The 55771-nt window shown below is 66.4% G+C and carries 55 protein-coding genes and 1 pseudogene (2 of these 56 running past the window's edge); 33 read left to right on the top strand and 23 right to left on the bottom strand.

Annotated elements, in window-relative coordinates:
- Both ACPTTF_RS21420 and ACPTTF_RS21415 read left to right on the top strand, forming a co-directional pair.
- Positions 1-357, top strand: the 3' portion of a protein-coding gene (locus ACPTTF_RS21420) for a (2Fe-2S)-binding protein (RefSeq protein WP_011354470.1). It extends 105 nt beyond the left edge of the window; only the last 357 of its 462 coding nucleotides appear in the window; the start codon falls outside the window, past its left edge; it ends in the stop codon at positions 355-357.
- Positions 358-359: 2 nt separating this feature from the next.
- Positions 360-2570 (top strand): molybdopterin cofactor-binding domain-containing protein, encoded by a 2211-nt coding sequence (locus tag ACPTTF_RS21415; RefSeq protein ID WP_423368090.1) that lies wholly within the window; start codon positions 360-362, stop codon positions 2568-2570.
- Between the two features lie 123 nt (positions 2571-2693).
- Here the strand turns inward: ACPTTF_RS21415 and ACPTTF_RS21410 are convergent, their stop codons facing one another.
- Positions 2694-3896: a Fic family protein gene (locus tag ACPTTF_RS21410; RefSeq protein WP_423368089.1), complete on the bottom strand. Its 1203-nt coding sequence runs from the start codon at positions 3894-3896 to the stop codon at positions 2694-2696.
- 417 nt (positions 3897-4313) lie between these two features.
- Between ACPTTF_RS21410 and ACPTTF_RS21405 the strand changes: the two genes are divergently transcribed.
- Both ACPTTF_RS21405 and ACPTTF_RS21400 read left to right on the top strand, forming a co-directional pair.
- Positions 4314-4712 (top strand): winged helix-turn-helix domain-containing protein, encoded by a 399-nt coding sequence (locus tag ACPTTF_RS21405; RefSeq protein ID WP_166962108.1) that lies wholly within the window; start codon positions 4314-4316, stop codon positions 4710-4712.
- A gap of 503 nt (positions 4713-5215) precedes the next feature.
- Positions 5216-5407: pseudogene (locus ACPTTF_RS21400) on the top strand (lytic transglycosylase); the annotation flags it as partial.
- Positions 5408-5426: 19 nt separating this feature from the next.
- Here the strand turns inward: ACPTTF_RS21400 and asnB are convergent.
- Complete coding sequence (gene asnB / locus ACPTTF_RS21395) at positions 5427-7394, bottom strand: asparagine synthase (glutamine-hydrolyzing) (protein ID WP_423368088.1); 1968 nt, start codon at positions 7392-7394, stop codon at positions 5427-5429.
- Positions 7395-7672: 278 nt separating this feature from the next.
- Positions 7673-8506, bottom strand: a complete 834-nt coding sequence (locus ACPTTF_RS21390; RefSeq protein ID WP_423368087.1) for a helix-turn-helix transcriptional regulator — start codon at positions 8504-8506, stop codon at positions 7673-7675.
- Positions 8507-8790: 284 nt separating this feature from the next.
- Here ACPTTF_RS21390 and ACPTTF_RS21385 point away from each other — a divergent pair, with 284 nt between their 5' ends.
- Positions 8791-9696, top strand: a complete 906-nt coding sequence (locus tag ACPTTF_RS21385) for a helix-turn-helix transcriptional regulator (protein WP_423368086.1) — start codon at positions 8791-8793, stop codon at positions 9694-9696.
- A gap of 127 nt (positions 9697-9823) precedes the next feature.
- Here the strand turns inward: ACPTTF_RS21385 and ACPTTF_RS21380 are convergent, their stop codons facing one another.
- Positions 9824-11470 carry an NRAMP family divalent metal transporter gene (locus tag ACPTTF_RS21380; RefSeq protein WP_423368085.1) on the bottom strand — a complete coding sequence of 549 codons (1647 nt, stop codon included), beginning with the start codon at positions 11468-11470 and terminating at the stop codon, positions 9824-9826.
- Between the two features lie 116 nt (positions 11471-11586).
- Positions 11587-11724 (bottom strand): hypothetical protein, encoded by a 138-nt coding sequence (locus ACPTTF_RS21375; RefSeq protein WP_166962093.1) that lies wholly within the window; start codon positions 11722-11724, stop codon positions 11587-11589.
- Between the two features lie 1081 nt (positions 11725-12805).
- Here ACPTTF_RS21375 and ACPTTF_RS21370 point away from each other — a divergent pair.
- On the top strand, positions 12806-13075 hold the full coding sequence (locus ACPTTF_RS21370) for a hypothetical protein (protein WP_166962090.1): 270 nt from the start codon (positions 12806-12808) through the stop codon (positions 13073-13075).
- Positions 13076-13194: 119 nt separating this feature from the next.
- Entirely contained in the window at positions 13195-14682 is a 1488-nt protein-coding gene (locus ACPTTF_RS21365; protein WP_423368084.1) for a carbohydrate porin, read from the top strand.
- Between the two features lie 96 nt (positions 14683-14778).
- Here ACPTTF_RS21365 and treA read toward each other — a convergent pair whose 3' ends face one another.
- Complete coding sequence (gene treA, locus ACPTTF_RS21360; RefSeq protein ID WP_423368083.1) at positions 14779-16575, bottom strand: alpha,alpha-trehalase TreA; 1797 nt, start codon at positions 16573-16575, stop codon at positions 14779-14781.
- A gap of 136 nt (positions 16576-16711) precedes the next feature.
- Positions 16712-17341 (bottom strand): TetR/AcrR family transcriptional regulator, encoded by a 630-nt coding sequence (locus ACPTTF_RS21355; protein WP_423368082.1) that lies wholly within the window; start codon positions 17339-17341, stop codon positions 16712-16714.
- Positions 17342-17379: 38 nt separating this feature from the next.
- Between ACPTTF_RS21355 and ACPTTF_RS21350 the strand changes: the two genes are divergently transcribed.
- From ACPTTF_RS21350 to ACPTTF_RS21340, 3 genes are all read left to right on the top strand, one after another.
- Positions 17380-17823, top strand: coding sequence for a darcynin family protein (locus tag ACPTTF_RS21350; protein ID WP_423369853.1), 444 nt, complete (start codon positions 17380-17382; stop codon positions 17821-17823).
- 26 nt (positions 17824-17849) lie between these two features.
- Positions 17850-19238, top strand: a complete 1389-nt coding sequence (locus ACPTTF_RS21345) for an MFS transporter (protein ID WP_166962075.1) — start codon at positions 17850-17852, stop codon at positions 19236-19238.
- A gap of 383 nt (positions 19239-19621) precedes the next feature.
- Positions 19622-20833, top strand: coding sequence for a winged helix-turn-helix domain-containing protein (locus ACPTTF_RS21340; protein ID WP_423368081.1), 1212 nt, complete (start codon positions 19622-19624; stop codon positions 20831-20833).
- A gap of 61 nt (positions 20834-20894) precedes the next feature.
- Here the strand turns inward: ACPTTF_RS21340 and ACPTTF_RS21335 are convergent, their stop codons facing one another.
- A complete protein-coding gene (locus ACPTTF_RS21335) occupies positions 20895-21113 on the bottom strand; it encodes a DUF1653 domain-containing protein (protein WP_166962069.1) in 219 nt (72 codons plus the stop codon).
- A gap of 56 nt (positions 21114-21169) precedes the next feature.
- A complete protein-coding gene (locus ACPTTF_RS21330) occupies positions 21170-21613 on the bottom strand; it encodes a GNAT family N-acetyltransferase (protein ID WP_423368080.1) in 444 nt (147 codons plus the stop codon).
- Between the two features lie 363 nt (positions 21614-21976).
- Here ACPTTF_RS21330 and ACPTTF_RS21325 point away from each other — a divergent pair, with 363 nt between their 5' ends.
- From ACPTTF_RS21325 to ACPTTF_RS21315, 3 genes are all read left to right on the top strand, one after another.
- Complete coding sequence (locus ACPTTF_RS21325; RefSeq protein WP_423368079.1) at positions 21977-22807, top strand: substrate-binding domain-containing protein; 831 nt, start codon at positions 21977-21979, stop codon at positions 22805-22807.
- Between the two features lie 17 nt (positions 22808-22824).
- Positions 22825-23448 carry an HAD hydrolase-like protein gene (locus ACPTTF_RS21320; RefSeq protein ID WP_166962057.1) on the top strand — a complete coding sequence of 208 codons (624 nt, stop codon included), beginning with the start codon at positions 22825-22827 and terminating at the stop codon, positions 23446-23448.
- A gap of 487 nt (positions 23449-23935) precedes the next feature.
- Positions 23936-24505, top strand: coding sequence for a DUF4142 domain-containing protein (locus ACPTTF_RS21315; protein WP_166962055.1), 570 nt, complete (start codon positions 23936-23938; stop codon positions 24503-24505).
- Positions 24506-24639: 134 nt separating this feature from the next.
- Here ACPTTF_RS21315 and ACPTTF_RS21310 read toward each other — a convergent pair whose 3' ends face one another.
- Positions 24640-25239 (bottom strand): GNAT family N-acetyltransferase, encoded by a 600-nt coding sequence (locus ACPTTF_RS21310; protein WP_423368078.1) that lies wholly within the window; start codon positions 25237-25239, stop codon positions 24640-24642.
- A gap of 55 nt (positions 25240-25294) precedes the next feature.
- Entirely contained in the window at positions 25295-26209 is a 915-nt protein-coding gene (locus ACPTTF_RS21305; RefSeq protein WP_423368077.1) for a LysR family transcriptional regulator, read from the bottom strand.
- A gap of 109 nt (positions 26210-26318) precedes the next feature.
- Between ACPTTF_RS21305 and lysA the strand changes: the two genes are divergently transcribed.
- The 6 genes from lysA to ACPTTF_RS21275 all read left to right on the top strand — a co-directional run bounded on the left by lysA (position 26319) and on the right by ACPTTF_RS21275 (position 32140).
- Positions 26319-27557: a diaminopimelate decarboxylase gene (gene lysA / locus ACPTTF_RS21300; RefSeq protein WP_423368076.1), complete on the top strand. Its 1239-nt coding sequence runs from the start codon at positions 26319-26321 to the stop codon at positions 27555-27557.
- Positions 27558-28185: 628 nt separating this feature from the next.
- Positions 28186-28986 (top strand): transporter substrate-binding domain-containing protein, encoded by an 801-nt coding sequence (locus ACPTTF_RS21295; RefSeq protein WP_423368075.1) that lies wholly within the window; start codon positions 28186-28188, stop codon positions 28984-28986.
- Positions 28987-29053: 67 nt separating this feature from the next.
- Positions 29054-29713 (top strand): amino acid ABC transporter permease, encoded by a 660-nt coding sequence (locus ACPTTF_RS21290; RefSeq protein WP_423368074.1) that lies wholly within the window; start codon positions 29054-29056, stop codon positions 29711-29713.
- 43 nt (positions 29714-29756) lie between these two features.
- The gene (locus ACPTTF_RS21285; protein WP_423368073.1) at positions 29757-30482 is read left to right on the top strand and encodes an amino acid ABC transporter ATP-binding protein; all 726 of its coding nucleotides are present in this window, start codon (positions 29757-29759) and stop codon (positions 30480-30482) included.
- Between the two features lie 55 nt (positions 30483-30537).
- Positions 30538-31719 carry a cystathionine beta-lyase gene (metC, locus tag ACPTTF_RS21280; protein ID WP_423368072.1) on the top strand — a complete coding sequence of 394 codons (1182 nt, stop codon included), beginning with the start codon at positions 30538-30540 and terminating at the stop codon, positions 31717-31719.
- A gap of 76 nt (positions 31720-31795) precedes the next feature.
- On the top strand, positions 31796-32140 hold the full coding sequence (locus ACPTTF_RS21275) for a DUF3088 domain-containing protein (RefSeq protein WP_322086810.1): 345 nt from the start codon (positions 31796-31798) through the stop codon (positions 32138-32140).
- Positions 32141-32187: 47 nt separating this feature from the next.
- On the opposite strand, the gene ACPTTF_RS21270 is transcribed toward ACPTTF_RS21275, so the two are convergent.
- The gene (locus tag ACPTTF_RS21270) at positions 32188-33075 is read right to left on the bottom strand and encodes an EamA family transporter (RefSeq protein WP_166962031.1); all 888 of its coding nucleotides are present in this window, start codon (positions 33073-33075) and stop codon (positions 32188-32190) included.
- A 126-nt stretch (positions 33076-33201) separates the two neighbouring features.
- Here ACPTTF_RS21270 and ACPTTF_RS21265 point away from each other — a divergent pair, with 126 nt between their 5' ends.
- The 3 genes from ACPTTF_RS21265 (at position 33202) to ACPTTF_RS21255 (ending at position 36038) form a co-directional block, all read left to right on the top strand.
- A complete protein-coding gene (locus tag ACPTTF_RS21265) occupies positions 33202-34680 on the top strand; it encodes a PLP-dependent aminotransferase family protein (RefSeq protein WP_166962028.1) in 1479 nt (492 codons plus the stop codon).
- Between the two features lie 177 nt (positions 34681-34857).
- Entirely contained in the window at positions 34858-35559 is a 702-nt protein-coding gene (locus ACPTTF_RS21260) for a M35 family metallo-endopeptidase (protein ID WP_423368071.1), read from the top strand.
- Between the two features lie 17 nt (positions 35560-35576).
- The gene (locus ACPTTF_RS21255) at positions 35577-36038 is read left to right on the top strand and encodes a hypothetical protein (RefSeq protein WP_423368070.1); all 462 of its coding nucleotides are present in this window, start codon (positions 35577-35579) and stop codon (positions 36036-36038) included.
- Positions 36039-36116: 78 nt separating this feature from the next.
- Here the strand turns inward: ACPTTF_RS21255 and ACPTTF_RS21250 are convergent, their stop codons facing one another.
- On the bottom strand, positions 36117-37550 hold the full coding sequence (locus ACPTTF_RS21250; RefSeq protein ID WP_166962018.1) for a nicotinate phosphoribosyltransferase: 1434 nt from the start codon (positions 37548-37550) through the stop codon (positions 36117-36119).
- A gap of 74 nt (positions 37551-37624) precedes the next feature.
- Positions 37625-38665, bottom strand: coding sequence for a bifunctional nicotinamide-nucleotide adenylyltransferase/Nudix hydroxylase (locus ACPTTF_RS21245; protein ID WP_060229300.1), 1041 nt, complete (start codon positions 38663-38665; stop codon positions 37625-37627).
- 181 nt (positions 38666-38846) lie between these two features.
- Here ACPTTF_RS21245 and ACPTTF_RS21240 point away from each other — a divergent pair, with 181 nt between their 5' ends.
- The 3 genes from ACPTTF_RS21240 to ACPTTF_RS21230 all read left to right on the top strand — a co-directional run bounded on the left by ACPTTF_RS21240 (position 38847) and on the right by ACPTTF_RS21230 (position 41311).
- A complete protein-coding gene (locus tag ACPTTF_RS21240) occupies positions 38847-39299 on the top strand; it encodes a type II toxin-antitoxin system RatA family toxin (RefSeq protein WP_166962015.1) in 453 nt (150 codons plus the stop codon).
- 214 nt (positions 39300-39513) lie between these two features.
- A complete protein-coding gene (locus tag ACPTTF_RS21235; RefSeq protein WP_166962012.1) occupies positions 39514-40401 on the top strand; it encodes a DUF4261 domain-containing protein in 888 nt (295 codons plus the stop codon).
- 121 nt (positions 40402-40522) lie between these two features.
- Positions 40523-41311: a lysozyme inhibitor LprI family protein gene (locus ACPTTF_RS21230; protein ID WP_423368069.1), complete on the top strand. Its 789-nt coding sequence runs from the start codon at positions 40523-40525 to the stop codon at positions 41309-41311.
- Positions 41312-41342: 31 nt separating this feature from the next.
- On the opposite strand, the gene ACPTTF_RS21225 is transcribed toward ACPTTF_RS21230, so the two are convergent.
- From ACPTTF_RS21225 to ACPTTF_RS21195, 7 genes are all read right to left on the bottom strand, one after another.
- Positions 41343-41750, bottom strand: a complete 408-nt coding sequence (locus tag ACPTTF_RS21225) for a RidA family protein (protein WP_423368068.1) — start codon at positions 41748-41750, stop codon at positions 41343-41345.
- A gap of 131 nt (positions 41751-41881) precedes the next feature.
- Positions 41882-42268, bottom strand: a complete 387-nt coding sequence (locus ACPTTF_RS21220; protein ID WP_423368067.1) for a hypothetical protein — start codon at positions 42266-42268, stop codon at positions 41882-41884.
- A 27-nt stretch (positions 42269-42295) separates the two neighbouring features.
- Complete coding sequence (speD, locus tag ACPTTF_RS21215; RefSeq protein ID WP_423368066.1) at positions 42296-42679, bottom strand: adenosylmethionine decarboxylase; 384 nt, start codon at positions 42677-42679, stop codon at positions 42296-42298.
- Positions 42676-42825 (bottom strand): hypothetical protein, encoded by a 150-nt coding sequence (locus ACPTTF_RS21210; protein ID WP_155630549.1) that lies wholly within the window; start codon positions 42823-42825, stop codon positions 42676-42678. The genes speD and ACPTTF_RS21210 overlap by 4 nt, the downstream gene beginning before the upstream one ends.
- A complete protein-coding gene (locus ACPTTF_RS21205; RefSeq protein ID WP_423368065.1) occupies positions 42822-44339 on the bottom strand; it encodes a DUF4178 domain-containing protein in 1518 nt (505 codons plus the stop codon). Before ACPTTF_RS21205 ends, ACPTTF_RS21210 begins: the two co-directional genes overlap by 4 nt.
- Positions 44340-44348: 9 nt before the next feature.
- Positions 44349-45449: an SPFH domain-containing protein gene (locus ACPTTF_RS21200; protein ID WP_423368064.1), complete on the bottom strand. Its 1101-nt coding sequence runs from the start codon at positions 45447-45449 to the stop codon at positions 44349-44351.
- Positions 45450-45476: 27 nt separating this feature from the next.
- Entirely contained in the window at positions 45477-45863 is a 387-nt protein-coding gene (locus tag ACPTTF_RS21195; protein ID WP_423368063.1) for a DUF350 domain-containing protein, read from the bottom strand.
- Between the two features lie 136 nt (positions 45864-45999).
- Here ACPTTF_RS21195 and ACPTTF_RS21190 point away from each other — a divergent pair, with 136 nt between their 5' ends.
- The 7 genes from ACPTTF_RS21190 to ACPTTF_RS21160 all read left to right on the top strand — a co-directional run bounded on the left by ACPTTF_RS21190 (position 46000) and on the right by ACPTTF_RS21160 (position 52686).
- A complete protein-coding gene (locus ACPTTF_RS21190) occupies positions 46000-47514 on the top strand; it encodes a polyamine aminopropyltransferase (protein WP_166961987.1) in 1515 nt (504 codons plus the stop codon).
- Positions 47514-49133 carry an FAD-dependent oxidoreductase gene (locus tag ACPTTF_RS21185; RefSeq protein WP_423368062.1) on the top strand — a complete coding sequence of 540 codons (1620 nt, stop codon included), beginning with the start codon at positions 47514-47516 and terminating at the stop codon, positions 49131-49133. Before ACPTTF_RS21190 ends, ACPTTF_RS21185 begins: the two co-directional genes overlap by 1 nt.
- Positions 49134-49257: 124 nt before the next feature.
- Positions 49258-50022 (top strand): N-acetylmuramoyl-L-alanine amidase family protein, encoded by a 765-nt coding sequence (locus ACPTTF_RS21180; RefSeq protein WP_423368061.1) that lies wholly within the window; start codon positions 49258-49260, stop codon positions 50020-50022.
- 54 nt (positions 50023-50076) lie between these two features.
- A complete protein-coding gene (locus ACPTTF_RS21175; protein ID WP_423368060.1) occupies positions 50077-50466 on the top strand; it encodes a lysozyme inhibitor LprI family protein in 390 nt (129 codons plus the stop codon).
- A 62-nt stretch (positions 50467-50528) separates the two neighbouring features.
- Positions 50529-51107, top strand: coding sequence for a hypothetical protein (locus ACPTTF_RS21170; RefSeq protein WP_423368059.1), 579 nt, complete (start codon positions 50529-50531; stop codon positions 51105-51107).
- Between the two features lie 50 nt (positions 51108-51157).
- A complete protein-coding gene (locus ACPTTF_RS21165; RefSeq protein ID WP_423368058.1) occupies positions 51158-51721 on the top strand; it encodes a GNAT family N-acetyltransferase in 564 nt (187 codons plus the stop codon).
- A 101-nt stretch (positions 51722-51822) separates the two neighbouring features.
- Positions 51823-52686, top strand: a complete 864-nt coding sequence (locus ACPTTF_RS21160; protein ID WP_423368057.1) for a hypothetical protein — start codon at positions 51823-51825, stop codon at positions 52684-52686.
- Positions 52687-52762: 76 nt separating this feature from the next.
- On the opposite strand, the gene ACPTTF_RS21155 is transcribed toward ACPTTF_RS21160, so the two are convergent.
- A complete protein-coding gene (locus ACPTTF_RS21155; protein ID WP_423368056.1) occupies positions 52763-53683 on the bottom strand; it encodes a LysR family transcriptional regulator in 921 nt (306 codons plus the stop codon).
- A gap of 149 nt (positions 53684-53832) precedes the next feature.
- On the opposite strand from ACPTTF_RS21155, the gene ACPTTF_RS21150 reads away from it, so the two are divergent.
- Positions 53833-55011 (top strand): FAD-dependent oxidoreductase, encoded by a 1179-nt coding sequence (locus ACPTTF_RS21150; RefSeq protein ID WP_423368055.1) that lies wholly within the window; start codon positions 53833-53835, stop codon positions 55009-55011.
- Between the two features lie 23 nt (positions 55012-55034).
- On the opposite strand, the gene ACPTTF_RS21145 is transcribed toward ACPTTF_RS21150, so the two are convergent.
- Positions 55035-55771, bottom strand: the 3' portion of a protein-coding gene (locus tag ACPTTF_RS21145; RefSeq protein ID WP_423368054.1) for a glutamine synthetase family protein. It continues 610 nt past the right edge of the window; only the last 737 of its 1347 coding nucleotides appear in the window; its start codon lies off the right edge, out of view — the gene reads right to left on this strand; it ends in the stop codon at positions 55035-55037.

Here is a 55771-nt window from a genome sequence, read left to right as displayed (position 1 = left end):
AAATTCGGCTGCGGCATGGCGCAGTGCGGCGCGTGCACGGTGCATCTCGAAGGCCAGGCCGTCCGCTCGTGCGTGCTGCCGCTCGCCGGCATCGCGGGCAAGCACATCACGACGATCGAAGGCCTGCAGAGCAAGCCCGCGCATGCCGTGCAGGCCGCCTGGGTCAAGCTGCAGGTGCCGCAGTGCGGCTACTGCCAGTCCGGCCAGATCATGTCGGCCACCGCGCTGCTCGAACAGAACCCGAAGCCGACCGACGCGGACATCGACGCCGCGATGAACGGCAACCTGTGCCGCTGTGCGACCTACGCCCGCATCCGGGCCGCGATCCACGACGCGGCCGCGACGCTGGGAGCCTGACCATGACGATCGAACTCGACAACACCGGGTCGGTGCGTCCGTCGCGCCGCACGTTCCTGAAGGCCGCGGGAGCAGCTGCCGCCGTCAGCCTCACCATCGGCTTCGAATGGGCCGGCCTCGGCCGCCGCGCGCTGGCCGCGACCGCGCCGGCCGCCGATTTCGCGCCGAACGCGTTCCTGCGCATCACGCCCGACGGCACCGTCACGGTCATCGCGAAGCACGTCGAACTCGGCCAGGGTGCGTATACGGGCATCGCGACGATCGTCGCCGAAGAGCTCGACGCCGACTGGTCGAGCGTGCGCGTCGAAAGCGCCCCGGCCGATGCGAAGCGTTATGCGAACCTCGCGTTCGGCACGATGCAGGGCACGGGCGGCAGCTCGGCCATGGCGAACTCGTGGCAGCAGTTGCGCGAAGCGGGCGGCAAGGCCCGCGCGATGCTGGTATCGGCCGCGGCGGCCCGCTGGAAGGTGCCCGCCGGCGAGCTGACGACCGCCAATGGCGTCGTCACGCACGCGAAGAGCGGCAAGTCGGCGCCGTACGGCACGCTCGTTGCCGATGCGTCGAAGCTGCCGGTGCCTGACAAGGTCACGCTGAAGCAGCCAGCCGATTTCAAGCTGATCGGGCACCGGATCCCGCGCGTCGACGCATCGGCGAAATCGAACGGCACCGCGCATTTCACGCTCGACACGACCTTCCCCGGCATGCGCGTCGCGCTGCTGCAGCGCCCGCCGCGCTTCGGCGCGACAGTGAAGTCGTTCGACGCGACGGCCGCCAAGGCCGTGCCGGGCGTCGTGTCGGTCGTGCAGGTGCCGGGTGGCGTCGCGGTCGTCGGAGCCGGCTTCTGGGCCGCGAAACAGGGGCGCGACGCGCTGAAGGTCGAGTGGGACGAGGCGAACGCCGAAAAGCGCAGCTCGGACGAGATCATGCGCGAATACCGGCAGCTCGCCGACAAGCCGGGCACGTCGGCGCGCAAGGACGGCGATGCCGACGCGGCGATCGCGGGCGCCGCGCGCAAGATCGCCGCGACGTACGAATTCCCGTATCTCGCGCACGCGCCGATGGAGCCGCTCGACGCGGTCGTCAAGCTGTCGGCGGACAGTTGCGAAATCTGGGCCGGCGACCAGTTCCAGACGGTCGACCAGGCCAACGCGGCCAGGACGGCAGGGCTGAAGCCCGAGCAGGTGCAGATCCACACGCTGTATGCGGGCGGCAGCTTCGGCCGGCGTGCGAACGCATGGTCGGACTACGTGGTCGAGGCCGTGTCGATCGCGAAGGCGCTCGGCGCGGACGGCAAGCCCGTCAAGCTGCAGTGGACGCGCGAGGACGACATCCAGGGCGGCTTCTACCGGCCGATGTACTTCCACAAGCTCGATGCGGGGCTGACCGCGGACGGCAAGCTGGTCGGCTGGCGCCACCGGATCGTCGGCCAGTCGATCCTCGCCGGCACGCCGTTCGAGGCGTTCATGGTCAAGAACGGCATCGACGCGACGTCGGTCGAGGGTGCGGCGAACCTGCCGTACGCGGTACCGAACGTGTCGGTCGAGCTCACCACCGCGAAGACGGGTGTGCCCGTGCTGTGGTGGCGTGTGGTCGGCAGCTCGCACACGGCGTACGCCGTCGAGGCGTTCATCGACGAAGCCGCGCACACGGCAGGCAAGGATCCGTACGCGTTCCGCCGCGACCTGCTCGCGAAGGAGCCGCGCATGCGCGCGGTGCTGGACCTGGCCGCGCAGAAGGCCGGCTGGGACCCGGCCAAGCCGCTGCCGAAGGGCCGCGGGCGCGGGATCGCGGTGGCCGAGGCGTTCAAGAGCTATGTCGCGCAGGTGGCCGAGGTGTCGGTCGACGCGGACGGCAAGGTGAAGGTCGAGCGCGTGGTGTGCGCGGTCGATTGCGGGATCGCGATCAATCCCGACATCGTCGCCGCGCAGATGGAGGGCGGCATCGGCTTCGGGCTCGGCGCGGTGATGCACAGCGCGATCACGCTGAAGGACGGCCAGGTCGAGCAGCGCAACTTCGACGGCTACCACGTGCTGCGGATGGCCGAGATGCCGAAGGTCGAGGTGCATATCGTGCCATCGGCCGAAGCACCGACCGGGGTGGGTGAGCCGGGCGTCGCGCCGGTGGGGCCGGCCGTTGCGAACGCGATCTTCGCGGCGACGGGGAAGCGGCATTACGTGCTGCCGTTCGATTCGGCGGATAGCGCGAAGGCTTGATGGGGGGACGAAACGCCGGCCGCGGGGCGAGGGGCCCTGTGGCCGACACTTTCAATGCATTGCGGGAATATCGTGCTTATTCGAGCCGATGCCGCCTGACCTCGCGCGGCCCGTCGGCCACGCTCACTCCTGCTCGACTTCCGGCCAAAGCCTCGGAAACAGAAACCGGAGGCTGCTCAGCGGCAATCCAAACGAAAGCTCGCTGCGATGCGAAGGCGAAGTCAGCAGCCCGCAATCCAGCAGCGATCGAACGATCCTGCGCGCCAATACGTCGCTGACACCCAGCATCTGCGCAAATTCCGCGCGCGTGACGGTTCGGCGCAGCGCGACGAACTCCATCGCGAGCGCCGCGGCTTCCGCTTTGATAACGGATTTTTCCGAGCGGATCGTCCACGGATTGGCCTCCAGAAATCTCAGCAAATCCAGCAGCCTTCCCGTCACCCCGTCGAACTGGGTCATATGCACCATAAACCCGACCTGGTCCTGACAGCAGTCGAGAAAAAAACGCGCAAACCTGACCAGCCCTTCCTGGGATAGATTGCCCCGGCCGTCCAGATCGTTGCGCCGTGTCTGATCGGCTTCGCTCAGCCTGGCGTAGTACTGCTCATGCTCTCGCGCCAGCCCTCGAAGTGGCGACCAGAGACCGTGGGTCAGATCGGCCGCGCGCAATCCGAGATGCGAATGCAAGCGGGCGACGCGACCGTTGCCGTCCATGAACGGGTGCACCCACGCGAGACGATGATGCGAACAGGCGATGCCGATCAGTTGGTATTCCTTGGCGCGAATGCGGGCATAACGGGTCGCCCAGGCCTGAAGCAACGGTTCGATCATTTCGGGTTCCGGCGCCAGATGACGCCCCACCGTCACATCCGATCGACGAAATTCGCCCGGGACGACGATATCCCCGTCGCCGGTCAATCGTTCATCGTCACGCAGGCAGGAAAAGAAGCGATCGTGAATGGCCGCGATTCGCGCCGGTTCGAACAGCGCGGCGACCGGAAGCGCTCGCCACTCCTCCTCGAGCGCTGTTTCCGTCGCGATATGCGCCACCGCGAAGCGCTGCTTCCGGCGTTCGACGATATCGGTCGAATAATCCCGATGCAGCGCCGCCTCGATCTTGGCCGGCGTGGTGTGCTGGCTTTCGATCTTGTTCGTATAGTACGAATTCATCGCGCGGAGTTGCGGCACGAGCGCAGCGGCCAGCGGAGTATCGCGTACGGCAAGCAACCGCTGCGACGAATCGACGAGTTCGGCGGCCTGCTCAAGCAGCGGATCGAGAACGCGATCTTCGGGAAACAACGGCTCAAAGGTGGCAACGGTCGTCATGCTTCCGTGTAGGGTTTCATGTAGGGTTCAATGTCGGCAATTATAGCCACTTATGTTACTGATTTATATTGATTTTCCATCGATCCATGTAGGGTTCAATGTAGGGTTAGAAGTCGTGTTCCCATCCCCCTGCCGACGATCCGGATCGCGCGCATGTTGCCCCCCGCGGTTCCTCACGTTACGTCAAACGTAACGCCCGTAACGTCACCCGCCGATGCTACGTAACAATCCTTCACCTTTGCTCAGACCCTTTCTCTACCTACGCCACGCCACCCGTTAAAAATTCTTTTAAATTCAAGGCTGCAGCGCCGCCTGCCCGGGTGCAGCGCCGTGTCGTTACGTGACGATCTTCCCCCTGGCCCGGAAGTTGCAGCACAGGACCCGCAAACACTCCTTTATGGACATGCGAGGGCCACCATGGATTGCAAATACCTGTACATCGACAACATAAAAATCAACTTCGTGCGCCGCACGATCGAAATCGACAACAAGATCGTCGACGTCACGCCGCGTGAATTCGATGTCGTCGAGTTCCTGCTCGACAACATGAACAAGATCGTGCCGCGGCAGGCAATCCAGGAAGCCGTGTGGGGCCGTGAACTCGGCGTGTCGTCGCGCACGCTCGACACCCATATCTCGCGTATCCGCTCGAAGCTGCAACTCGATCACGACAAGAACCTGCGGATCATTCCGATCTACGCGGTCGGCTATCGCCTGGTGCTGTTCGGTGCGGCAATGACGCACGTCGAGCGCCACGACGCCGCGCCGATCCTGCGCGCGGCACCGCAGGCCGTGATGGCCGCCGACTACGCCTGACGATTTACCCCGCGCGCTGCCTACCCGCGGCGCGCCTGCAACGCTCCCCCCACCGCGCTGCGTCGTTGCGCAGCGCCTCGCGGCGCGCCCGTCGGGCGCGGCCTGCACGCCGCCCGGCCCGCCAGCCAGTCGCGACCCGACCGCCGCCTCCGGGCGGCGGTCGCTTTTGTGCGCTGGCGGCCGCACAACGTCGCGCCTCGTCACGCTTCGTCACTTCCACTCCGGCCGCCGCCCGCGCCTACGGATTCCGGCGTGACACACGGCCGTTGCCGTCCCTACAATCGACCCAGCAACCGCGCGCCTTCCGCGCGACCGGCCCCGGGACGAATGAAATGACCATGAAGATGCGCAATTCGCGAACCGTCGTCGCCTGCCTGTACGCGCTGGTCGCACTCGCGTGCACCGCGCCGCCCGTTGCGCACGCGGCGAACACGGTAACCGACAGCACGCTTCACGTCGCGTCGACGACATCGGGCGATCCGGATGACGCCAGCGCCTGGCGCGACACGCCGCCCGCACGCCAGCGACGGATGGATGCCGTTGCAACCACACCGCCCGATCGCGCGCGCCGGCAAGCTTCGCCGGCGGCCTCCGCCGATCCGCCTTCGTGCCACGCACGGCCCGTGATGACGATGTGTCGCGGCCTGCAATCGAGCGACGCGAAGCAACGCTGCATGCGCTGCCTCGATCAGTAACGACGCGCAGCGCGCCGCCTCATGCGGCGCGCTGCGCCTCCAGCCATGCCTGGAACATCAGCACCGTCCACAACTGGTGCTGCCAGTTCATCCGGCCGGTCACGTGCTGCCGCCACAGGCGCTCGACCGCGGCCGCATCGAAGAAGCCCTCCTCGCGCAACCGCGACGGCTGCAGCAACGCCTCGGCCCAGTCGCGCAACGCGCCGCGCAACCAGTGATCGACGGGCGCGCAGAAGCCCTGCTTCGGCCGATCGATCAGTGCGGACGGCACGTACCGGTCGAGCAGCCGGCGCAGCAGCGCCTTCGACTGCCCTTCCGGCAAACGCACCTCCGCCGGCACGCGCCAGGCGAATTCGACGACATGATGGTCGAGGAACGGCATGCGCGTTTCGAGGCTCACCGCCATCGCCGCGCGATCGACTTTCGCGAGGATGTCGGTCGGCAGGTACGTGAGCGTATCGATCGCCATCGCCTGCTCGGCGAAGCTCAGGTGCGCGGGCCACGCGGATACGGTGTCGAGCGGCGTCGCCGGCTCCTGCCCCGACAGCGCGAGGCGCTCGGGATGATGCACCGACGACATCAGCAACCGGTACAGCCCGATGCGGCTCTCGGCGGTCATCACGTGGCCGAGCTTGTGCAGCCGATCGCCGATGCGCGTCGCCGATTCGCGTGCCTCCACGCCGCCCCACGCACCCTGCGCGACAGCCGCGAGCTGGTCCGCGTGATCGGGCCGCAACGCATGCAGCGCGGCCGCGATCCGCGCGCGCACGGCGCCCGGCACGCGATGCAGCTTGCGCCACAGGCGCGGTGTCAGGAAGTAGCGCGTGTAGCCGCCGAACAGCTCGTCGCCGCCGTCGCCAGACAGGCTCACCTTCACATGCCGGCGCGTCAGCTCCGACACGAGAAAGGTCGGGATCTGCGATGCATCGGAAAACGGCTCGTCGTAGATCGACGGCAGCTTCGGCACGACGCCGAGCGCATGGTCGGCCGTCACGTAGAGCTCGGTATGGCGCGTGCCGAGATGGCGCGCGACGGCCTTCGCATAACCGGCTTCGTCGTAGCCGGCCTCGTGGAAGCCGATCGTGAACGTATCGACCGGTGTCGACGATTGCGCCTGCATCAGCGCGACGATCGTCGACGAGTCGACGCCGCCGGACAGGAACGCGCCGAGCGGCACGTCGGCTTCCATCTGCCGCGCGACGGCCTGGCGCAGGACCGTGTCGAGCTGGCTCACCGCCTCGTCGGCGCTGCCCTTGAACGGCTGCGCGCGACCGTCCTCGATCGCCTGTTCGAGCGTCCAGTACGCACGCAGGCGCGGCGTGTCGCGCGCATGCTCGAACTGGATATACGTGCCGGGCGGCAGCTTGTGGATGCCGCGATAGATCGTGTGCGGCGCGGGCACGCTCGACTGGCGCAGGTACAGGCACAGCGCGTCGCGGTCGATCTCGCCGTCGAAGCCCGGATAGCCGCGCAGCGCCTTCAGCTCGGACGCGAACACGAGCGCGTCGCCGATCCGGCCGTAGTAGAGCGGCTTTTCGCCGATCCGGTCGCGCGCGAGCGTCAGCACCCGCGATGCACGATTCCACAGCGCGAACGCGAACATGCCGGTCGCGCGCCGCAGCGTCGCGTCGACACCCCACGCGACGATCGCCGCGATCAGCACCTCGCTGTCAGAGTGGCCACGCCACGCCGGTGCGCGCCCCGCACGCTCGAGCTCCGCGCGCAGTTCGCGATGGTTGTAGATTTCGCCGTTGAAGACCATGACGTAGCGGCCGCACGCCGATGCCATCGGCTGTCGGCCGTGTACCGACAGGTCGACGATCGCGAGCCGCCGGTGGCCGAGCGCGATGCCGGCTTCCGGGTCGACCCAGATCCCCTGCCCGTCCGGCCCGCGATGCGCGAGGCTTGCCGTCATGCGCGCGAGCGTGCCGCGCGCTGTCTCCTCATCGAAGGCGATGCTGTTCAGAAAGCCGTCGATTCCGCACATTGATTTATTCGCCCCTGTTGACCAATTCCGTCATGCATGGCGCAACCTCGTGGCGCGCCGTCCGGCGTGACGATCGGGCCATATTACGAAGAAATAAATCAGCAATAATTCATAGGTGAATGTCGCAATCACTCGAAAAAAACGCTGTCAAGCAGCGTGTGCGCATCGGGACGGCACGGGCGGCCGAAACGGCGCGTCGGGCCGGCCACGGACGGGCTGGCCCGACGGTCATCGGGACGCGCGAAGAATACGGGAACGAACGCGGGAGACGGGCCGCGTCAGGACGGCAACCGGCGCGCCGCCAGATACGCGAGCTGCGCGCGGTTCTGTACGTTAAAAAGTTTTTCGAGCGAGCGGATATGGTGGCCGACCTTGTGCAGCGACGTGCGCAGCGCGCTCGCGATCTCCTGGTCGGACAGTCCGTGCACGAGGCGGTCGAGCACCTGCTGCTGCTCGTCGCCGAGCGCGAAGCCGCGCATGCGCGCGATGCGTGCCTCGAGGAACGGCAGCGCGACGCGATGCACCGCGAGGCTGACCGACAGCGCGCCGCCGATCACGCGATCGTCGATCCACTCGGTGCCGTGCGTCTCCGAGGTCACGTTCACCGCGACGCGCAGGTCGAGGCGCGGCGCCGACAGGCCGAACAGCACGCCGCTGTTCATCGCGTGCGCACGCAGATGGCCGGCGAGCGCCAGCATCTTGCGATCGCCGCTGCCCTGCGCGGCCGCCTCGATCTCGTCGAGCTGCCACGCGACCGGAAAGCCGCTCTGCCGCACCTGCGCGAACCGCGGGTCGCTCTCGTAGAGCATGCCTTCGAAAAACGGCTGCATGAACGTCGCGGGGGCGAGGTCGCGCAGCAGATGCGCGCACAGGATGCGCCGCCCGATCATTTCGAAAGCGCCGTAACCGAGCGTACTGAAACCGATTTGCCGCAAGCGCGCATGGCATTGCGCGAAATCGATCGAAGCAAGGTCGGTTTTACCGGATTCGATTTGCGCGCCGGTAAAAACGTCGTGCCCGATTACCTGATATTCATTCGAATAAACCGCGGCCGTTGCGATATCGGCCTGCGAAAACCACTCGACGCGTGGTGCGCCGTCAGCATATGTCATGAGGAGCCCGCCCTTTCCCAATATGTGAACCTGCGCCCCGTCACGATCTGGTCTTTTCTTTATGGATTTTCTGGTCTTCGTTATATGCGTGCGAATAGGAATCTTCCGCCGCCATTAGTATTACGGCATATTACGCGTACACAGGCGTTTTTGTACAATGCCCCCGCGCCGGGTCAGGGATGACGATCCGCGCATATCACACCGATGCTCGATCGCACCGCCGCGGCGGCCGTACACGATACGGTCGCCGTCAGGCGATACGCGTCGATTCCGAGGGATGGCACATGTCCGACATTGCAATGCATGAAGAAGCGGTCGCCTCAACCTTTTCCCGCCCGCCGCACGGGCTGAACGCGTGCTCCGACGCGCCGCGGGAGCGCCCCGTGCAGGTCGTCTGGTGCGACGACGTGAAGCGCGGCGAGCTCACGCAGCCGCACGCGCCGAAGCTCGGCGTCGCCGATACGCTCGCGCACGCGCAGAGCACGGCCGAGCGCAGCCGGATCGTCGCAAGCCTGCTGCACCTGACGGGCTTCTCGACGTTCGCGTACTTCGCGCTCGAATTCGCGCACGAGCGGGTCGAAAGTCTCTACCTGCACGAAGCCTTCACGCCGTCCACCTATCGCGGCGACTATGTGCGACACAGCCATCACGACATCGATCCGCGCACGCTCGGCGCGCGCGTGTGCAACATGCCGATCGTGTGGGACCTGCAGCAGTTGCGCCGCGAGCATCGCGAGCGCGACGACGCCCCGCGCGTGACGCCGGCCGCGCTCGACGGCTTCCTGCAGACGATGCACGACGACGGGATGTGCAGCGGCATCATGTATTCGATGGCCGTGCCCGGCACGCGGTTGCATGCGTTCATGAGCTTCACCGCGCCGCGCCGCACGCGCGAATGGATCACGCCGGCGACGATCGAGCAGGCGCTGTCGATCGGGCTGTCGGTACACAAGTTCGCGTCGCCGCAACTGATCTCGACGTCGCGCGAGCGCGCGGTGAACGGGCTCACGCCGTTCGAGCAGGAACTGCTGCTCGGCATCGCCGAAGGCGCATCCGACAAGGAGATCGGCCGGCGCCTCGACACCAGCGCGCACAACGTCGACTATCACCTGCGCAAACTGCGCAAGCGCTTCGGCGTCGCGAACCGGATCCAGCTCACGTACCTGACGTCGAAGCTCGAGCTGATCTGACGCTCGCGCCGCGCGTGCGACGTGCCGCAAGCGGACGCGTAAACGCACATGCCGGCCACGAAGGCCGGCATGTGCGGGTTGCGGCGCGGTGCCGGGTCCGGCGCCGCTTCCTGGAAGACGACCTGCGTTACTTCAGCAGCGTCATCTGTACCACCTTGACGATCACGAGACCGACCGCGATCACGAGATAGCCGCGCAGCACGGCCATCCACACGCGCGTCGTCAGCGTCATCTTCTGCGGCTCGAGTGAGTCGAGCGGCGGCATGCGCCACGTGTCGCGTTGCGAACGATCGACGCCCGGTTCGACGACACGCCTGTTGCGGCGGATCAGCACCGTCACGAGATAGCCGACGATCGCGAACACGCTGCCGCCCACCAGCACGTCGAGGATGGCTTCGCCGCTGATATCCGGATACATCACCGATGCGGTCAGGATGATCGACAGCATCACGAGCACCCAGATCACCGCGCCGGTGAACACGTTGAGCTTCGTCGAGTTGATCCACGGGCCGAGCACCTGCTTGTCGTTGCAAAGCAGCAGCAGGAACACGGTTGCGCTCGGCAGCAGCACGCCCGCGAGCGTCTGCACGGCTTCCGTCAGCAGGCCCAGCGGGCTGCCCGGGATCAGCACCAGTGCAGCGGCCGCCGCGACGATGCCGAAGTAGACGAGATAGAAGCCCTTCGCATCCGACACGTTGCGGTGCAGCGAGTGACGGATCTTGAACACGTCGCCGATCGCATAGGCGGTCGACAGCGAGACGGCCGCCGCGCCGATGATGCACGCGTCGAGCAGCGCCACCGCGAACAGCGTCGCGCTCGTGCGGCCCGAATACTTCTCGAGGCCGGCGATGATGCCGCCGGCGTCGGTGAAGTTGCCGAATTCCGGATGACCCGAGAACAGCTGGGCCGAGAAGGCGATCATCGCGACCGCACCCACCAGCACGAAGGCGATGCCGATCCACAGATCCGCCTTTTCATACTTCATGAAGCGCGGCGTGATGCGCTTGTCGATCACGTAGCTCTGCTGGAAGAACAGCTGCCATGGTGCGACCGTCGTACCGACGATGCCGATCACGAGCAGCATCACGTCGGACAGCTTCGCGTGCGTGGGCCAGTTCGGCACGAAGAAATCGCGCGTGATCTGCCCGACCGGCGGATGGATCGACACGAGCACCGGCACGAGCAGCAGGCTCAGCAGGCACAAACCGATCGCGAACCGCTCGAAGCGCCTGAAGTCGCCTGTACTGACCGCGGCCATCGTCAATGCAGCCGCCACGCACACGCCCGCAACCTTCGGTAGGCCGAAGAAATCCAGCACGAACGTGATGCCGATGAACTCGGTGACGATGGTGAGCGCATTGAGCAGGAACAGGTCGATCACGCTGAACGCGCCCCAGAACTTGCCGAAGCGCTCGAAGATCAGGCGGGCATGGCCGACGCCCGTGACCGCACCGAGGCGCAGCACCATTTCCTGGTTCACGTAAAGCACCGGTACGAGCAGCAGCAGCGTCCACAGCAGCGTCGTGCCGTAGTTCTGCCCGGCTTGCGTATAGGTGCCGAATGCACCGGCATCGTTATCGCCGACCATCACGATGAGGCCGGGGCCGATGATCGCGAGCAGCGTGCGCAGACGCGCCCACCACGTACCGCGGGCACCGGTGTCGTGGCGCGCGATCGTGCCGAGCGCACCGCGGATATCGCCCAGGTGGGCTTCGTCGAGCGCGGCGCTGCGTTCGGCGGCGATCGGTGGAGAAACGTTGGATGGTGTGGACATGATTTATTCCGTACGGCTAAGGGTTATCTAATGAGCGTGTGACCTTGGAATGCGCGCGGGGCAGCCGCTCGATGGCGGCTGCGCGTGCGCATGCCGAGGCGCGCTCGGCGCTTCTTTCAGTGGATCAACGATTTCAGCTGGTTCAGCAGGCGGGTGAACACCCGCGGACGGGCGTCGAGCGTCAGCATCGCGTCGTAGTGGTTACGCGATTCCGTGACGTGCGGGAGATTCGACAGCAGAAGGCCGAAGTTCATGGTCTGGCTCCGTGCGGCGACGGCAGGCGTGCCGGCCGCGTGTTGGGCGCGGGGCCAGTCCGGGGCCTGAACGACGTGTCAGGCTAGTCGGCCGGATTGTCCCTGCGACCCGGGTTCAAAAGGGTCTGTGCGTGCAATGGGCATAAGGGACAACTGTCACTGTCGTTCATGGCGGCTCCTGTGCGGTGTTCCGGAGAACACGGTTGACCGCCGTCAGGCCTGCGGGCCAGCATTTGCGATGCCTGAACAAGGCATGCGCAAACGCGGCCGCCTGCCAGGCGGCGGAGAAACCGGACGGCGCATGCGAAAACGCATCACGCTAACCGGCGCGAATCAGGGTGCACGTAGGGAGTTACTGCGGAATACTGCTGCGCGCACCGTTTGCCTGGGAGACAAACGGCGGCTTCGATGAGGCGCGGACGTCGGTCGCTCAGGCGGGAATTTCGTTCGAAGATCGACTACTGCAGGCGTCCAAGGCGGCGGCCCCAAGAGTGAAGATGCCGGATTCTATGGACGGCCCGAAAGTGAAGTCAACCCCACCAAACCCCATTTCTCGAAATAAATTTCCTGCTTCGCGGCACTGAAAGATTTGCCCTTGAAACGACGCGCCGAAACCTTTCAACGCGTCACGACGCGATCCTCAGCCGATGCGGGCGAACAACGCCGAGACGCCTCTCGTCGTCCCGATCCCCTGCCGGTCCCGCGCCAAAACGGGCCGAAACGGGCCGTCGCAGCGCTCGCGCAACGCGCATCATTTTTATGCGGTTTTTACTTGCATTGCAGCAAATTACGCGAATACAATCCGCCCCAATTCATCAAGGGAGTCCCTCCGTGGACACATGCTCTAGTTGTAGTTCGACGCCGGTCCAGGCCGGCCAAGCCATCGCGAGATAGCAGCCAGACGCATGTCTTTCGCCGCTAACTCGCATTCGTCGGGTTAGCGCGCTTCCTCCCGAGCCGGCCTTCGCCGGTTCGTCCGTTGCACGCTCCAATACGTTCCACCCTCCGATCGCAGGCCGCGTCATGCGCCCGCGCTCGATCACGTCGTCCGGCCTTTGCCGGACCGGACGGAGGCAGCGTCATGTTTTTTCAATCGTTCGCGGTCAGACTCAAGCGCATCGTGCATATCGCTTGCGACCGCTCGTTCGTTTCCGGCCTCTCGCCGCTCGCCCACGCATTCAGCAACTGGCGCGGCACGGCGCTCGCCCACGTGCCGGCGACGCCCCGCCCGCTCGACTGCCTGATGGTCGCCGTGATGGCTGCCGCGGTCGCGCTCGTCGCGCTGCTGTGCTCGGCCGCGCCGCGCCTCGGCTTCGCACAGGTGTGGCGCATCGGCGGCTGGCTGCCGTAAGTCCCTCGTCGCGCGGCAGTGGCGCGCGCCAGGTGCCGCCGCGCGACCGTCTCGCCAAGCTTCCCCCATCACGTTTCAGTTTCTTCAGCCCAACTAATCAAACCGCCAACGGAACCCACATGAAGAATCATCTCGAACCCGTCCCGCGCACGCTCCGCCTCAATGCGCTCGCCGCGCTGCTGCTGTCGCTCGCCGCCGCGCCCGCGTTCGCGCAATCGTCGTCGCCGGCCGCGGCCGAACCGGCGGCCGGCGCCAGCGACGCCGCCGCGCCCGCACAACAGGCCGCCGATGCTGCCGCGCCCGCCCCCACCGGCTTCTGGGAGCGCTCGAACCTGCTCGGCAACATGGGCGGCCTGCGCGACCTGCTGGGCGATCACGGCATCACGCTGAGCCTGCAGGAAACCAGCGAATACCTGTACAACACGTCGGGCGGAACGGGGCGCGGCGGCGCCTACCAGGGGCTCACGCAATTCGGCTTCAACGTCGACACGGGCAAGGCGGTCGGCCTGCCGGGCGGCACGTTCAACGTGTCCGGGCTGCAGATCCACGGCACCAACCTCACGCAGCGCTACCTGCAGACGCTGCAGACCGCGACCGGAATCGAGGCGAATTCGACCACGCGCCTGTGGGAGCTCTGGTACCAGCAGTCGTTGCTCGACGGCAAGGTCGACGTGAAGGTCGGCCAGCAGAGCGTCGACCAGGAATTCATGGTGAGCCAGAACGCGGCGACCTTCATGAACGCCACGTTCGGCTGGCCCGTGCTGCCGTCGACCGACCTGCCGGCCGGCGGCCCCGCGTATCCGCTGTCGTCGCTCGGCGTGCGGCTGCGCGTGAAGCCGGCCGATGCGTGGACCGCGATGGTCGGCGTGTTCGACGGCAACCCGGCCGGCCGCACCGACGGCGATGCGCAGGTGCTGAATGCGCACGGCACCAACTTCAACCTGCGCAGCGGCGCATTCGTGATCGGCGAAGTGCAGTATGCGCTGAACGCACCGCCCGCCGATCCGAAGGCGCCGCAGCCGGCCGGCCTGCCGGGCACGTACAAGCTCGGCTTCTGGTATCAGTCGCAGCATGCGAACGATCCGCGCTACGGCACCGACGGCCTGTCGCTCGCGGATCCGGCAAGCAACGGCATGCCGGCTACGCATCGCGGTAACTACAGTTTCTATGCAGTCGCCGACCAGATGGTGTGGCGGCCGTCGGCGGACAGCCCGCGCTCGGTCGGCGTGTTCGCGCGCGTGATGGGCGCGCCGGGCGATCGCAATACCGTCGATTTCGCCGCCAACGCAGGCGTGACGCTGAAGGCGCCGTTCAAGGGACGCGACAACGACGTCGCGGGCCTCGCGGTCGGCTACACGAAGATCGGCTCGCATGCGCGCGGCCTCGACGGCGACACCGGCGTGTACTCGACGCCCGGCTATCCGGTGCGTCGTGCGGAAACGGTCATCGAGGCGACCTACCAGTACCAGGTCACGCCGTGGTGGCAGATGCAGGCCGACCTGCAGCACTTCTTCCGCCCGGGCGGCGGCATCCCGAACCCGAACGCGGCCGGTGCGCGCATCGGGGACGAAACGGTGGTCGGTGTGCGCACGACGATCACGTTCTGACGCAAGCCGGATGCAGACACGGGCCGGACGGCCGCTCACGCGACAGTCCGGCCCGTGCGTGCTCTCGCGGTGCAAGCGCGCGGCCCGCGCCGCGCGTCACTCGCCGTACAGCCCGAGCAGTTTCAGCGTGACACCGTTGGTCCAGCCGAAACCGTCTTGCAACGGATATTCGCCGCCCCCGCCGCCGCCCGTGCCGGCGCCTTCGACCACGTACTTCTCGACGAGCTTGCCTTCGGTCGCATACACGTGCTTCACGTCGGACAGGAAACGCGTGCCGATGTCCTTCGCGAGCGCCGGTTCGCCATAGCGCCGCAGCCCGTCGATCGCGATCCACTGCAACGGCGCCCAGCCGTTCGGCGCATCCCACTGCTGCCCCGTGTTCTCGGTGGTCGTCGCGACGCCGCCCGGCTGCAGCAGCGTCTTGCGCACCTCGCGCGCGGTCGCCTTCGCGCGCTCGGGCCACGCAACGCCCGCGAACAACGGATACAGCGCGGCGGCCGTCACGGCGTCGCGCGGCTTGCGCAACTGCCAGTCGTAGTCACCGTAGTAGCCGCGACGGTTCCACAGATAACGGTTGATCGCGGCCGCACGCCGCGCCGCGCGCCCTGAGAAATCGGTCACGCATGCCACGTCGCGCGTGACCGTGCAGCCCTTCACGATCGTCGTCTCGAGATGGAACATCAGGCTGTTCAGGTCGACCGGCACGATCGACGTCGTGCGGATCGTCGCGAGCGTCTTGCCGTCGCCGAACCAGCGCGAGCTGTAGTCCCAGCCACTTTCGGCGCCCGCGCGCAGGTCGCGGTAGACCTCGTTCGCCGGACGCCCCGGCACCGACTTCGCGGTCGTCACGTCCTCAAGATACGACTCGTCGCGCGGCGTATCGCTCGCATCCCAGTAGCGGTTCAGCACCGCGCCGTCGGGCATCACGACCACATGGCGCGCGGCCTGCCCGCGTGGCGTCGTGGTTTCGCCCTGCATCCAGTACGCATGCTCCTTGCGCAGTTCCGGCAGGTACTTCTGGTAGACCTTGTCGCCTTCGGCCTGCGCGGCGAGCGTGACCATGTACGCGAAGAACGGCGGCTGCGAGCGGCTCGCGTAATACGTGCGGTTGCCGTTCGGGATGTGCCCGATCGTGTCGATCAGGTGAGCGAAGTTGTCGAGCATGTCGTCGACGAGATCCTCGCGGCCCGACACCTGCAGCCCGAGCATCGTGAAATAGGTATCCCAGTAGTAGCCTTCGCGGAAGCGGCCACCCGGCACGACATACGGCTTCGGCAGCGGGATCAGCGAACTGTACGGCGGCACCGTCGCGCTCGACCGCGTGAGCTGCGGCCACAGCCAGTCGATGTGCTGGCGCAGCGTCTGGTTCGGCGGCGGCGTCACGCCGCCTTCCGGGGGCGGCGTGAAATGCTGGCCGACGAACGTCTTCAGCGAGAAGCCCGGCTGCGATTTCTGTTGCTGATACAACTGCACGATCGTCGCGGGATCGCTGTCGGGCGTCGCGTCGACGAAGGTCTTCTGGTCGGGATAGATCTGCGCGGTCTGCACCGCGACGAACAGGTCGCCGTAGAGCTGGCTCGGCGGCGGCAGCAACGTGCCCGACACGGGGCCGGCAATCGTGGCCGTAGCGGGCGCGGCCGATTGATCAACCGCCTGCGCGGCGCGGTTCGCGTTGTCGGCCTGCGCGGCGCAACCGGCAACGGCGAGATACGCGACGGCCAGCGCGGCGGCCCAGCGAATACGCGGCGCGGGTGACCCGAGCGGCAACGAACGACGGAGCGAGAGACGGGTTGAGAAACGGGCTGAGAAGCGGGTTGAGAAGCGGGTCGGGAAGCGGGCTGAGAAGCCGGTCGAGAAACGAGATGCGATCGATGCGGCACGACGTGACGTCATGACGTGTCCCCTCCTTTCGATGGTGAGTGGGTCGGCACGAGGTCTCGTTCGCGCGCGCGCTCGTCTCGATGGCCCTCGATCGATACGCGTCGTTTTGTGCTGCGAGTGGGTCCGACTGTCGCACGAAACGTGCGCATCAAGCAAGTTTCGATTCGCGCGACTCGCGCAGATAACCGCGTACGGCCCGCCACGCACGCGCGTCGAGCGCATCCGCATCGGTCTCGCCGCGCGCGCCCGCCGCATCGACGATCCCCTTCACGATTGCGAGCAGATCGTGCGCGACGACTTCAGGCGCAGCGACGCGCGGCGCATCGCGCAGCCCGAGCGCATGCCGCAGCGTCGCGTGGATGCGATCCGCGACACGTGCGGTGCGCGCGCCGAGCGGCAGCCGCGCCTCCTCGAAATCGATCAGCCGCGCGAGCACGGGACGACGCATCTGGTGCGCAACGGCCGCGCGCACCAGTGCGCGCAGCACGTCGTCGCACGACGACAGCGCGGCGGCCCGGTCGACGTCGTCGAGCAGATGCGCACTCTCGCGCTCGACGAGCGCGGCCGTCAGTGCATCACGATTCGGGAAGTATTGATAGAGCGAACCGATGCTCACGCCGGCCAGTGCCGCGACCGCGTTCGTCGTGTAACCGTCGAAGCCGTCGCGCTCCAGGATGCGGGCAGCGGCCTCGACGATCGCGTCGACAGTGGCCACCGAGCGGCGCTGTCGCGGCGCCTTGCGGGGCGACAGCGGGATGCGTGGAGACGATTCGGACATGGTCGGAATGCGAGTTTCAGATATGAGCAAACGCTCATATTCTAGAAACGCCCTTCCGCTCCGTCAAAAGGAATCCGCATGCTCCGGCAAACTGCGACCCTGCTAACCGTGTTGTTGCGCTTGAAGATGCGTGCCGAATTGCGCGGCTTCCCCGTACCGGAACGCTTGCGCCTGCCGCCCGAACACATCGCGCCGATCATCGACACTCACGGCGAACGCGTGTCGCCGCGCTTCGCGAGACATCGTTCCGGCATCGCCACTTCGACATCGTCGAGATCGTGCCGGGTGTCGAGAGCGCCGGTGCGTCCACCGACGGGGACATCGCGCCATCCACCGCCCGCGCACACGCGGCACGCAAACGCGATGCATGCGCCGCGTGTGCGCAGTCGTTCTTTCCGCGCCACCCGCGAAAAAAGACGACTGTTGCAACATGCGGAACAACTGTTGTCGTACGTGACTCAACGGTCACATTGTGGGCATAATGGCGTCTTTACCGCGCGCCCAGCCCATGTCGCCCGTCTTTCTAGCACCGCTCATCGTTGCCTGTGCGTTGTTCATGGAAAGCGTCGACGCGAACATCATCGTCACCGCCCTGCCCGCGATGGCGAGGGACTTCGGGCACAGCCCCGTCACGCTGAACATTGCGATCACGGCCTACGTGGTCGGGCTCGGCGTGTTCATCCCGATCTGCGGCTGGCTGGCCGACCGCTTCAGCGCGCGCTCCGTGTTCCGCACCGCGATCGGCATCTTCGTCGTCGGCTCGCTGATGTGCGCGGCATCCAATTCCCTCGGCGTGCTCACGTTCGCGCGCTTCATCCAGGGCGTCGGCGGCGCGATGATGGTGCCCGTCGGCCGCATCATCATCTTCCGCGCCGTGCCACGCTCGGATCTCGTGCGTGCGATGAACTACCTCGCGATTCCCGCCCTGTTCGGGCCCACGGTCGGGCCGCTCGTCGGCGGCTTCATCACGACCTACCTGCACTGGCGGATGATCTTCTTCATCAACGTGCCGATCGGCATCTACGGGATCTATCTCGCGAGCAAGCACATCGCGAACACGCACGAGCCCGATCCGGGCCCGCTCGACTGGTTCGGCTTCCTGCTGTCGGCCAGCGGCGCCGCGCTGCTGCTGATGGGCCTCACGCTGATCGACGGGGCGCTCACGTCGCGCTCGAACGCCGTCATCATGTGCGTGACCGGCACCGTCCTGCTCGCGCTCTACGTGCCGTACGCGCGCCGCAAGGAGCGCCCGGTGCTCGACCTCAGCTTCCTCAAGATCCCGACGTATCACGCGAGCGTCGTCGGCGGATCGCTGTTCCGCATCGGCCTCGGCGCGGTGCCGTTCCTGCTGCCGCTCGCGCTGCAGGAAGGGCTCGGTATGAGCGCGTTCCATTCGGGGCTCATCACGTGCGCGTCCGCGTTCGGCGGCGCGATGAGCCGCTCGACGGCCACCCATACGCTGCGCCGCTTCGGCTTCCGCACGGTACTGATCTACAACGCGGCATTCGCGGGGCTCGCGATCGCCGCGTACGGCGTGTTCCATCCCGGCATGGCGACCTGGGCGATCTGGCTGATCGTGCTCGTCGGCGGCATCTTCCCCGCGCTGCAGTTCACGAGCCTGAACTCGATGATCTACGCGGACATCTCGCCGCGCGACGCCGGCCGCGCGACCAGCCTCGGCAGCGTCGTGCAGCAGATGTCGCTCGGCCTGGGCGTGACGGTGGCCGGCCTCGTGCTGCACATTTCGCACTGGCTGCAGGGTCATCAGAAGATGGTGTGGTCGGATTTCTGGCCCGCGTTCGTCGTGGTCGGGCTGTGTTCGTTCGCATCGATTCCGATCACGCGGCGGCTGCCGCCCGGCGCCGGCGACGAAGTCGCGCGCGGCAAGCGGCAATAGAAATCAGGCAGACGAGCGGGAACAAACGAAAGGGGCGGAACGGGCGGAAGGGAAAGCCGCGCGCGAAGCAAACCGGAAAAAACAAAAAAATCAGCGGACATCCACACGGGGCCGGTGCACAGCCGCATGGATGTCCGCTCAGGGCTCCGGGTCTCCCGATGGGGGTTGAGAATCCCGGATTCGCTTCGTGCGTGCCATGGACATATGTGCGTCGGAAGCGGAATCGCTGCGCGCATATTTCGTCGCGCCATGCAGTGCACTATAGGGAAACTTGCGAAACGCTTCTGTCAACCATTGTCAGACACGGTGCATCGGCACGTCGCACGCGCGCGCCGCTTTCGCGCTAAAGTGGTTCCCGACCATCACTCCCCGCCGCCCTTCCGATGCTTACGCTCTCGCCCGCCGCCGCCCGCGCACTGCATCTCGCCGCGCAGGGCCTGCTGACACCGCCCCGCCGCAAGGCGACCAAATCCGACGTGCTCGACACGATCCGCCGGATGGCGCAACTGCAGATCGATACCATCCACGTCGTCGCGCGCAGCCCGTATCTCGTGCTGTTCAGCCGTCTCGGCGAGTTCTCGCCACAGTGGCTCGACGAGCATCTCGCCGAGGCGCGCCTGTTCGAATACTGGTCGCACGAAGCATGCTTCCTGCCGGTCGAGCAGTTCGGCCTGATGCGCTACAAGATGCTCGATCCGTCGGGGATGGGCTGGAAATACGCGGCCGAGTGGCATGAGCAGAATCGTCCCGACATCGACCGGCTGCTCGCGCGGATTCGTGAAGAAGGCCCGGTGAAGTCGGCGGATTTCGCCCGCGAGGATGGCGTGAAGGGCAACGGCTGGTGGGATCGCAAGCCCGAGAAGCGCCACCTGGAAGTGCTGTTCACGACGGGCGACCTGATGGTGTCGGAACGCCGCAATTTCCAGCGCGTGTACGACGTGCGCGAGCGCGTGCTGCCCGACTGGGACGACACGCGCGACCTGCCACCGCGCAACACCGTGCTGCCCGCGCTGCTCGACTACACGTGCCGCGCGCTCGGCGTCGTGCGCGCGGACTGGGTGGCCGACTACTATCGGCTGCCGCGCCGTTCGTACCGCGCGGAGCTCGAGCAGCTCGCCGACGCGGGCGACCTGATCCCGGTGGCGATCGACGACTGGAAGGAGCCGGCCTACGTGCATCGCTCGCTCGAAGCGTTGCTGCCGGCCGCCGGGGCCGACACGCTGCGCTCGACGGTCACGACGCTGCTGTCGCCGTTCGACCCGGTCGTCTGGGACCGGCGGCGTGCATCGACGCTGTTCGGTTTCGATTACACGATCGAATGCTATACGCCCGAGCACAAGCGGCGCTATGGCTATTTCTGCCTGCCCGTGCTGCATCGCGGCCGGCTGGTCGGGCGCGTCGACGCGAAGGCGCATCGCACGCTCCGCACGTTCGAACTGAAGGCCGTGCATGTCGAGCCGGGTGTGCGCTTCGGCACGGGGCTCGCAGCCGATGTCGCGAAGGCGGTGAAGAAACTCGCGGCATGGCACGGCACGCCGGAAGTCACGGTCAGGCAGGCACCGCCGGAGCTGGTGAAGGCGCTGGCTGCCGCGTAACAGTCGCGCATTCGGCTCGCGCAGCCGGCTTGCAAGGCCGGCTCACGCGGCCGGCCGCGGATCAGTCGCGCAGCTTGCGGAAGCGCGGCGTGCCGTCTTCGAGGTTGCCGTTAAACATCGCTTCCGGCCGCACCCACAGCCCGCGCTCATGCGGCCACAGATGCTCGTACGCGACCACCGATTCCTCGGTTTCGGAATGGCGGGCAACGCCGATGTAGCGATACAGCCCGCCCTTGTAATGGCGATGCGTCGCGAGCTGTTCGGCTTCCTGTTCAGTCATGGTGTGCTTCTCTTGGCAAAAACGAAAAGCGCGTATTGTATGCGCTGCGTCGGGCGTCAGCGTTTTGCGTAGATGTCCGGACGACGGATCTCCATCACCCGCTCGGGATTCGCGGACGCCCCGAAGCCGACCGGCCGGTACAGCTCGTGCGCATCGGACGTCACGAGCATGATGCGGCGCAGGCCCTGCACCATCTCCTGCGCGAACACGTGGTCGATCAGCGCGCGGCCGTAGCCGTTGCCGCGTTCGGCCGGCAGCACGAACACGTCGCACAGGTACGCGAACGTCGCGTGATCGGTGACGAGCCGCGCGAAGCCGACGAGCCGGTCGCCCACGTATGCGCCGAAGCACAGCGAGCCCTCGATCGCCTTCTCTACCACGTCGCGCGGAATGCCCTGCGACCAATACGCGTCGCGATGCAGGAAGTCGTAGATCGCGTCGATGTCGAGTTCGCGCTTGTCGGTGGAAAATCTCAGCGTGGCAGGGGTGGCAGCGGGCACGTCGGTCTCCGGTCGGGGTGGTGGACAGCGAAACGTCGACGATACCGCGCAGCGCGGCGGGGGACAAGGGACACCGCCGATCCACTGCGGCTGAACGCTGACGCGGCGTCTTGCCGAATGGTGTCGTGCGACTACGAACGGTCATCATTGAACTTGTACGACAGTCACGCACCCGCACCGTTCGGCAACGCGGGCGCATCACGCGACACTCGCGTGCTCGCCGCCGGATATCGACACACCGCAAACGCACATTGCGCGCGCCCGCTTACCCGCCCCCGAATTTCGGTGGATCATGTAGCCCGTGCGAACCGATCGCAATCGACCGCGCACACCGACCACGACAGACTGGAAGGAGACACCCCGATGCGCAACCGAGCCGCACTCAGCGCCCATGCCACCCGCCATCGCCTCGCGCGCCGCGCCACGTTCTGGCTCGCCGCCGCCGCGCTCGCGTCCGTCACGCTGCCGGCCGCAGCGGCCGAACTGCACGTGATGATCTCCGGCGGCTTCACGGCCGCGTACAAGCAGCTCGGCCCCGGCTTCACGGCCGCCTCCGGCGACACGCTCGACACGATCTCCGGCCCGTCGATGGGCCAGTCGAAGGAAGCGATTCCGAACCGCCTCGCGAACGGCGAGAAGGCCGACGTGCTGATCATGGTCGGCTACGCGCTCGACCGGCTGATCAAGGAAGGCAAGGTGATCCCGGCATCGCGCGTCGAGCTCGCCGATTCGCGGATCGGCATGGTCGTGCGCGCCGGCGCGCCGAAGCCCGACATCGGCACCGTCGACCGGTTGAGGGACGTGCTGCTGCACGCGAAGTCCGTCGCGTATTCGGACAGCGCGAGCGGCGTGTACATCGAGAAGGAAATGTTCCGGAAGCTCGGCGTCGATGCCGAGGTGAAGCCCAAAGCGACGATGGTGCCGCGCATTCCGGTTGCGTCGGTCGTCGCGAACGGCGACTACGAGATCGGCTTCCAGCAGGTCAGCGAGCTGCTGCCGGTGCCGGGCGTCACGTATGCGGGCAAGGTGCCCGAATCGGTGCAGTCGGTCACGCGTTTCGCGGGCGGCATTCCGGTCGGCGCAGATCATCCGGAAGAGGCGAAGAAGCTGCTCGACTATCTCGCGTCGCCGCAAGCGCAACCGATCGTGCGGGCAACGGGACTCGATTCGGTGACAATGTCGCCTGCCCAATAAACCCGCCCCGCCGCTTCATGCCCTACCGCCTCATCGCATTCGACTTCGACGGCACGCTCGCCGATTCGCTCGACAGTTTTCTTGCGGCGCTGTCGGAAGCGTCGCGCATGCACGGCTTTCGCGACGCCACGCCCGAACTGCGCCCGGCGCTGCGCGGCATGTCGGCGCGCGACATCATTCGCGCGCTCGACGTGCCGATGTGGAAAGTGCCGCGCGTGACCATCGACATGCGTCGCCTGATGCGGCCGCGCGTCGCACAAGTGGCACTGTTCCCCGGCGTCGGCGAAACGTTCGACGCGCTCGCCGCACGCGGCATCCGCATCGCGATCGCCACGTCGAATACCGAGGAGATCGTGCGCGACCGACTCGGCCCGCGCGCCAGCAGCCGTGTCGAGCATTTCGCGTGCGGCATTCCTCTGTTCGGCAAGGCACGTCGCCTGCGCGCACTCGTTCATGAGGCCGGCGTGCGCAACGACGAAGTGCTGTACGTCGGCGACGAAATCCGCGACGCCGACGCGGCACGACGCGCGCGCATCGCGTTCCAGGGCGTCGCATGGGGCTACACCGCGCCGGACGCGTTGCAGGCACATTGCGCGACACCGTTGCTGCCGCGTCTCGACGCATTGCTCGATCGCGTGTGACGTATTCGAGCGCATCGTGCGGCCGGCTCGCTTCTCCGCTTCTCCGCTTCTCCGCTTCTCCGCTTCTCCGCTTCTCCGCTTCTCCGCTCGACGCTCGACGCTCGATGCTCGATGCTCGATGCTCGACGCGCACGACCTCGCACAACCTCGCCCAGCACCGCAACACGACGATGACTGGCAGATGACACACACGTGCATCCCGCACGCTGCATGCGCGCAAAAATTGCCGCCGCCACGCACGCAACAGGTACGCAATACCTGTCGCCAAGCTCGCGCATCGATTCGTCTTACCAACCGTTACACAAACCACAGCGCGGTTGCACCTGCTACGGGATCGCTCTCCTAGAATCAGTCGGGCCGGGAAACACTTCGACCGGCGCCGCGGCAGAGCGGCGGTCGAATCCGGCCCGGGCGCGCCCGGTCTCTCGCACAGCGACGGATCACGTGATCCGTTTTTCAACCAGAGCCCCGATCGAAAGGAAGTCCCATGAACCGCTTTCCCCAAGTCTCGCGCCTTGCATTGTCTGCCGCTGGCCTGCTTCTCGTCGCCGTGACGGCGACCGCGCAAACCGCACAACCGGCACCCGCCGCACCGGCCGCCGCCGCGACGCGCATCCACGAAGCCGACCAGGCCTTCATCACGGACGGCACGAAAACGGTGTCGACGCAGCACGACGCGGCGCGCATCGCCGATTCGCGCACGTCGGACAGCCAGGTCAAGGCGTTCGCGCAACGCGTATCGACCGACGATGAAAAGATCATCCAGGCGATGCGCGCAGCCAGCCCGCGCGGCGTCGACGTGCCGGCCAACGACCCCGACACGGCCGCACTGGACAGCATCAAGAGCCTGCGCGGCGCCGAGTTCGACAAGGCGTATATCGAGCAGGTCGCGCTCGCCGGCCAGCAGAAGGCCATCTCGGCATTCCAGGCCGAAATCGCATCGGGCCGCGACACCAAGCTGAAGGAAGTCGCACGCCAGTCGCTGCCGATCCTGCAGAAGCACTACGCCGACGCGCAGAAGCTCGCCGAGCGTCATCACCTCGCATCCGCGCAGTAACGCGATGCAGCGCCGCGCACCGTGCGCGGCGCACGGCTTGCCCTATCGTCGCGCCGCGCTGTTGCGGCGGCGCGATGCACATCTGACTGCATGACCCAGCGCGCAAACGCGCGCCGCACGTCATGCGCTACGCGTTACGTCGCGAGCTTCGCCATCAACCGCGCACGCACCTCCGGCCATTCGTCGTCGATGATGCTGTAGCGCACCGAATTGCGCTTGCGGCCATCCGGCATGATCCGTTCGTGCCGCACGATTCCTTCCTGCTTCGCACCGAGCCGCAGAATCGCCGCGCGCGATTTCTCGTTCAGCTCGTCGGTCGTGAACTGCACGCGCACGCAGTGCAGCACGTCGAACGCATAGCCCAGCAGCAACCATTTCGCTTCGGTATTCGCGCGCGTGCGCTGCGCCGATTCGCTCAGCCACGTATGGCCGATCTCGAGCTTGCGGTTCCTGCGATCGATCTTCCAGAAACGCGTGCTGCCGATCACGCGACCCGACACGCGATCGACGATCGCAAACGGCATTACGGTGCCGGCCGCACGGCCCTGCAATGCGGTATCGATATAAGCATCGATCGTCTCCGCGCCCGGCACGGCCGTGACCTTCAGGTTCCACAACTGGCCGTCGTCCGCGGCATCCAGCAGCGCCTGCCGGTCGGATACTGCGAGCGGCCGCAGTTCGATACGTTCGCCGGCGAGCGTGGGTTGTTCGAGGGAAGGTGAAGCGTCGGTCATGACGAGGTTCCCGAAAGTGAGGACGATGGCGGCAAGACATCCATCATACGGCGCGTCAGCCGAGGAGCGCGGCCAGCCGGCGGCGGATCGCCTTCGCCTCGCCGCGCAGTGCATCGGCGAACGCATCGACGAGCAGGTTCTTCGGCCGGTGCTCGGGCACGATCACGCTGACGCGGTATGGAAACGAGCGTGTAAGCGGACGCACGTGCAGGTCGCGCCCGACGAAATCGAGCGCGGTCAGCGGATTGACGATCGCCGCGCCGAGCCCCTGCCGCACGAACGCGCACACCGACACGGCCGACGGCGTGTCGACGACCGAGCGCGGCGCCACGCCGAGCTGCGCAAACGCCTCGTCGATCAGGATGCGGTACGGATCGTTCAGCGACAGGCTCACGAACGGGCGATCGGCAAGATCCAGCAGATCGATCGCGTCCTGCGCGAGCAGCGGATGGCCGTCGGGCAGCACGCATACTTCGTCGACTTCGAGCAGCGGCGTGAGCACGGTGCCGGCCGGCGCGACGTCGTGCTCGGTCAGCCCGAGGTCGTAACGCTGCGCGGTCAGCCACTCTTCGAGCATCGGCGATTCCTGCGTTTCGACCGACAGGCTGACGCCAGCATGCGCGTCGTGAAATCGACGGGCCGCGCCGGGCAGGATCGCGTGCGAGAACGCCGGCAGCGCGATCACCGACAGCTGCCCGTCGCGAAACTCGCGCAGGCGCGCGGCCGTCGCCGCGACGCGTTCAAGCCCCACATACGCGAGCCGCACGTCGTCGAACAGCGTGAGCGCGGCCATCGTCGGCCGCAACCGGCCGTGCGTGCGCTCGAACAGCGCGAAGCCGACGACCTGCTCCATGCGCGCGAGCTCGCGGCTGATCGTCGGCTGCGACGTATAGAGCATCTCGGCCGCGCGAGTCGTGTTGCCGGTGACCATCAGCGCCCGAAAGACCTCGATATGGCGGTGCGTGAGCATGATCTTCTATATCGGATATGAATCGAATATCGATAAACAGGCATTTTACTGCATAGCCAATCAGGCGCATCATTGACGTTATCCGTTCATTCGACCCGATTCATCCGCCATGTCCCTCGATTCCCGCCAGCTCGCAACACTCGCGCAGCAATACGGCACCCCGCTGTGGGTGTACGACGCCGACGTCATCCGCGACCGCATCGCCCAACTGCGTCAATTCGACGTGATCCGTTATGCGCAGAAGGCGAACTCGAACCTCCATATCCTGAAGCTGATGCGCGAGGAAGGCGCGTGCGTCGATGCCGTGTCGCTCGGCGAGATCGAGCGCAGCCTCGCGGCCGGGTTCAGTCCGGCAGGCGAGCCGGAAGGCGTCGTGTTCACGGCCGACCTGATCGACCGCCCGACGCTCGCGGCCGTGCTGAAGCACGGCGTGACCGTCAACGCCGGTTCGCTCGACATGCTCGCGCGCATCGGCGAGCACGCGCCCGGCCACCGCGTGTGGCTGCGCGTCAACCCCGGTTTCGGCCACGGCCACAGCAACAAGACCAACACCGGCGGCCCGCAGAGCAAGCACGGCATCTGGATCGACGACGTGCCGCGCGCGATCGAGATCGTGCGCCAGTACGGGCTGAAGCTGGTCGGCATCCACATGCATATCGGTTCGGGCGTCGACTACGGCCACCTGTCGCAAGTGTGCGATGCGATGGTCGATCTCGTCACGTCGCTCGGCCATGACATCGACGCGATCTCCGCCGGCGGCGGCCTGTCGATCCCGTATCGCGACGGCGAGCCGCGCGTCGACGTCGGACACTACTTCAGCCAGTGGGACGCCGCGCGCAAGCGGATCGAACGGCACCTCGGCCACCCGGTGCGCATCGAGATCGAACCGGGCCGTTTCCTCGTCGCCGAAGCCGGCACGCTCGTCACCGAAGTGCAGGCCGTCAACCGCCGGCCGAAGCACGATTTCGTGCTGATCGACGCGGGCTTCAACGACCTGATGCGCCCGTCGATGTACGGCAGCTACCACGCGGTGTCGGTGCACGCGCACGATGGCGCGGTGCCGGCCGGCCGGCCGCTGGTCGATCTCGCGATCGCGGGGCCGCTGTGCGAATCGGGCGACGTGTTCACGCAGGACGCGGGCGGCGTGGTCACGCACCGCAAGCTGGCGCAGCCGCAGATCGGCGACCTGCTGTTCCTGCACGACGCGGGCGCGTACGGCGCATCGATGTCCTCGAACTACAACAGCCGGCCGCTCGCGCCGGAAGTGCTCGTCGACGGCGGCGCGCCGCGGCTGATCCGCCGCCGGCAGACGATCGACGAATTGCTCGCGCTCGAAACGTTCGAGTAACGCGCTTTCGTCGAGACGAAGGCCAACGGCCAGGCTTGCCGCTACCGGCAGCCTGGCCGTTTTGCTTTTCGGTGTGCCACCGGTTCACCCGTTCGCGATGCGGAGCAACCGCACCGTCGCACCGTAGCACCCGATGCTTCGCATCACGCGCAACCGCAGCAGATCGCTTGCGCCACCTTCGGCACGCAGAGAAAAACATTCCACGGCGCGCAGAAAGTGCGTGCATCTTTGGAAACACATTCCTTTTTGATAAACCTAAGATTGCCCTCAGTCGCTCAGCATTCGTGTCACCGGATGCGCATCGACGATGCACCCGGTCCACTCCTCTCGCAAAGCCGTACGGGCAATCATGAACACCATGCTTGAACTCTTCGCCGCGCACTGGAACACATTCGACACGCATGCCGCGCGGTCAGCTCACGCGTCACTCGGCGGCCGCTCGCACTGCTCACGCCCTCATCCCCGCGCCACCGTCGCGCGCGAACGCATGCCGTAACGCACGGCATCACGCACGGCGGCGCTCGATTCGCGCCGCCACCCGCCGCACCGATTTCCAGCCCACGGCGACGCCGCCCGTCGCCGCGGCTTCGCACACCCTGAATTTTCGACAACAACCATGGAGACAACCATGAAGCACTTCAACCCGACGCTCAAGCAAGGCATCGCGGCCGCCCTCCTCTGCATCGTGGCCGCGACCGCGCATGCGGCCGACCTGCTCGACACCGTCAAGCAATCCGGTGTACTGAAGATCGCGCTGGAAGGCACCTACCCGCCGTTCGACTACCGCAACGCCGACGGCCAGCTCGAAGGCTTCGACGTCGACGTCGCGAAAGCGGTCGCCGCGCGCCTCGGTGTGAAGCCGCAGTTCGTCACGACCGAATGGAGCGGGATCCTCGCCGGCCTGCAAGCCGGCAAGTTCGACGTGATCATCAACCAGGTCGCGATTACACCGTCTCGCCAGCAAGCGCTCGACTTCAGCGCACCTTATGTGTATTCGTCCGCACAGCTGCTGCAACGGCAGAACGATACGCGCGCGTTCAAGTCGCTCGACGAACTGAAGGGCAAGAAAGTCGGTGTGACGATGGGCAGCAACTACGTCGACCTCGTCAAGACGGTGCCCGCAATCGACCTGCAGGTCTATCCGGGCACGCCGGAGAACCTGCGCGACCTCGCGGCGGGCCGGATCGACGCGGCGGTCAACGACCGCCTGATGCTCAGCTACCTGATCAAGAACTCGCACCTGCCGCTGCGCCCCGGCTCCGTGCTCGCGGGCGGCGAGGACCGGATGGGCATTCCGTTCCGCAAGGGCAATCCGAAGTTCGCGAAGGCGATCGACGATGCGGTCGCTTCGCTGCAGCAGGACGGCACGCTGAAGAAGCTCTCGATGCAGTGGTTCGGCACGGATACGAGCAAGCCGGTGACGCAATAACGCAGCCTGCCGCACGCCCGCGCGCACGAACGCGCGGGCCGGCCCGCACACAATCAGGAGACACGTGATGGAAGCACTCGAACTGGTCGTTCATACCCTGCCCGTGATGGTGAAGGGTGCGATGCTCACGCTGAAGTTCGCCGTGGCGTCGATGGCGCTCGGCCTCATCGTCGGGCTCGTGATCGCGATCATGCGCATCGGCAGCAACCGGCCTGCGGCCGCGCTCGCGCAGGGCTATGTGAGCCTGATGCGCGGCACGCCGCTGCTCGTGCAGATGTTCGTCGTCTACTACGGGCTGCCCGATCTCGGCATCACGCTCGACCCCACGACAGCCGGCATCTTCACGCTGACGCTCAACGCGGGCGCGTATTTGTCGGAGAGCATGCGCGGCGCGATCCTCGGCATCGGCCGCGGTCAATGGGCGGCCGCGCACAGCCTCGGCCTCACGCACGTGCAGACGCTGCGCTACATCGTGTGCCCGCAAGCGCTGCGGCTCGCGGTGCCGAGCCTCGGCAACACGCTGATCAGCCTGATCAAGGATACGTCGCTGGTCTCGGTCATCACCGTCACCGAATTGCTGCGCTCGACGCAGGAAGTGATCGCCGCGACGTTCCAGCCGCTGCCGCTCTACCTCGCTGCCGCCGCGATCTACTGGGTGCTGAGCACGCTGCTCACGCGGCTTCAGGGTCGCGTCGAGACGCGCCTCGCACTGCCGTCCACGCATTGAACGCGTGCCGCTCATTCACACGACACTCAACGACGGACAGAACATGATTACGCTCGACAACGTATCGAAATGGTATGGCAAGCACCAGGTGCTTTCGGCATGCAGCGCGGCGGTCGCGAAAGGCGAAGTGGTCGTCGTGTGCGGGCCGTCGGGCTCGGGCAAGTCGACCCTCATCAAGACGATCAACGGTCTCGAGCCGTTCCAGAAAGGCAGCATCACCGTCGACGGCACGCGGCTCGGCGATCCCGCTGCGAAACTCGCGCAATTGCGCGCCCGCGTCGGCATGGTGTTCCAGCACTTCGAGCTGTTTCCGCACCTGTCGATCACCGAGAACCTGACGCTCGCGCAGATCAAGGTGCTCGGCCGCCGCAAGGACGAGGCCGTCGAGAACGGCATGAAGCTGCTCGATCGCGTCGGCCTGAAGGCGCATGCGCACAAGTATCCGGGGCAGTTGTCCGGCGGGCAGCAGCAGCGCGTCGCGATCGCACGCGCGCTGTCGATGAACCCGGTCGCGATGCTGTTCGACGAGCCAACCTCCGCGCTCGACCCCGAGATGATCAACGAGGTGCTCGACGTGATGGTCGAGCTCGCGCGCGACGGGATGACGATGGTGTGCGTCACGCATGAAATGGGCTTCGCACGGAAGGTCGCGCATCGCGTGATCTTCATGGACCAGGGCGCGGTGGTCGAGGACGCGGCCAGCGACCGGTTTTTCGCCGCACCGCGCTCCGAACGCGCACGCGACTTCCTCGACAAGATCCTGCATTGAGCGCGTGGCGGCTGCCGCGCTTCGATTGATTGATTGCCCCTCAAAGGACACTATCTTGACCCACCAGCATTCGACCGACACCGTTCTCGCCCACGAAGGCCGCTCGCACGGCCAGCCCGGTTCGCCCGTGAACCCGCCCGTGTACCGCCAGTCGACGCTGCTGTTTCACGGCACCGATGCGCTCGACGCGGTACGCGGCACGCCGCTCGCGTACGGGCGTCACGGCAGCCCGACCACGCGCGCGCTCGAGAAGGCGCTCGCACGCCTCGAAGGCGCGCACGCGGCGCTGCTGACGCCGAGCGGCCTCAGCGCGATCACGACCGCGCTGCTCGCGGTGCTGAATCCCGGCGACCATCTGCTGATGGCCGATTCCGTGTACGACCCGACCCGCTCGTTCTGCGACGAGACGCTCGCGCGCCTCGGCATCGAGACGACGTACTACGATCCGGCGATCGGCGCAGGCATCGCCTCGCTGATGCGACCGAACACACGCGCGGTATTTGCCGAATCGCCCGGTTCGCTGACCTTCGAAGTGCAGGACATCCCGGCCATCAGCCGAGTCGCGCACCGGCATGGCGCGGTCGTGCTGCTCGACAACACGTGGGGCACGCCGCTGAACTTCCGGTCGTTTGCGCACGGCGTCGACGTGTCGATTCACGCCGCCACCAAATACATCGCCGGACACTCCGACGTGCTGATGGGCGCGATCCTGACGACCGAGGCGCTCGCGCCGAAGATCACGCGCTTCTACCGGCAACTCGGAATGACCGTCAGCGGCGACGACGCGTATCTCGCGCTGCGCGGCCTGCGCACGCTGTCGGTCCGCCTCGAGCGGCACCAGCGCAACGCCCACGCGCTGACCGAATGGCTCGCGAAACAGCCCGAAGTCGCCCGGATCCTGTATCCGGCGTCGCCGGCCGATCCCGGTCATGCGCTCTGGAAGCGCGACTTCACCGGCGCGTGCGGGCTGTTCGGCATCGTGCTGCATCCGCAGCCCGACGATGCCGTGCGCGCGCTGCTCGACGGGATGACGTGCTTCGGCATGGGGTATAGCTGGGGCGGCTTCGAAAGCCTGATCATCCCGTCCAATCCGTCGCGCCACCGTACCGCGACGCAATGGGCGGCGGCCGGCCCGCTGCTGCGGATTCACGCGGGGCTCGAGCATCCCGACGACATGATCGCCGACCTTGCTGCCGGTTTCGCAAGGATGCGCGCCGCCGCGCTCGCGGAAGCCTGACATCCGTCGGCGTAACGCACGCCGCCCCGCATCACGTTTTCTTCGACGTTCATCCCACTCTCATAGCGAGACAATCATGAAAGACACGCTGTTCATTCTCCGCCCGGGTTTTTTCAAGGACTCCGAAGGTCCGTTCTACTGCGGGGATTCCGTTTCGGTCGAAGGGTTGCTGAGCTTCTACCCGCAGCTGCGCGACGCCGTCGACGTCGAATACATCGACGCGCCGCGGCCGCGCCAGCCGATCGTCGCGCTGATCGGCGCGGACAACCAGTCGGCGCCCGTGCTCGTGCTCGGCGACGGACCAACGCCTAACGACGACACGCTTGCGATTCGCGAACACAACGGCCGGCGCTTCATCGATTCGCCTGCCGAGATCCGGCGGTACCTGTCTTCGCAATACGACGTCGCGCACGTCGCGTAAGCACACCGCTCCGTGCCGTCGGACGACGGCACGGAGCGGTTCACGCGTCACCCCGCGCGCTGCACCGGCGCCATTTTCGAGAAGTACTTCGCGCCCGCCACGCAGCCGACCACGACGAGCGTCACCACGACCATCGACGGCGGCACCGTCTCGTGCAGCAGCCCGGCCGCCAGCAGCAAGCCGAAGAACGGCTGCAGCAGCTGCAACTGGCCGACGCCCGCGATCCCGCCGAGCGCGAGCCCGCGATACCAGAACACGAAGCCGATCAGCATGCTGAACAGCGACACGTATGCGAGCCCCCACAGCGCGGCGGCATCGACGCCGTCGAACGACGCGGGCCAGGTGAGCCACGTGAGCGGCAGCATCAGCGGCAGCGACAGCACGAGCGCCCACGAGATCACCTGCCACCCGCCGAGCTGGCGCGACAGGCGCGCGCCTTCCGCGTAGCCCAGCCCGCATGCGACGATCGCGGCCAGCATCAGCGCATCGCCGACCACCGACGCCTGGCCGCCGTTGCGCAACGCGAACGCGGCCACCGCACAGCTGCCGACGACCGAGAAGATCCAGAACGGCAGCCGCGGCCGCTCGCCGCCGCGCCACACGCCGAACAGCGCGGTCGCGAGCGGCAGCAGTCCGACGAACACGATCGCGTGCGCGGACGTCACATGCTTCAGCGCGAGCGCCGTCAGCAACGGAAAACCGACGACGACCCCGAGCGCGACGATGGCCAGCGACACGGCCTCCGCTCGCGTCGGCCGCCTCTGCTTCAGCACGACGAGCAGCAGCAGGCCGAGTGCGCCGGCGATCGTCGCGCGCGCGAACGTGAGGAACAGCGGGTCGAGCCCCTGCACCGCGACACGCGTCGCAGGCAGCGAGCCACTGAAGATGATCACGCCCAGCAGGCCGCTGAGCCATCCGTCGGTCGTCTTTTGCACGGGAAATCCTGAACGGGGAAAGTGGATCACCGATGATCCGCCGCCCATGAAAAGCGCGTAAGCTACAACCCAATACAATTCTGACAAACTGTACTGAACAACCGGCCGTACAGTTCATCCTTCGCCATGAGCCATTCCGCCCCGCTTCCCGTTCCGCCCGCCCCGTCGCGCACGCGCGTGGAAACCGTGATGGACACCTTGCGCGCCCGGATCGCGAGCCGCGCGCTGATGCCCGGCGCGCGTGTACCGTCGATCCGGATGATGGCCGACGGGCTGGGCGTGTCGAAATCGACGGTCGTCGATGCGTACGAGCGGCTCGCGAGCGAAGGTGTACTCGTCGCAAGGCGCGGCTCGGGCTTCTACGTGTCGGGGCACGCGCCGCCGCTCGCGCTGGCCGATCTCGGCCCGCGTCTCGATCGCGAGCTCGATCCCCTGTGGCTGTCGCGCCAGTCGCTCGAGGCCGCGCCGACGTCCGTGAAACCAGGCTGCGGATGGCTGCCGTCGTCGTGGCTGCCTGATGAAAGCCTGCGCCGCGCGCTGCGCGCCGTGTCCCGCGACGAATCCGACGCGCTGACCGACTACGCGACGCCGCTCGGCCTGCCCGCGCTGCGCCAGCAGCTCGCATGGCGGCTCGCGCAGCACGGCGTCCACGCGGAACCCGCGCAGATCATGCTGACCGACGGCGGCACGCACGCGCTCGACCTCGTGTGCCGCCTGCTGCTGGAGCCGGGCGATACGGTCGTGCTCGACGATCCGTGCTACTTCAACTTCCAGGCGCTGCTGCGCGCGCATCGCGCGCGGATCGTCAGCGTCCCGTACACGCCGAACGGGCCCGACCTCGCACGCTTCGAACAGGTGCTTGCCGAGCACCGGCCGCGCCTGTATATCACCAACTCGGCGCTGCACAACCCGACCGGCGCGACGCTCGCGCCGCCCGTCGCGCACCGGTTGCTGACGCTTGCGGCCGAGCACGGCCTGCTGATCGTCGAGGACGACATCTTCGCGGATTTCGAGAGCACGCCCGCGCCGCGCCTCGCGGCCTTCGACGGGCTGTCGCGCGTCGTGTCGATCGGCAGCTTCTCGAAGACATTGTCGGCCGCGATCCGCTGCGGTTACGTCGCCGCGCGCCCGGAATGGATCGAGGCACTCGTCGACCTGAAGCTCGCGACGTCGTTCGGCAATGCACAGATCGGCGCAAACGTCGTGCACCGGCTGCTCATCGACGGCACCTACCGGCGCCATCTCGACAGCCTGCGCGCGCGTCTCGCGGACGCAATGGGCGAGACGATCCGGCGCCTCGCACGCGCGGGGCTCGGCATCTGGACGGAGCCACGCGGCGGCCTGTTCGTGTGGGCGGAGTTACCCGACGGGCTCGACGCCGCGCGTGTCGCGCGCCATGCGCTGGACCACGATGTGGTGCTCGCGCCCGGCAACGTGTTCAGTGCGTCGCACAGCGCGACGTCGTACCTGCGCTTCAACGTGTCGCGCTGCAAGGGGCCGGCGGTGTTCGATGCGCTGGCGCGGGCGATGGAGGCGGCACGGGCGGCGGAGCGCACGGATACCCGCGACGATGCGGACGGGCGCGTGCTGGCCGGTGAGCCGTAAGGACGGGCGGAAGCACAAAAGCTAATCGAATGGTTCCGTAATCAGCCCTTCCTTCGCCCACGGCGTCATCTTCCGCGCTCGTTGTCGATGGTTCGCAGAATCGTACTCATCCCATAGACGATCGCACTCCCGACAACCGATAGTTTCCAAACTTTGTTACCGGGATCTATCGAGCCAATGAACGGGATTCTGAATTCATACGACGCTACCGAAAATGAGGATGACGAATGGGTTCTCATTGGAACCACCTACACGAACACGGTGCCAGGATCAATTCATGTAATCGACCTCGACCTGACACCGATCTGCGAGAACATGTCGAACAAGGCATTCCGGAAACTGATCGTGCGGTTGCGTGACGCGGCGATTCCATTGATTCAGGATCGGATTCACGGTATTACACATTGGGAGCAAGGAGAACAGGAACGCGTCCAGGCCTGGTTCGGGCGCTCCGATGAGGTCATTCGACACCACCTGCGGACCGGGTTGCCCAAGCTACTGCGCGTCATGCAGGAATTGCAACCGGAAAATGTCATCCGGTGGGACGAACAGACACAGCGAAACATCACGTGCACCGTATTTCCCGACAACGGAATCACCGATGCCTCCGTATGCAAACCCGATTCGGACAAGCGAATCATCGCAATCTATCCACACTTCTGCACGCTTCCCGACGCTCGACTCTCTTCCAATTGCAAGTTGAAGGTCCTGATTCACGAGTGTACGCACTACGTCGATACCTTCGACTCGAATGACGAAATCTACGGATTCGGGACTGGCCTGAAATACTGGGCGCGAGATCATCGGGATCTGGCGATCAATAACGCCGACAGCCTCGCTTGCTATATTTCATTCTTTGACGACAGGGTCCTGTGGTGAAATCTCCCGCGCATCTGATGAGCATCGCACTCGGGTTATGCGTGGCATTTTCGCCGCCGCTCGCGGCATGTACCGTTTCCGAAGACATGCTGGACAGTGTCCCGCTCAACTCTTCCGATATTCCGAATGAGGATCGAGTCAGGATTGCGGAAATGGTTATCCGTGCCCGTCAGTGGCCTGATGCGGAAATCCGCGGCATCATCTCTGCCGGTGCGTATATCGGTGAAAAGGACCCACAAGCGCTTGCGCTGCGTCGAGCGGCCAGTCTGAGGGAATACCTCGCGCAGCTCGGCATCAAGGACGAGAACATATGGTCGGACACACACATGATCTCGAAACCGTATCCGAAAGACAGCGCCGGCTACGAGGGTTATCTTCAGATCGGACTGACGCTGGTTCCGCAGTGTAGCGACGGATGCCGGCACCTTTGCGACGATCCTCGCATCACGCCAACATCCAGAGCCATCCGTCGCCCCTGACCGCCTTCGACGACGCCGCCACCGAATCTCGCCAGTGCCGGGGCGACGCAAACGCGTCGCCCCGCCCCGCTCTCTACGTCACACCTCCCCCGCGTGCGCCCTCGCCCGCACCTCGGCAAACGACGTATCGACGAGCAGGCGCCCCGTATCGAACACCGTTTCGAGCGCCTCCTCCCATTCGCCTTCCAGCATCCGGTCGTCCCACGCGACCGGCAGCGTCGTCGTCCGATACTCGCCGGTGCGGTAGTTGCGCAGCAGCGTGAGCCGCCCCTTCTTCGAGCGCTTGCCCTGATCGGTGACCGGATCCTTGCGGACGTCGTGCCACACGCCGCCGCGCCGGATCGCCGAGCACTTCATCGCGAAGCGCTGCGTATCGCGGTTCACCTGCTGCAACAGCGCCCCGCCCATGCCGAACACGACGTTGCCGGCCGCATAGCCCGCGTCGTCGAGTGCGGAAAGAATCGCGTCGATCGACAGCTCGTCGACGCCGTCGCCCTGGATCACGCGCACGCGATTCAACACGCGCCGCCCCTTGCCGTTCACGGTCGAGCCGAACGACGCGTCGAGCGCACGCACGGTCTGCAGCACGATCGTCACGGGGTCGCCCGAATCGGGACGCACGACCAGCGTCGCGCCCGAATCGAGCACGGCCTGCCGAAGCTCGCCGCCCCACAGATCGAGTGCGGCGAACAGATCATAGGAGTCCGACACGACCGACACGATCGCACCGGGCAGGCCAAAGCGGCGAATCATGTTCCGGTACGCATCGGCTTCGTGTTCGCGCCCCCACGAGGTGATCGTACTGTGCTCGGCCGCCGGCACCGAATACGCGGCCATCGGCTCGCGATAGAAGCGGTTCGCGGCCAGCACGCCGAGCACCGTATCCGAGCCCATGAAGTTCACGAGGTGCGCGGCGCCGCCGATCGCGGCCGACTCCGCGCTCGATACGCCGCGTGCGCCGAAGTCGTGCAGCTTGAACGGCAGTTGCGCGAGATCGTCGTCAGTTTTTTCGAGAAAACGGCGGATCGTCTGCCGCAGGTGCCAGCTGCGCGTCGCGACCGTCACCGGGTACCAGACGCGCAGCAGCATCGTCTCGAGATACGACGCGAGCCAGAACACCTGCGGGTCGTCGCATTCGACCGTCATCAGCACGTTGTGCACCGGAACGACCGAACCCTCCGGCACCGCGCGGATCTTCACCGGCAGGTAGCCGTCGTAGCGCTCGACGATATGGCGCCACCCCGCTTCGTTGAACGGCTCGCCGTGCACCGTGAAGAAATCGCGCGCTTCGTCGATCATCGCGTGCGTGACGGGCTTGCACAGATATTCTTTCAGCAACATCTGCAGTCCGAAGAACACCGTTCGGTCGTAGCGGCCGCCGCGCGATTCGACGTACGAAAACATCGCCTGCGCGTCGGGCGGATATTGCAGGAAGTGGGAAGCCTTGTACGAATCCGTGTTGAGGATCGGATTGGCGAGAACCGCGGCAAAGCCGCCGAGATCGTTTTGCATGGCTAGAGCTCCTCTAGGCCGTTGACGTGCCGCCGCGTCTGTCGCGGCGGACCGGAATGCGGGGAATCAGCGGATCACAGCTTCCCCAGGAAGTGATACGCGATGTCGAAATGATCCTCGAACATCACGTTGCGCATCTGCGCGAATTCGTTCAGCGGCACCCAGCGCGCCTTGTCGGCGTCGTCGCTGCCCTTCACGCGCGGCAGCTCGCCGGTCGGGAAGTTGAACAGGCACGCGTGCGTGATCGTGCGGCCGCGCAGCGAGCGCGTCGGGTGATCGAACACCTGGCGATCCTTGATCGAGCCGCGCAGCACGGGCTCCGGCAGCTTCAGGCCGGTCTCTTCACGCAGCTCGCGGATGCAGGCCGCGTCGAGCCGTTCGTCCTGGTTCACGAACCCGCCCGGCAGTGCCCACAGGCCGCGGCCCGGTTCGCTGCGGCGGCGCACGAGCAGGATATGGCCCGAGTGCACGACCACCGCGTCGACCGTCACGAACGTGACGGGATACGGGGCGGCCGCCCACGCCTTGCGATACGCGGCGATGAATTCGGCTTCCGACTTCAGCTGCGCGAATTCCGGCTGCGTGCGGAACCGCTCGAGCCAGCCGAACACGGGTTCCGGCACGGCCCACTGCACGAAGCTGTTGGGGCGTTCGGCGAAATACTGGTCGCGGATCTCGGTGGCGGAAATGTCTTCCGTCGCGTCGACGTCGACAAGCTCCCATTGCGGGAACATCCGCAGGTAATACGACGTGGCGTCCTTCTCGTGGCCGATCAGCCCGACCTTGCGCTGCGCGACGTCGCCGAGCGCGGACGCGACGGCGTCCTGCACCCAGCGCACCCAGTCGCCGTCGTTGTAGGTCGAATCCTGCAGCGGCGCGATCGTCACGCGGTCGCGCTCGGACGCGTCGAACAGCGAAGCCAGCATCTGGCGGCGCTCGTCGAACGAGAACGGATCCTTGATGGTGCGGGGCTTGTCGGTCGACCCGATCAGCACGCACACGCGCTCGGCCCGGCTCAGTGCCGACTTCAGCACGTTCAGGTGACCACGATGCGGGGGCTGGAAACGACCAATGAAAACGAGCGCGTCGAAGCGCCGGTTCTGTTGCGTACTCATGAGGCTCCCTCAAGAGATTGAAACGCTTCGGGTCTTTCCCGAAGGGTTGGAGTGAATCCTAGGGGAATTCCCGGAGGACGTCAATCGAGCCCATGCTCGACTTGACCAAGTCTGAAGAAATACTCGGCATTGGCGGGGTACACTCGATTTCATCCCAATCCGCACCATTGCGCCCGCCATCATGAGGATCTCAGTCAGCCGGACCGTCGGCGTCGATCGCAGACGCCTCTTCACGTGGTCGCAGGATTACGCGCGGCGGCTCGTGTGGGACAGCTTCCTCACCGACGCCTATCTGCTCGACGGCATGACGGCCGACGTCGGCGTCGACGCGTTCTGCCGCAGCCAGTCGGGCGCGACGATGGTGTCGCGCTACATCTCGTACCGTCCGCCGCAGGTCGCGGCCGTCGAAATGGTCGACGGGCCGAAAGTACTCGAACGCTTCAGCGGCAGCTGGAACTTCACCGAGCACACGCCCGGCACGACCGAGGTGAAATTCACCTACAACTTCCGCGTCCAGCCGGCCTGGCTGCGCTGGCTGCTCGAACCGCTGATCGGCGCGTTCTATCTCGTGCAGACCCGCCGGCGTCTCGATTCGTTCAAGCGCTGGGCCGAAGCCGAAGCGTTACCGCGCTGACCGGCAACCGCGGGCCGCACGGCCCGGCGTGTCTGCGCCACCGCCTCCCGGATGCGTTCGCACACGCCATCGCGCCGCCGTCAGGCCTTCACCGCGCATTTGCCAGATTCGCCGAACCCGGGGAAACTACGGGCGGCCGTCACCCTGACGGCAAGCCCCGACCGAGAGAACGGGGCACTCCTCCCTGAAACGGCTTCGACACGAACATCATCCAATGAGCCTGATATCCCGATTCTTTGGCCGCAAGGAAGAACCCGAAAACCCCGTCGCGCTGGTGGCGGCACCCGACGTCGAGCATCCGCTGAGCGTGACGGTCGTCTTCGACGGCCCGCTGCAGGTCGATATCGCTGCGCTGACGGCCGCGCTGCGCGCGTACCACCCGAGCATGAAGCAGGCGCGCGTCGAAACCGAGCCGACGCTGGAGCAGGTATTCGGGCTCGCCGGCTGGGGCAACCACGTCGTCCGGCTCGTCGGCTTCGATGCGCCCTATCCGTCCGACGCGCTGGAAGCGTGTGTCGCGCCCGCCCACTACGGGCAGGACCTGAAACAGCAGGTGCGCGCGAGCCGCAGCCACGTGATCCTCTACTACGCCGGGCACGAAGCGAATCCGCTCGACCAGTATGTCGCCCTGGCGGCCGTCGCCGGCGCGCTGGCCGAACAGAACGGCCTCGCGGTGCTGAACGAGCACGCGCACACGTCGCTGCCGGCCGGTGTCTTCAATGCGAAGGAACTCGGCGAGGAAAGCCTCGAAGTGCTGCGAGATATCCCGCTGAACCTGTTTTTCTGCGGCTTCGTGAAGTACGAAGTCGAAGGCGTCGAAGGCGTGTGGATGCGCACCTATGGCGCCGACGTGTTCGGCCTGCCCGATTTCGCCGCGCTCGCGGAAGGTCATCACGAAGGCGAGCGCTATTCGGGCATTTTCAACAACGTGATGCATTACCTGCTGGAAAGCGGCGCGCGCATGCATGCGGGCGAAACGATGCAGATCGGCGCGGAAACGTTCATGAAACTGCGTGAACCGCTCGAGCACGAGTACTACCTGCAGGGGCCGGCGCCGGTGCTGGTGGCCGAGCTGATCTCGGCGGACGAAATCAATCGCTGATTTCACCCCGCCGTATCTTGCTGCACGGCGCACGGGTTCAAGGCTTCGCGAACCGTGTGCGCCGCTGCGTCACCTGACGGCGGCATGACAGCCGCCGCTCGACCCCGCTGAGGAGCCATCCGTGTTCGGCATCCGCCTTGGTCTCATGCTGGCCGCCATCGGCCTCTCGTTGTCGGCCCATGCCGACGGCATCCAATGCGCACGTGCGACAACGCGCACCGAGCATCTGATCTGCGCCGACGAGGCGCTCATGTCGGCCGACAACGCATTGTCGAACACCTACTACGATGCAGTCGGCATCGCCGCCGACCAGCAGGCCGTGATCCGGTCGCAACGCGCATGGCTCACACAGCGCAATGCCTGCGCCGACGCCGCCTGCATCGCCACCGCGTACCGCGACCGCACGGCGGCGCTGAAGCACGTAAAGCACGCGGGCTGGAAAACCTATCGCGATCCGGCGCTCGGCATCTCGTTCGAATACCTCGCGAACCGGCAGGTGAAGAAGCCGTGCCCGGAAGGCGGCAGCGACCATTGCGTCGCGATCGTCGGCCGCAACATGACCTACAGCAGCAGCTTCATTTCGTTCGAGATCGTCGACGGCGCGCTGGAGCCGGTCGCGGAGAAGGAAGCGGGATTCGTGAAGCAGGACGACGGCAAATGGGTGACGTCTTACGGCCCCGGCATCCCGCAGGACGTCGAGCGCTTCTCAGGCCCGGGCTGGCACGGCATGCGCGCGACCATCACGTGCGGCATCAGCGATCCGGAAACCGGCTTTCACGCAGCCGGCGGCGAATGCTACTGGGCCGTGCTGAGCAACGGCAAGCGCTCGGCCGTCGCGGGGACGCAGGGCATCGTCGGCACCGACGACGCGACGTTGCACAGCGTGTCGACGTTCCGGTTCGACCGTTAGCGGGAGCGTTGACCTGCGCGGCGGCGAACGCTCAAGCCGCCGGTGCGTCCCGCCGGATCGCCACACACTTGATTTCCGCGAGCAGGCCAGGATGCGCGAGTTCGGCTACGCCGATCGCGGTCCATGCACATGTCCCGCGCGGAAACACCCGGTTCTTCACGTCGCGGAAGATCGCCATGTGCCGGCTCAATTCGACGTGGTACGTCGTCATGTCGACCACGTCGTCGAACGTGCAGCCGGCCGCCTCCAGCACCACGCGCAGGTTGTCCCAGCAGGCGAGAAACTGCGCCTCGGGATCGGCAATCACGTCGAGATCCGACGTGCGTCCAACCTGCCCGGCGCAGTAAACGGTCGCACCGACCCGCACGGCCGGCGCATACCCCGCACGCTCGACGACGCGCTGCATCGTCGGCGGGACAATCACTTCACGATCGATCATCGACACACTCCCTGGCGCTGGCACACGGCTTCACCGCAATCTCGTCGGTGCGGAAGACGCACCCGCCGACGCGCCCGGAATGGTAGCAGCGCACCTTCCGGCCCGATCCGCGGCATTTGGACGCCGGCGCGTCATCGTACGCCGGGCCGGCCCATCGAAAACGTCTCCGCGCCCGACTCGCGGCGCAACGTCACCTCCATCCCGGTCAGCCATCCTGACGATTTCAGGATCGGGCGCGCGACCGCATACAACCGGTCGGCGCTGGCGCCATACAGGTACAGATAACCGTCGTTGCCGTCGCGATGCAGTTCGGTCTCGCCGAGTTCGCCGGCCCCCGCCTGCTTCACCGCACGATCCAGCCGTTGCTCCAGCGCATGAAGGCGCGCGTTGTCCTTCTCGTAGTAATCGAAGTGGACCATCACGACCGGCCCGGGCGGCTTCGGCAGCACATCGGCGGCCGCGTTACCGGCGAGCAGCGCCGAGCCGAGCAACGCGATGAATCGGATGCTGATACGCATATCGGTAAAGGAAGTAAAAACACCCGCTCACGTCGCCGCGCCGCCGCGCGCCACCTGCTGCCGGACTTGCGCCTGTGTGCCGAGCGCAGCGGCAATCGCATCGACCGCCTCGGCCGCACGTGCCGCGCCGCACATGAACGCGTCGACGGCGGCGAAGCGATGCTCGGGCCATGTGTGGATCGTGATGTGCGATTCGGCGAGCAGCACGACGCCCGTCACGCCATGCTCGCCGCCGAAATGATGGAAATGCGCGCCGATCACGCGCGCGCCGGCCTGCTGCGCCGCTTCGGTGAGCAGCGTCTCGAGCCTTGCAGCGTCGCGCAGCAACGCCGCGTCGATGCCGGCCAGGTCGGCCAGCACGTGCGAGCCGAACGTCGCGCGCGGTGGCGCGATCTCGTCGCGCGCGGTCATTTGTGCGACCCGTACGACGAGTAGCCACTGCGGGCCGACGAACTGCCCCAGCCGCCGCCGCCCGAACCGCTGCCGCCGATCGATGCGCAGCTGAACAGCGTGACGACGATCAGGCCGTAGATGCCGTAGAGGATGTACCGGATCACGCGTTGCCCCCGTCCGACGCAAAACTCTTCCACAGCCATTCAGGCAACCACAGCACCAGCAGGCCGACCAGCACATACACGGAGCGGCCGCTGAACGAGAACAGCGAGCCCATGTTCAGGATCACGAGCAGCGCGCTGAACACGAGCGGCAGCGGCGCGAAACTGTGCGGGCCTTTCCGGCCGAACAGGCCCGTCGACGCAGCGGCCCCCGTTGCCGCCGCAGCCGCGGCCGTCGCGAGCGCGGGCGTGCCGAAGCGTTCGGCGAGGGTGCTGCCCGACAGCGGCTGCGCGCGCGACCAGACGATCTCCGCGTCGCTGCGCTCGCGCGTCAGCTTGTCCTTCTGCCAGCCATAGTCGATGATCGACGTGCGATCGCCGACCTGCACGCGCCAGTTGAACGCACCGACCACGTAGACGACCTCCGAGTCGTATTCCTCGCGCAGACGGTAGGTCTTGCCGCCGTCGGTCACGTCGGACTCGCTGCCGATCGTCGGCCATTGGTCAAGCACCTGCACGCGCTCCCAGCGCCCTTCGCTCTGCACGAGCCACAGGAAACCGCGCTTCGGGTTCAGCAGCAGGTATTCGTCCCACGTCTCTTCATCGCCCGGCACACGGCAACGCATCATCCCGATCACCGTGTACTTCACGCCGTCGAACGTGCCGATCGCGCCGAGCTCCAGCGCCCCCTTCACCGCTTCGAGCTTGCGCTGCGCCGCGAACACGGTCTGCTGCTCGGCCGTACACTGCACGCCCGCATGACAACTGCCGCACACCACGTAGTCGGCCACGTTCGGCGCATACGACAGCGGCGCGCCGCAGCTCGGGCACGCGAACGGCACCATCTCCGCACCGCGCTTCTCGCGCGTATCGTGTTCGGTATCGCGCAGCCCGGTGAACGCGAGCGCCTCGAACGCCAGCGCTTCGCCCGTATAGACGGCCGGACTCCCGCCGTTCGAATCGGCGTCGGAATAGTCGTACGTCGCGAATGCGTTGCCGGTCCGCAGGTCGACGACGCGCGCCTCCCAGCCGGCATCGACGCGAAACGGCAGCTCGCCGTCGCCGCCCGTGCAGCGCGCGGTGCGCACGTCGGACACGAGAAACGCGCGGCCGCCGTGGTCGATCCGCATGCCCGGCTCCAGGGTGCCGAACGCAGGCCACGCGCCGCCGGACGCATCGTCGGGCTCGCGCACCGTGACCGCGTACTGGCCCGACGCATCCGACAGCCAGCCGAACGTGCCGTCGTCGAACACGACGTACCACTCGCTCCACGCACCGGCGTCGTAGGTCAACTGGATGCGCCCGAGCACCGTGAACGCGCGCTTGCCGTAGCGCCCGGCGGTGCCGATCTGGATCGGCGACGCATCGTCGAGCACGGTGGCCAGTTCGCCGATACGTTCGACGTCGGTGCCGCGCTTGAGCAACGTGCTGCGGCAGAACGCGCAGACGGCCATCACCGCCGCCGCCGAGCGAAACTCGACCGGCGCGCCACACTGGGGGCACGAGGTACTGAACATGCGCGACGCTTACCGGGTGAGCTTCGCGAGGATCTCGGCCTTCGCGCGCGAATATTCGTCTTCGGTCACGAGGCCCTTGTCGAACAGCGCCTTCAACTGTTCGAGCCGCTGCACGTAATCGGTGCCTTCCGCCGGCGCAGCCGCCACGGGCGCCGCAGCGGGCGCGGGCGGTGCAGCGGGCGGTGCAGCGGGCGGTGCAGCGGGCGGTGCAGCGGGCGGTGCAGCGGGCGGTGCAGCGGGCGCCGGTTGCGCGGCACCCGCCATCTGGCCGGCCATCGCCTGCCCGATCACCGCGCCGGCGGCGAGCCCCGCGCCGACGCCTGCGATGCCGCCCGGGTTCTGCGCGGCGAGCGGAATCGCCTGCGCGGTCTGGTATTGCGTGGCGCGTGCGAGATCGCCGGCCATCCCCGCGCCGATCCGCAGGTCGAGCGCCTTCTGCAGCTCCGCCGGCAGCGACACGCTCTCGACCGCGAATGCGTCGAGCGCGAGGCCGTAGCGCGTAAACACCGGCACCAGCGCGTCGGCGATGCGCTGCGACAGCAGCGACTGGTTCGCCGCCATGTCGACGAACGGCACATCGGACGAGCCGAACGTCGTGCTCATCGCGGTGACGACCAGGTTGCGCAACTGCTGTTCGAGATCGTCGACCGTGTACTGCGCGCGCGTGCCGCTGACTTCGCGATGGAATGCGCCCGCGTCGACGATCCGGTACGAGTAGATGCCGAACGCGCGCACCTGCACGAAGCCGAATTCGCGGTCGCGGATCGTCACCGGCTGGGCGGTCCCCCAGCGGCGGCCGAGTTGCAGTCGCGTGCTGAAGAAATAGACGTCCGATTTGAAAGGCGACTGAAAGAGTTTGTCCCAGTTCTTCAGGTACGTGAGCACCGGCAGCGTGTTCGTTTCCAGCGTGTACAGCCCCGGCTGGAAGAGGTCGGCCACCTTGCCTTCATTGACGAAGATCGCGACCTGCGTTTCGCGTACGGTCAGCTTGCCGCCGTACCGGATTTCCATGTCTTCCATCGGATAGCGCCAGGCCAGCACGCCGTCGGTGTCTTCCGTCCATTGCAGGACGTCGACGAACTGCTTGCGGATAAACGATCCCAGACTCATGTCGGTCTCCTCGAAACGCGTGGGGCGTCAGGTCAGGCAGGCGGCATTGATGATGCCGACGACGAGCGACGCGGTGCCCATCAGGCCGCCCATCGCGACGTTGCGATCCTCGATCGCATGGTTCATGCCGGGCATCAGGCGCGTCAGCGCCGCATAGGTGATCAGTTGCACGACCATCGCGCCGACGGCCCAGATCACGACCTCGCCGAGCGTGGAATTGTGCGCGATGCTGGACGCGAGCGTCAGGCAGAAGCCGATCAGCGCACCGCTGAACGACAGCGTCGCGGCCGCGTTGCCGTCGCGGATCAGCGCCAGTTCGTCGAACGGGGTGACCTTCAGGTACACTGCCGCGAACACAAGAAGCAGCACGAACGCCGACAGTAAATGAACCGCATAGAGATAGGCACTATTCATTCTTTCCCTCGGATTTCGTGCTCGGTTCGCCGCCCCGTCGCCAGCCGGCCCGCGCAGGGCCGGCAGACGGATGGCCGCCCCACAAAATTCCGCGCCAGTATATCCACATTGCCGACCGCTGCACAACGGATGCACCATGCTGCATAAGCGCGCGCTCGTCCTGTCGATCCTCGTGCTCGCGTCGTGCGGGCTCGGCTACGAACTGATCAGCAGCGCACTGTCCAGCTACCTGCTCGGCGATTCGATCCTGCAGTTCTCGTCGGTGATCGGCTGCTACCTGTTCGCGATGGGGATCGGCTCATGGCTCGCAAAGTTCGTCGAGGATGACGACGTGCTCGACCGTTTCGTCGATATCGAGCTGCTCGTCGGGCTGCTCGGCGGCGTGTCGGCCGCGCTGCTGTTCGCGGTGTTCGCGTGGCTCGCCGCACCGTTCCGCGCGGCGCTCTACGCGCTCGTGCTCGCGCTCGGCATGCTGATCGGGATGGAGATCCCGCTCGTAATGCGCGCGTTCCAGCAGCGGCGCCAGGCGTTCCGCCATACCGTCAGCGAAGTGCTGACCTTCGACTATCTCGGCTCGCTCGCCGTGTCGCTGATCTTCCCGCTCGTGCTCGCGCCGCGGCTCGGCCTGCTGCGCACCAGCTTCCTGTTCGGGCTCCTGAACGCCTTCGTCGCGCTGTGGACGACGCACCTGTTCCGCGACGAGATCCGCAACGTGCGCGGCAAGCTGATGCGCGCATCGCTCGTGATCGGGCTGCTCGTCGCCGGCTTCGCGCTGTCGGACCGCATCACGCACTGGGCCGAACACGGCGTGTACGGCGACGAGACGATCTATTCGGAGACGACACCGTACCAGCGCATCGTGCTCACGCAGTGGCACGACGACATGCGGCTGTACCTGAACGGCAACCTGCAGTTCTCGTCGCGCGACGAGCATCGCTATCACGAAGCGCTGATCCATCCGACGATCGAGGCGCTGCCGTGGGCGAAGCGCGTGCTCGTGCTCGGCGGCGGCGACGGCCTCGCGGTGCGTGAACTGCTCAAGCACCGCAACCTCGAACAGATCACGCTCGTCGATCTCGATCCCGCGATGACGAAGCTGTTCTCGACCTCCGCCCCGCTCGTCAAGCTGAACCAGGGCTCGCTGAAGGACCCGCGCGTGCACGTGATCAACGACGACGCGGTGCGCTGGCTCGAATCGAACGCCGACGTGTACGACGCGATCGTCGTCGACTTCCCCGACCCGACCAACTTCGGGCTCGGCCGGCTGTATTCGGTACCCGTGTTCCGGCTGCTCGCGCGCCATCTGTCGGAGAACGGTTATGCGGTGATCCAGTCGACGTCGCCGTATTTCGCGCCGCACGCCTACTGGACCATCATCGCGACGCTGCACGAAGCGGGGCTCAACACGTGGCCGTACCACTGCTACGTGCCGTCGTTCGGCGACTGGGGCTTCGTGATCGCCGGCAAGCGCCGCGACTTCACGGTACCGACGCACTACTCGGTGCCCACCCGCTGGCTCGACGCGCAGACGGCCGTCGAGATGTTCCACTTCCCGGCCGACATGCCGGCGCTGCCGATGTCGCCGAACGAACTCAACGACCAGCCGCTCGTGCGCCGCTTCGACGACGACTGGAAACACGTGCTGCGCTGATGGACCGCCGCACGTTCCTCATCGCGTCGGCGGCCGCGTCGCTCGCCGCCTGCGGGCGCACAGGCTGGATCGAGACGACGCCGCGCGTCGGCTACCCCGGCATGCGCGAAGGCCATGCGCTGCGCGACCATGCGACGCTGCCGCCGCCTTCCGGCACGATCGAAACCGACGTCGCGATCCTCGGCGCGGGTGCCGCCGGGCTGTCGTGCGCATGGCAGCTGGCGCGCGCGGGGCACAAGCGCTTCACGGTGCTCGCGGGCCCCGAATTCGGCGGCAATGCGGCCGGCGGCCGCTTCGGCGATCTCGGTTATCCGAAAGGTGCGCATTACCTGCCGCTGCCGTCGCTCGAATCCACGCATCTGCGCGACATGCTCGCCGATCTCGGCGTAATCGAAGCTGCGCCGTTCTCCACAAAACCCGTGTACGACGAGCGCGTGCTCGTCCATGCGCCCGACGAACGGCTCTTCATCGCCGGGCAGTGGCAGGACGGCATCGTGCCGACGGCCGGCCTCGGCACCGACGAGCTCGCGCAACAGGCACGCTTCTTCGCGTACACGGACGGGCTGCGCACCGCACGCGGCGCCGATGGCCGCAAGGTGTTCTGCATCCCGATCGCCGAATCGTCGCGCGACCCGCGCTGGCGTGCGCTCGACCGGCGCTCGTTCCGCCAGTGGCTGCTCGACGAGGGCTACACCGCGAAAGCGCTGCACTGGTACCTGAACTATTGCTGCCGCGACGACTATGGCGCCGGGTACGAGCACGTGTCCGCGTGGGCCGGCCTGCACTATTTCTCGTCGCGCGGCGGCCACGCGGGCGATGCGAGCGACGGCGCGGTGCTGACCTGGCCCGACGGGCTGCACACGATGGTGACGAAGCTGAGCGCGTCGATCACCGCGCGCACCGGCTCGAACGCGTGGTCGCGCGACGGTTTCGCGGTGCGCGCAACCGAACGCGCGGGCGGAGTCGACGTGCTGTGCGCGCGCATCGGCGACGACGGCACGCTGTCGACGTTCACGCTGAAGGCGCGGCGCGCGGTCTGCGCGATGCCGTTGTTCGTCGCAGCGCGCGTGTTTCCGCAGCTTGGCGCGTACGGCTTCGACCCCGCGCGCGACCTGCCGCCGCGCGCGCCGTGGCTCGTGTCCAACTTCCTGCTCGACGGCATGCCGACCGAGGAAGCGGGCGTGCCGCTTGCGTGGGACAACGTCGTCTACGATGGCACGGGGCTCGGCTACGTCGTGTCGACGCACCAGCTGATCCGGATGTCGCCGCCGACGCGCTCGGTGTTTTCCGCGTACCAGGCGTTGAGCACGCAAGCACCGGACGACACGCGCCGCTGGCTTGCGCAGGCCAGCCCCGAAGCGTTGCGCGAACAGGCGGCGATCGACCTGCAGGCTGTCTACGGACGCGAACTGTGGAAACGCGCGACGGCGCTCGAGATCACCGTGCGCGGTCACGCGATGGCGACGCCCGACGTCGGCTTCCTGAGCCGGCCGGGGCTGCTCGCGCTGCGCGATGCCGACGGCCCCGTCGTGTTCGCGCATGCGGACCTGTCCGGGCTGTCGCTGTTCGAGGAAGCGTCGTACTGGGGCATGCTCGCCGCCCGGCGCGTGCTGGCCTGAAGGCCGTCATCCGTCATTGCGGCGCCGCCGCCGCCCGCTATAATCGCGCGACATTCCGACTGCATTGAGCAGGCCGACGGTGCCGCGCCGTCCGACGCGCCGTATGCCCTCCTCGACTACAACAATGACGAACCGAACCCTCCGACGCCTTCGCCCGTTCGTGCGTGCCACCGCGCGCGTGCTCGCCTGCGCCCCGCTGCTCGGCGCGCCGCTGGCGCTGCATGCGGCCGACACCGCGGCCACCACCGGCACCACGCCCGCCTCCGGGCGCTACGTCGTCATCGACACCGGCCATACACCGGCTCACCCGGGCTCCACCGGCGCGAGCGGCCGCGTCGAATACCTGTACAACCTCGATCTGTCCGCGGCGGTCGCCGAAAAGCTCGTCGCGCATGGCGACCGCGTGCTGCGCACGTCGGCCGACGGCCGCGAGATCGCGCTCGACCAGCGTTCGACGCAAGCGCCCGACGCGAACCTGTTCGTGTCGATCCATCACGACTCGATGCAGCAGCAGTTCATCGACGCGGGCCGCCAGCGCGAATTCCGCGGCTTCTCGGTGTTCGTGTCGGAACGCAATCCGCACTATGCGGAAAGCCTGCGTTGCGCGAAGGCGATCGCCGAGCGGCTGGTCGCGGCCGGCGAGCGGCCGTCGCTGTATCACGCGCAGCCGATCCGTGGCGAGAACCGCCCGCTGATCGACCCGCAACTCGGCATCCACCGCTTCGACGATCTCGTCGTGCTGCGCACCGCGCCGATTCCGGCCGTGCTCGTCGAGGCCGGCGTGATCGTCAACCCGGACGAGGAAGCACGGCTGGCGCGTCGCGAGACGATCCAGAAACTGTCCACTGCGATCGCGGGCGGGATCGACGCGTGCACCGTGCCGAAATGAACAACGATAACGCCCGTCGGGCCCAACGGTTTTCACCCAGTCAGGAGCATCACCATGAAAAAGAAGAATCTGCTCGCATCCTGCGCACTGCTCGCGCTTGCCGTTCCGTTCGCCGCGCACGCGGCCGGCTGCGGGAAGCCGCGCAGCGCGTTCGACCAGGTGTACTGCACCAGCACGCAGTTCTCGCAGTCCGATCGCGATCTGAACGACGAATACGGCCGCCTGCGCAAGCAACTGAGCGGTGACCAGCAGGCCACGCTGAAGGCCGGCCAGCTCGCGTGGCTGAAGCAACGCGATGCCCAGTGCAGCGAGACGCGCAACAACAGCTACCTCGTGGATATCCAGTGCGCGAACGACATGACGCAGTCGCGGCTGTCGTTCCTGCGCGAGCGTGAACGCGAATGCTCGAGCACGGGTTGCGTGACATCGAAGCTCGGCGAGTAAGGTGGTCGCACCTGCGGTGCCGCGAAGCGTTTCGTGGCACCGCACGCTCGGAAGGAACGACGATGCGGCATGAATTCTCCGAAGTCCTGAACGACCTGATCGACTATTTCCTCGTCGGCGATCTCCTGCTGCTGAAGCGCTACAAGGAAACCCATCGGCTGTCGGACAACGTCGCGGCCGAGTTCACGACCGGCGACAGCGGCGACAACGCCGTGCTCGAAGGTGTCGTCATTCCGCTGGCCGGTATCGAAAACCATCCGTATACGGTCATCTTCACGCTGGACGACGGCACGCCCGAACTGCTGAAGGCCGGCAGCCGCCTGCAGCACCGGCGCGGCGGATACGTGCTGCGCGTCGAACACCGTTCGGTGATGCTTTACACGTGGCGCATTCTCGAACGCTTCACCGACGAAACGGTGCACGCGCTGCTTGCACGCTATCGCGAACCGGGCAGGCCCATGATTGAAATCGATAACGGCTGGTACGACGTCGAAATCCTCGGTGGCGAAGTGCCGCGCAACGGCTGGTTCGAGCCCGCGTTCGAGTTCGTGCTGAAGAGCACCGGCGCACCGGGCGATGCGTCACAAGTGGATCTCGGCTACCGTTTCGCCATCGACAGCAGTCTGGATCCGGCGGAATGAATCCCGCGCGCGGCAACGCGGCAAACGGCACACGATCTGGCGAGGCACGCATGACACCGAACACGACGACGATCGACATCCGCGCCGCCACATCTGCCGATGCGCCAGTCATCGCCGACATCCACGTTGCATCGTGGCAGGCGACCTACACGGACATCATGCCGGCAGCATTTCTCGCGGGCCTGTCGGTCGACAAGCGCACGGCCGCGTGGCGCTATGCGCTCGACGCCGGACGGCCGCGTGTCGCACTCGCGGTCTCGGTCGCGGACAACACGCCGGCAGGCTGGATCGCTTATGGCCCGACACGCGACACCGACAAAGATCGTACGTGGGGAGAAATCGAAGCGATCTATCTGCACCCGTCGCATTGCGGCCAAGGGATCGGCGCCGCACTGGTCGATCACGCATGCCGGTCATTACATGACCTGGGCCATGCGTGGGTGTCGCTCTGGGTATTGATCAAGAACCGTCGGGCCAGGGCGTTCTACGAACGCGAAGGCTTCGTCGCCGAAGACGACATCAAGACGTTCGAGATCGACGGGACACCGATCGAAGAGGTGCGTTATTGGCGTGCGCTACCGGGCGCGACGCACGGCAAGCCGGCAGCATCTTGATGCCGGCCCGGCCCACCCCGTTTCGCTGGATTCCCGGAGCCGGGCGCTGCGCTTCGGCATCGGCGAGACTGCTCGCGGCGTTTCCGCGCCCGAAGACGCCGATGGGCGAAGCGTGGTTCATGGGCGACTCGCGACGGCTATTCGCTGATTTGCAGGACGACCTCCAGTCGATCGACATCGTACAGCTGGATACGCGACTCGAAGAAATCGTCATCGGCACGACCTCGTTCGGCCCCCGCGACGAGTGGTGGCAGTGGTATCACTACCTGCTGGCGCAACTGACGCCACGCTGCCACGAAGGGCAACACCCTGCACTGCTGGAATGGCTGATCACTGCGTTCGTTTCGCAACATCCCGATCGCATCTCGCCTGAACCCTATCACGGGTATCGCCGCGATGTGCTCGACACGCTCGGACAAAGCCTGATGGAACCCGAATGCTGGCCATCGGGCGCACTCGATACGGCAGCGTGCTTCAACCGGCATCACGACCGGCAATCCAGCACCGGAGGCTGGTTCAATGCGAGCGGAAAATTCTCGTCATCGATGTTCCTTTGCGTCAAATACCTGGAAACGTCCGAGATTCGCCCCTGGCTGACATCGGTCCTCGCCATCGACGATCCGCTCTGGCGCGCGCAGCTGATGATCTGGTTCGTCGGGGCGAACGAGATGCTCTGCGGCCGTGTCCGGCAGCCGTCCGAATTCAGCCGCAGCGACTATCCGCGTATCGACTGGCAGGGATCGCGCTACTTGACCGGCGCCACCGACGGCGGCGCCACGCCCCGTGAATTCATCCCTCTCGCGAATCGCGACGCAGCCGTCGACACGTTGCGATCGTTGATGACCGAAGCCACGTTCCTCGATTGGCTTCAGTCGCTTGGCCGGTACGATCACGTCGAAAGCGAACTGGGCGATCTGCCGTACCGGTTCTATTCCCTTTTCGGCGCGAGCAACCGTTCTGGATAACGAAACACCGGGCAAGCACACGAACCGGTACGTGTCGCTCCATTGCGCATCGCTCGCCAAGACGGCGACACAGTCGTCATGAAAGGCTCGCCCCCCATTCCGCCAACCGCGCCTGCATCATCTGCAACAACTCGCGAATCTTCGCATTGACCGAATTCCGGCTCGCATACGCGGCATGCAGCTCCAGCGGCGCAGGCGTCATCTCCAGCGGCACGCGCACGAGCCGCCCCTCGGCCAGCTCGCGCGCGCATCCGCGCTCGACGAGAATCGCAAAACCGATCCCGTTCACCGCAGCCAGCCCTGCCATCTCGCCGCTATTGACGCGATACCGGCTCGCTACCGGAATCTTGTGAATCCTCCCGTCACCGTCGGCGAATTGCCACGGTTGCCCTTTCAGCGTGCTCAGCGTCGTGATGCACGGCAGTTGCCTGAGCTGCTCCGTCCGGGTCGGCAACCCCGTGCGTTCGACGAGCGACGGCGCGGCCACGACGACGCTCGGCAAACGCACGAGCGGCCTGACGACGAATGCGCTGTCGTCCAGCTTCCCGCGATTGACGATGATCGACAGGTCGACATCGTCGCGTAGCGTCGACATGCCCGCGAGGCTGGTATCGCAGTCGATTTCGACACGCGGGTGACGGCTCGCGAATTCCGCGACGATCGGCCCGAGCATGCGCGGCCCGATTTCGCCGGGCACGCAGAGCTTCAGCACACCGCGCAGTTCCGTGTGCTGCGACGTCAGTTCGAATTCGGCCTGCGTCAGCGCATCGAGCATCGGTCGCGCGCGCTCGTGCAGCAAACGCCCGGCCTCGGTCATGCGCAGGTGTCGCGTGCTGCGCTCGAGCAGGCGCACGCCGAGCCTCGACTCCAGTTGCGCCACATGACGACTCACGTTGGAACCCGGCATCGCGAGCACGCGCGCGGCGCCGGCAAAGCTGCCTTCGTCGACGACCGACACGAACACACGCACCGCGTTCAGATCCAGCTTGCTCCGCATCATTAGCCCATTTTAGGTATCAAAGCGTGCCGATTTTCACGGCTTATCCCACCGGAGACCATAATTTACGATGCTCATCCCGTCAATGCGACGCCGATGCGTGAACCCGCGACCCGGCGAGCGCTCGCACGACACAAGGAAGGAGCATGATGGAAATCGCCATTCTGGGCGCCGGTGTTGCCGGCATGAGCACCGCACTCGCACTCGCCGGGCGCGGCCACCGGATCCGGTTGTACGAACGCCGGCCGTCGGAATCAACGATGGGCGCAGGCGTCGTGCTGTGGCCGAATGCCGGCTTCGTGCTCGCGCAGCTCGGCCTGCTGCCGGACATCGTCGAGGCTGGCGGCCACCTGCACGCGATGCGGCGCATCGACCGGCACGGCACCCTGCTGAAGGTCACAGATATCCGCGAACTCGACCGCCGCATGGGTTTCCCGACGTATTCGATCCTGCGGTGCGACCTGCAGGCGGTGCTGGCGCGGCACCTCGCCGCGCGCGGCATCGACGTCCGCTTCGGCCACGGTGCAACGGCCATCGAAACCGGAACGGACGGCCACGCCGTCGTTCGCTTCGACAACGGCACGGAGATCGCGCCCGATCTCGTCATCGGCGCTGACGGCCGCATGAACTCCGTCGCACGACGCTACGTGGTTGGCCACAACACACCCGTCTACCAGGGATTCGTCAACTGGATCGGTATCGCGCAGAGCGATGCGCCGCTGGTCGACGAGGCGTCGATATTCGACTACTGGGGCGTGCGCGAGCGTTTCGGCATCGTCGCGCTGGACCGGCATCGGATGTACTGGGCGGCGGCATGGCCCGAAACCGATCCGGGCGAGGAGACGGAAAGCGATCCGGCAGCGATGCTGGAACAGCGCTTCGCTACGTGGCCGGCACCCGTCGTGAACGTGATACGTGCGACACCGTCGGACACGATCGCGAAGATCCGCGTGCACGATCTCGATCCGGTCGACGTGTGGCACCGCGGCAACGTGCTGATGATCGGCGACGCTGCGCACGCACCGCTACCGACCTCCGGACAAGGCGCTTGCCAGGCGCTCGAGGATGCGTGGCATCTTGCCCGTTGTCTCGACGAGCACGGAGCAGGCAACGACAGCGACCTCGATGCAGCGCTCGCGTCCTTCACGATGCGGCGCCGCCCGAAAACCGCGGCCATCACCGAGCGTGCGCGCGATTTCGCGCACCTGCTATTCGGCGACGGCGTGAACGAAAGCGCTCGACAACAGATCGATCCGTTAGCGGAAATCGAGGCACTGATGAACGCGTGGGGCGCGCACCTGCCGATGGCGCAGGTGCGCGGACGATAAGACGCGCGAGCGGCGGCATCCGCTTACAAAAACCACCGATACTCCCGCGCGCCGATTTCATTGCGAAAATCCAGCTCTTCCTGCCGCTTGTTCTCGCAATACACCATCACGAACTCGCTGCCGAGCCCTTCGGGCACGGCAGGATGATCCTGCATCGCCGCGACGGCCGACAGCATCTCCTTCGGGAAATCGATCCCGCTGCCGCGATCCTCGTTGAGCGGCGCGATCGGCTCGAGCTTCGCGTCGAGCCCGTGCTCCATCCCGGTGAGAATCGCCGCGAGCACGAGATACGGGTTCGCGTCCGCACTCGCGAGCCGGTGCTCGATCCGCAGGTTGCGCGCGTCCGACTCGGGAATCCGGATGCATGCGTCGCGATCCTCGAAGCCCCAGCTTGCGCGGCTCGCCGCGTTCACCATCGATCCGTAACGCCGGAACGCATTGTGATTCGGCGCGAACACGGGCATGCAGTGCGGCAGCACCGCGAGGCATCCGGCCACCGCGTGCCGCAGCGGCCGCTGCCCGTCCGCCGCAAGCAGGTTGCGCCCTGCCTCGTCGTACAGGCTCACGTGCACGTGCATCCCGCTGCCCGGCGCATGCAGGTACGGCTTGCCCATGAAGCTCGCGCGATAGCCGTGCTGCAACGCGACGCCGCGCGTGCTGCGGCAGAACAGCGCCGACCAGTCGGCCGCGCGCAACGCATCGTCGGTGTGACCGAAATTGATCTCGAACTGGCCGGGACCGAGCTCAGCCGTGATCACCG

This window comes from Burkholderia crassaminum, assembly GCF_964265005.1.
In the GTDB taxonomy this organism is placed as follows: Bacteria; Pseudomonadota; Gammaproteobacteria; order Burkholderiales; family Burkholderiaceae; genus Burkholderia.
This window is presented reverse-complemented; position numbering and strand designations above follow the sequence as displayed.

Coding starts and splice junctions, on each gene's coding strand:
- ACPTTF_RS21415 (WP_423368090.1), top strand. CDS start 360: ATGACGATCGAACTCGACAACACCGGGTCGGTGCGTCCGTCGCGCCGC.
- ACPTTF_RS21410 (WP_423368089.1), bottom strand. CDS start 3,896: ATGACGACCGTTGCCACCTTTGAGCCGTTGTTTCCCGAAGATCGCGTT.
- ACPTTF_RS21405 (WP_166962108.1), top strand. CDS start 4,314: ATGGATTGCAAATACCTGTACATCGACAACATAAAAATCAACTTCGTG.
- asnB (WP_423368088.1), bottom strand. CDS start 7,394: ATGTGCGGAATCGACGGCTTTCTGAACAGCATCGCCTTCGATGAGGAG.
- ACPTTF_RS21390 (WP_423368087.1), bottom strand. CDS start 8,506: ATGACATATGCTGACGGCGCACCACGCGTCGAGTGGTTTTCGCAGGCC.
- ACPTTF_RS21385 (WP_423368086.1), top strand. CDS start 8,791: ATGTCCGACATTGCAATGCATGAAGAAGCGGTCGCCTCAACCTTTTCC.
- ACPTTF_RS21380 (WP_423368085.1), bottom strand. CDS start 11,470: ATGTCCACACCATCCAACGTTTCTCCACCGATCGCCGCCGAACGCAGC.
- ACPTTF_RS21375 (WP_166962093.1), bottom strand. CDS start 11,724: ATGAACTTCGGCCTTCTGCTGTCGAATCTCCCGCACGTCACGGAATCG.
- ACPTTF_RS21370 (WP_166962090.1), top strand. CDS start 12,806: ATGTTTTTTCAATCGTTCGCGGTCAGACTCAAGCGCATCGTGCATATC.
- ACPTTF_RS21365 (WP_423368084.1), top strand. CDS start 13,195: ATGAAGAATCATCTCGAACCCGTCCCGCGCACGCTCCGCCTCAATGCG.
- treA (WP_423368083.1), bottom strand. CDS start 16,575: ATGACGTCACGTCGTGCCGCATCGATCGCATCTCGTTTCTCGACCGGC.
- ACPTTF_RS21355 (WP_423368082.1), bottom strand. CDS start 17,341: ATGTCCGAATCGTCTCCACGCATCCCGCTGTCGCCCCGCAAGGCGCCG.
- ACPTTF_RS21345 (WP_166962075.1), top strand. CDS start 17,850: ATGTCGCCCGTCTTTCTAGCACCGCTCATCGTTGCCTGTGCGTTGTTC.
- ACPTTF_RS21340 (WP_423368081.1), top strand. CDS start 19,622: ATGCTTACGCTCTCGCCCGCCGCCGCCCGCGCACTGCATCTCGCCGCG.
- ACPTTF_RS21335 (WP_166962069.1), bottom strand. CDS start 21,113: ATGACTGAACAGGAAGCCGAACAGCTCGCGACGCATCGCCATTACAAG.
- ACPTTF_RS21325 (WP_423368079.1), top strand. CDS start 21,977: ATGCGCAACCGAGCCGCACTCAGCGCCCATGCCACCCGCCATCGCCTC.
- ACPTTF_RS21320 (WP_166962057.1), top strand. CDS start 22,825: ATGCCCTACCGCCTCATCGCATTCGACTTCGACGGCACGCTCGCCGAT.
- ACPTTF_RS21315 (WP_166962055.1), top strand. CDS start 23,936: ATGAACCGCTTTCCCCAAGTCTCGCGCCTTGCATTGTCTGCCGCTGGC.
- ACPTTF_RS21310 (WP_423368078.1), bottom strand. CDS start 25,239: ATGACCGACGCTTCACCTTCCCTCGAACAACCCACGCTCGCCGGCGAA.
- ACPTTF_RS21305 (WP_423368077.1), bottom strand. CDS start 26,209: ATGCTCACGCACCGCCATATCGAGGTCTTTCGGGCGCTGATGGTCACC.
- lysA (WP_423368076.1), top strand. CDS start 26,319: ATGTCCCTCGATTCCCGCCAGCTCGCAACACTCGCGCAGCAATACGGC.
- ACPTTF_RS21295 (WP_423368075.1), top strand. CDS start 28,186: ATGAAGCACTTCAACCCGACGCTCAAGCAAGGCATCGCGGCCGCCCTC.
- ACPTTF_RS21290 (WP_423368074.1), top strand. CDS start 29,054: ATGGAAGCACTCGAACTGGTCGTTCATACCCTGCCCGTGATGGTGAAG.
- ACPTTF_RS21285 (WP_423368073.1), top strand. CDS start 29,757: ATGATTACGCTCGACAACGTATCGAAATGGTATGGCAAGCACCAGGTG.
- ACPTTF_RS21275 (WP_322086810.1), top strand. CDS start 31,796: ATGAAAGACACGCTGTTCATTCTCCGCCCGGGTTTTTTCAAGGACTCC.
- ACPTTF_RS21265 (WP_166962028.1), top strand. CDS start 33,202: ATGAGCCATTCCGCCCCGCTTCCCGTTCCGCCCGCCCCGTCGCGCACG.
- ACPTTF_RS21260 (WP_423368071.1), top strand. CDS start 34,858: ATGAACGGGATTCTGAATTCATACGACGCTACCGAAAATGAGGATGAC.
- ACPTTF_RS21255 (WP_423368070.1), top strand. CDS start 35,577: ATGAGCATCGCACTCGGGTTATGCGTGGCATTTTCGCCGCCGCTCGCG.
- ACPTTF_RS21250 (WP_166962018.1), bottom strand. CDS start 37,550: ATGCAAAACGATCTCGGCGGCTTTGCCGCGGTTCTCGCCAATCCGATC.
- ACPTTF_RS21245 (WP_060229300.1), bottom strand. CDS start 38,665: ATGAGTACGCAACAGAACCGGCGCTTCGACGCGCTCGTTTTCATTGGT.
- ACPTTF_RS21240 (WP_166962015.1), top strand. CDS start 38,847: ATGAGGATCTCAGTCAGCCGGACCGTCGGCGTCGATCGCAGACGCCTC.
- ACPTTF_RS21235 (WP_166962012.1), top strand. CDS start 39,514: ATGAGCCTGATATCCCGATTCTTTGGCCGCAAGGAAGAACCCGAAAAC.
- ACPTTF_RS21225 (WP_423368068.1), bottom strand. CDS start 41,750: ATGATCGATCGTGAAGTGATTGTCCCGCCGACGATGCAGCGCGTCGTC.
- ACPTTF_RS21220 (WP_423368067.1), bottom strand. CDS start 42,268: ATGCGTATCAGCATCCGATTCATCGCGTTGCTCGGCTCGGCGCTGCTC.
- speD (WP_423368066.1), bottom strand. CDS start 42,679: ATGACCGCGCGCGACGAGATCGCGCCACCGCGCGCGACGTTCGGCTCG.
- ACPTTF_RS21205 (WP_423368065.1), bottom strand. CDS start 44,339: ATGTTCAGTACCTCGTGCCCCCAGTGTGGCGCGCCGGTCGAGTTTCGC.
- ACPTTF_RS21200 (WP_423368064.1), bottom strand. CDS start 45,449: ATGAGTCTGGGATCGTTTATCCGCAAGCAGTTCGTCGACGTCCTGCAA.
- ACPTTF_RS21195 (WP_423368063.1), bottom strand. CDS start 45,863: ATGAATAGTGCCTATCTCTATGCGGTTCATTTACTGTCGGCGTTCGTG.
- ACPTTF_RS21190 (WP_166961987.1), top strand. CDS start 46,000: ATGCTGCATAAGCGCGCGCTCGTCCTGTCGATCCTCGTGCTCGCGTCG.
- ACPTTF_RS21185 (WP_423368062.1), top strand. CDS start 47,514: ATGGACCGCCGCACGTTCCTCATCGCGTCGGCGGCCGCGTCGCTCGCC.
- ACPTTF_RS21180 (WP_423368061.1), top strand. CDS start 49,258: ATGACGAACCGAACCCTCCGACGCCTTCGCCCGTTCGTGCGTGCCACC.
- ACPTTF_RS21175 (WP_423368060.1), top strand. CDS start 50,077: ATGAAAAAGAAGAATCTGCTCGCATCCTGCGCACTGCTCGCGCTTGCC.
- ACPTTF_RS21170 (WP_423368059.1), top strand. CDS start 50,529: ATGCGGCATGAATTCTCCGAAGTCCTGAACGACCTGATCGACTATTTC.
- ACPTTF_RS21165 (WP_423368058.1), top strand. CDS start 51,158: ATGACACCGAACACGACGACGATCGACATCCGCGCCGCCACATCTGCC.
- ACPTTF_RS21160 (WP_423368057.1), top strand. CDS start 51,823: ATGGGCGAAGCGTGGTTCATGGGCGACTCGCGACGGCTATTCGCTGAT.
- ACPTTF_RS21155 (WP_423368056.1), bottom strand. CDS start 53,683: ATGCGGAGCAAGCTGGATCTGAACGCGGTGCGTGTGTTCGTGTCGGTC.
- ACPTTF_RS21150 (WP_423368055.1), top strand. CDS start 53,833: ATGGAAATCGCCATTCTGGGCGCCGGTGTTGCCGGCATGAGCACCGCA.